Raw genomic sequence first — 57,671 nt, forward strand, 5'->3', positions numbered from 1 at the left:
TTCAAGCATAAATAACGTCCCTGCAATCAATGATTACAGGGACGTTTTTGCGCGGTACCACCCAGCTTATGCTTAACGCATCACTTGTGTGACCTAACGGGGTCAACCGAGCCAGTGTGAGACACCATTGTAATTCGCCTCGCGACGTCAATCGGCTCTCAGCTACCCCGATTCTCTTTGGTGAGTGGTCACGACACTACTGGATGGTCCGGCAATTATTCTTTTGAGTTCAGTTCGGCAAGTAACTTGTCGATGTGGGACCCATAGCGCACGGATTCGTCCTGCACAAAAGTGATTTCTGGCACCTTGAACAAACGAATACGTTGCGCCACTTCACGGCGAATTAAACCGCGTGCTTTGTCCAGTCCCGCTTGGGTTGCTTGGACATCGCTGGCTTTTTCACTCAACACGCTAAAGTAGACAGTGGCTTGTTGTAAGTCACCAGTCAGCTTCACGCCTGTAATTGTGACGCCTTGAACGCGAGGATCGTTGACATCCTTTAAGATAATGTCATCGATTTCGCGTTGAATTTGGGTTTCAACCCGTTCAATGCGGTGTTTCATATTGCTTCCCCCTACTTAACTGGCACTTCTTCCATGGTGTAGGCTTCAATCTGGTCGTCAATCTTGATGTCGTTATAGTTTTCAATCGTCAGCCCTAATTCGAAGCCTTGACGAACTTCCTTAACGTCATCCTTGAAGCGACGCAGTGATGCTAACTTGCCTTCGTAGATCACGATGCCATCACGAATCAAGCGAACGCCTGAATCACGTGTGATGTAACCCGTATCGACGATGGCACCAGCAACGGTCCCAATCTTAGAAACGTTGATGGTTTCACGCACAGTGAGTGAACCGATCACCTTTTCTTCGTAGACTGGTTCGAGCAAGCCCTTCATCGCAGATTCGATTTCTTCGATTGCCTTATAGATGACACGGTGCAAGCGAATATCGACATCTTCTGAATCAGCTTGAATCTTAGCTTGTGGCGTTGGCCGCACGTTGAACCCGATAATAATCGCGTTACTTGCGGAAGCCAAGGTCACATCGCTTTCGTTAATCGCACCAACGGCTTGGTGAATGATGTTGACGCGGACGCCTTCAACTTCGATCTTACGTAAGCTACCAGCCAATGCTTCAACAGAACCTTGAACATCACCCTTGATGATGACGTCGACTTCCTTGACTTGACCTTGCCTCATTGATTCAAACAAGTTATCAAGGGTCACGTGGGTTGTGTTTTGACGTTCCTTATCAATGGCACGCTTAGCACGTTCTTCACCAGCGGCACGGGCGGTCTTTTCATCGTCAAAGACAACGAAACGATCAGCGGATTGTGGCACATCGTTCAACCCAGTGATTTCGACTGGTGTTGATGGTGCAGCTTCCTTAACCCGACGCCCACGATCATTGGTCATGACCCGGACACGACCGAATGTGTTCCCGACAACGATTGGGTCACCAACATGCAACGTCCCTTGTTGAACCAAGAGGGTTGTGATTGGGCCCTTACCCTTATCCAGACGCGCTTCGATAACAGTACCAACCGCTTTTTGATCAGGGTTAGCCTTCAATTCGAGCACATCGGATTCGAGCAAGATCATTTCGAGTAATTCGTCGATGTTCTTACCAAACTTCGCTGAAATTTCAACGAAAATGGTATCGCCACCCCATGATTCAGGAATCAATTCGTATTCAGCGAGTTGTTCCATAACGTGGTTAGGATTTGCACCCGGCTTATCGATCTTGTTCACCGCGACAATAATTGGCGCATGTGCAGCCTTGGCGTGATTAATCGCTTCGATTGTTTGTGGCATGACACCATCATCAGCAGCAACAACTAACACAATAATGTCAGTGATGTCTGCCCCACGTGCCCGCATGTTAGTGAAGGCCGCGTGCCCTGGGGTATCCAGGAATGTGATCAAACGATCGTTCAACTTAACTTGGTAAGCACCGATATGTTGCGTAATCCCACCGGCTTCGCCTTCGGTCACGTGTGAGTGACGGAGGTTATCGAGCAGGGTTGTCTTACCATGGTCAACGTGACCCATGATGGTAACAACTGGTGGCCGACCAACTAAGTTCGCCGTGTTTTCGGTTTCTGCTTCAAAGACAGAATCGATATCAGTGATATCTTCTTCAACCTTTTCTTCAGCCTTGATCCCGTAGTCTTCAGCGAGCAGTTCGATGGTGTCCTTATCCAGACTTTGGTTTTGGTTAACCATTACGCCTAACATGAACAACTTCTTGATCAATTCCGTTGGTTCACGGTGTAAGATCTTACCCAAGTCTTGCGCGTTCATCCCAACTGTATAGATCAGTGTTTCTGGTAATGGCCGATCCTTACGTGCTGGCATAACCTTCTTAGGTTGTTGTGATTGTTGACGACGATTCTTCTTGTTGTTGCGACGACGGTTATTGTTGCCGCCGTTGTAACCGTTACTGTTACCATACGATTGTTATTGTTGTTCCCATAGCGGTTATTGTTGCTGCTTGATTGGGAACGGTTTTGTGATTGGCCTTGTGACCGGTTGTCAGTGCGGGCTGCTGGGCGCGCATCGTTAGACCGTTGTGGCCGACTATTGTTGTTATTGGAGTTGTTATTCTGTGGCCGACTCGTGTTGTTGCTCTGTGGTCGGCTGTTGTTATTATTTTGTGGCCGGTTGTTGCTGTTACCTTGTGGCCGACTTTGACCCTGACTAGCAGGCCGGTTTTGGGATTGGCCTTGTGGTCGTGAGTTTTGGCTCTGACCGGACCGGTTGTTGTTATTGTTGCTGTTGTTTTGTGGTCGGTTATTGCTGTTACCTTGTGGCCGTGATTGTTGGCCTTGAGGTGCATGACTTGTGCTCTGGCTCTTAGCAGCTGGTCGAATGGCAGACCGACTAATCTTGGTCTTTTCACCATTTGATGCATGTTGAGCTGGTTTTGTCGCTGGTTGTGGTGTGGTTTGCTTTGTTGCCGCGTTCAACGCCCCCCGCAATTTTTTCTTGAGTATCGTCCATTGTGGACATGTGATTTTTAAAGTCGATGCCTTGCTTCTTGGCTGCCTCGATGACAGTCTTACTAGGCATGTTAATTTCTTTTGCAAATTCATAGACACGTTTTTGCCCATATCTTCACGCTCCCTGTTTATTTAGGTCAGCAGTTTGATTAGTTTCTGCGCAAATCCCGCATCAGTTACCGCGATTAACGATCGCTTCGCACCGATCGCATCTGAAAGTTCAGCGGCGGTAAACGGCGATTGGACTGGAACCTGATAAAAACTGCTTTTATCCGTTATTTTCTTACGCGTATTCTCACTGGCATCTTGGGCGACGAAAACCAATTTGGCGGTACTCTTGGTGATGGCCTTCAGGACGAATCCTTCACCCGTCTCAAGCTTACCGGCCCGTTTGGCTAATCCCAACAAGTTGAGTGCTTGTTTGTTTGGCATCACTTGGCTCCAAAAAGTTCTTGGCGCGCCTTTTGATGATCCACATAGTCAAAGAGCTCCTGATAAAATCCGGATCGAGCTTAACGCTCAATGCACTCTCAATCAGATGCTTCTTGGCAGCACCCTTAACGGCCTCAGGATCGAGGGCCACATAAGCACCCCGACCCGCTTGTTTGCCGGTTGGATCGATAGCAACAGTGGCTTCATCCACGCGCACAATCCGCACCAGTTCCTTTTTTGGTCGCATTTCATTGGTCAGTAGGTCTTTACGCATCGGCACTTTACGTTGCTTCACTGCGCTCACTCCTATTCGTTGGTTTCTGATTCAGTTGGTGTGTCCGCCACAGGTGTCGCATCAGCGGTAGTTGCTGCTGGTGTGGCATCTTCTGTGTCGTTATTCACCTCATCATCATCCACAAATTCAACTTCGGATTCAGGCTTGATGTCGATCTTATACCCGGTCAACTTGGCAGCAAGGCGAGCATTTTGCCCCTTCTTACCGATGGCTAATGACAATTGATAGTCTGGCACAATCACTGTGCAAGCCCGTTCGTTGTCTTCGTCATTGAATTGAACCGCAATGACTTGCGCTGGGTTCAAGGCATTTGCAATAAAGTCGGAAGGATTCTCTTCCCATTGCACGACATCCATGTTTTCACCGGATAATTCGTTAACAACGGCCTGGACACGGTTCCCCTTAGGGCCAACAGTGGTCCCAACGGCATCCACGTTCGGATTGGTGGCACGAACGGCAATCTTGGTGCGATCACCTGCTTCGCGCGCAACGCCAACGATTTCAACCACGCCATCAAAAATTTCTGGCACTTCTTGTTCAAACAAACGCTTCACAAGTCCAGGGTTGGTGCGACTAACAAAGACTTGTGGGCCCTTGCTGGTGTTTTCGACCTTCGTCACATAAACCTTGATGCGGTCATGGGATTCGTAGTTTTCATTAGGCATTTGATCTTGCTTGCCCAATACCGCTTCGATTTTGCCCAGGTTGACGTAGATAACTTATTATCACGACGTCAACCACACCCTGCATGATTTCATTCTCATATTGTGAATATTCATCATAGACAATGCTACGTTCAGCTTCACGAACACGTTGCATAATCACTTGCTTGGCTGTTTGGGCGGCGATTCGACCAAAATCCTTCGGCGTGACTTCAAACCGAATCTCGTCGCCAATTTCGTAAGCGCGATTGATCAACAGTGCGTCTTTTAAGCTGACTTCAAGCCGTGAATCAAAAACTTCTTCGGTGACTTCCTTAACCGCATAAACGTGGATATCACCCTGTTTTGATCAAACGTGACTTCCACGTTTGGTGCTTGATTGTAATTGCGTTTGTAAGCAGATTCCAAAGCCGCTTCAAGTGCTTCAACAACGACTTCTTTCTTGACCCCTTTTTCAACTTCTAAAGCGTCAAGTGCTTCAATCATTTCCTTTGACATGTTGGTTCCTTCCTTTTGTCATGATTATTCGCAAATCCTTATTTAAAATTCGATTGCCAGCCGCGCCATCGCGACTTCATCGCGGGTAAACGTTTGTTCAACTGGTCGACCCTTGATCTTCATGGCAAGTGTGAATTCTGTATCGGTGAGATCCTTGAGGGTTCCCTCAAAGACTTTCTGACCCTTCACTTTTTGAACAGTGAAATGTGGATATAACTGCCCACCGCGTGTTCAAAGTCTTCCGCTGTCTTCAATGGGCGTTCAGCACCAGGGCTGGATACCTCAAGGAAGTAAGCTTGCGGAATGGGATCTGGATCTTGCTCATCTAACTTTCGGAAAGTGCTTCGCTAACCAAAACACATTCCTCAAGAGTAATCCCGCCCGGCTTATCAATGTAAACGCGAAGGAACCAGCTTGCTCCCTCCTTGACAAATTCCAAATCTGCTAGGTAAAAATGATGTTCATCAAGGATTGGATTGACTAATGCGGTAACCGTTTCGACGACCGTACTCAAACCATCCCCTCCTTCTTTACTAAATTGACTGTGAGTAGCCTGGCAATAAAAAGAGTGAGCATCGCTGCTCACTCCCGCCGAAGTCTTATTACTGCTATTAAATATAGCACGTTTTGCCAAGAAATGCAAATCGAGCCTTGATATACCGCCAACTGTGGTGATTTAGAACATGTTATCAAATAACGACAACTGATTCTCGTCAGGCAGGTTGTCAATCACGTGATTATCGGTCAAATAATCGATCAGTGTCTTAGAGACTTTCCCGCGATTAGCCAAGTCTTCCTTTGACAGGAATGGGCGTTCTTCACGCGCAGACACGATCTGCTTTGCCACGTTGTCACCGAGTCCAGGAACAGCCCGGAATGGGGCCAGAATCGTGTGATCATCCACAATTGTGAAGTCGTGAGAATCGGACTTGTCGACGTCCACCATCTGAATCTTGAAGCCACGTTCCAAGCACTCGTTAGCAATCTCGAGTACGGTTAACAGGTTCTTTTCCTTGGTTGAAGCTTCCATCCCTTTGTCGGTGATTTCCTTCATGGCAGCCTTCACAGCGTCCTTGCCGCGACTCATCGCGACCAGATCGAAGTCTTCAGCCCGCACAGAGAAATATGCGGCATAGTAAACCAGTGGGAAGTAGACCTTAAACCAGGCGATTCGCAGCGCCATCAAGATATACGCGGTGGCGTGGGCCTTTGGGAACATGTACTTAATTTTGAGGCAAGACTCGATGTACCAATCCGGCACATTCTCGTTTTCACGCATGGCCTGTTGCCAATCATCCGGAATCCCACGGCCTTTACGCACGTGTTCCATGATGTTAAACGCCATCGAGTCATCCATCCCCCAGTGAATCAAGTCCATCATGATGTTATCACGACAGCCGATAACGTCTTTCAGGGTGACCACGCCCTGCTGAATCAACTCTTCAGCGTTGCCTAACCACACATCCGTCCCGTGAGACAGACCAGAAATCTGCAGCAATTCAGAGAAGGTCGTTGGCTTGGTTTCTTCTAACATCCCGCGGACAAATCGCGTCCCGAATTCCGGAATACCGAGTGTCCCCATCTTTGAATTGATTTGATCAGGTGTGACGCCTAATGTCTCAGTTCCCGAGAACAGACCCATGACACCGGGATCATCCGTTGGAATGGTCTGGGGATCAACCCCAGTCAGATCCTGAAGCATACGAATCATGGTGGGGTCATCATGTCCCAGCACATCCATTTTGAGGATGTTATCGTGAATCGAATGGAAATCAAAGTGCGTGGTCATCCATGCCGCATTCTGATCATCGGCCGGATACTGAATCGGCGTGAAATCGTAGATATCCATGTAGTCGGGCACAATCAAAATCCCGGCCGGATGCTGCCCGGTAGTGCGCTTCACACCCGTGGCACCCTTTGCCAATCGATCGATTTCAGCGCCACGGAACATCTGCCCCGTATCGCGTTCATACGCTTTGACATACCCATAAGCGGTCTTATCCGCGACGGTCCCGATTGTCCCAGCACGAAACGCGTTATGTTCCCCGAACAACACCTTGATGTAGTTATGTGCCACAGGTTGATAGTCACCGGAGAAGTTCAGATCGATATCTGGCACCTTGTCCCCGTGGAAGCCCAAGAAGGTTTCAAATGGGATATCGTGACCGTCTTTAATCAATGTCGTGCCACAATTTGGGCAATTCTTATCGGGCAAATCATAGCCGGAACCAATCTCACCCTTAGTGAAGAATTCGGAGTACTGACAGTTGGGACAGCGATAATGCGGTGGCAATGGGTTAACTTCCGTGATACCTGACATGGTTGCCGCCAGACTTGACCCGACAGACCCCCGAGAACCAACCAAGTAGCCGTCCTTGTTACTCTTCAATACCAGTCGTTGCGCGATGTTGTAGATCACCGAGAACCCGTTCCCGATAATACTCTTCATTTCCTTATCTAACCGCGCCGCCACGATTTCGGGCAAGGGATTGCCGTATTCGGCATAGGCCCGAGTCATGACATCGTTTTTCAGATTCTCTTCAACACCGTCAATCTTTGGTGTGTAGAGCTTGTCTTTCACGGGCGTAATATCGCCATCGATCCAATCGGCAACAACATGCGTATTCTCAACAACGATTTTGTGCGCCAGGTCTTCACCTAACCAACTGAATTCGTTCAGCATTTCTTCTGTCGAGCGGAAATGAACATCGGGCAGACTGTGGCGATTCAGTGGATTAGCCCCACCTTGACTGTGAATCAAGATCTTGCGGTAAATCGCATCGTGTTCATCGAGGTAGTGCACATCCCCGGTGGCGACCACTGGCTTTTCCTGCTCCTGCCCGATCTGGATAATCTTCTTTAAGATGTCCTGCAGGTGCGCATCCCCTTGAATCAATTGCGCCTCAATCAGTGGTTGGTACACAGCTGGTGGCTGCACTTCGAGATAATCATAGAACTTAGCTTTTTCGGCCGCGTCCGCATATCCTTTTTGCATCATCGCGGTGAAGACTTCGCCGTTATCACAGGCGGAACCGACAATCAGGCCCTCACGCAGCTTCTGGAGCTGACTGCGTGGCACCCGCGGCACACGGTAATAGTATTGCACCATCGATGCTGACACCAGCTTGAATAGATTCTTCAAGCCGGCCTGCGTTTGTGCTAAGACAATCGCGTGACTCGGCCGACTGGTCTTATACGCGTCATTTTCCCCGACGTGATTATTCAACTGATTCAACTTGGTCATGCCATAGGTCTTGGCCGCTTCCTTCTCCAAAGCGTACATCAGATACCCGGTCGCTTCCGCATCGGCATTGGCCCGGTGATGATTCTCCAGGCTGATCTGATACGCCTTGGTCAACGTGTCCAGCCTATGATTCTTGCGTTCAGGATGTAACATCCGCGAGAATTCCAAGGTATCAATCACGGGATTATCGATTTTTGGCATGCCATGCGTTCATAACCGGCGTTGATGAAGCCCACATCGAAGGTGACATTATGCCCAGCCATGATGGTGCCCGTCGTAAACTCGTGAAACAGTCGGAAGACTTCTTCTTCGGACTTGGAACCGTGAACCATCTCGTCGGTGATATGGGTCAAATTAATCGTGAACTCTGATAATGGGAAGCCGGGATCAATCATCTCTTCAAAGGAATCGATGACCTGGCCATCCTTCATCTTCACGGCAGCCAGTTCAATCACCTTATCGTAAACAGCCGATAACCCAGTGGTTTCCACGTCAAAGACAACGTATTCGGCGCTTTCGAGTTCAATCGGTTCTGAATCCTGATAAGCGACCGGCGTGCCATCATCGACAAGGTTGATTTCGACCCCATACAGCATTTTGAGGCCTGCCTTCTTAGCAGCACTGTGCGCTTCAGGATACGCCTGCAAGGTCGCATGATCCGTCACGGCAATGGCGGTGTGTCCCCAAGCCTGAGCCTGATTGACGTAATCGCTGATGGGGCTAATTGCATCCATCTGGCTCATGTTGGTGTGCGCGTGGAGTTCGATACGCTTATCGCCTTCGACATTGTCGGTGCGCTTGGCGTGTTTGACTTCCATCATATCCTGCGCATTGACGGTCAACTCACGTGAGTAATTATCTTCTTGGACGCTACCGCGGATGCGAAGCCACATGCCCTTTTTAATGGCGTCAAAAATCGCTTCATCGTCAGCCCCGTTACTGAATTTTTGACCACAAATGAGGATGTATAATCGGTCACCTTGATAATCAGCAATTTCCGGTTGGACCGCAATGACCGCACTTCGACATCGAAGACATAACCTTCAATCATCACAGAGCGCTCTTCTTGCATGATTGTAATCATCTGTTGGGTCGGATCGCTCAACTTGAGTGGCCGCCCTAATTGAATCGGACCAACAGGATTGTCCGCCTGAACTTTGGCCTTTTCTTTAATGCTTTCAGCAGCCTTTTGCGCCAATGCGGCTGTTTCTTCCGCTTTTTGCGCCTTAAATGCTGCCAATTTGGCCTCCGATTCGCCTTCATCGACCAAGGTCGTGATGCGCAAATTACTGAAACCCACACGTTGATAACTCTCTTCGAGCTTACCAATACCTTGATTGATTAAGAACTGACGCACGGGTTCATTCTCTGCTGTGAGCACCACGCGTTCATCTTGTAGCTGTGGGACTTGTTTGTCGCAAAGCTCGCGAACCATACCGGATGCAATGCCGGCATGATCCACCACGTACTGCCAGTAGCCGGCAAGCAAGGCTTCGCTGATTTCAGGATGTTGCACCTGGATATTGAAGTCAACAGCGGCAATCTCTTTGAAGGCCAGTTCGAGTTGGGTGGCGAACTGACTGAAGAGCGTGAACGGTAGGATCGCGTCGAAACCAAATGTGAATTCGTAGCGTCGCGATTGTTGGTGCACGATGACGCGCTCAATCGTTGCCGTTTGAAAACCTGGATAATTCGTCACATCATCCGGCAGTGCTAATTGTTCGAGTAATTTGTCAAACATTTCATGGGTTGAAAGTGCCACGATTTGCATCCTTTCTTTTGATGAGTCAGAAAGAGGGTGTCGACCAAACACACGGTTTGTCGCACCCTCTCTCCTTTCTCGTTCGATTAGTCCAGTTGATCCATTAAAATCTTAATTGAATTGATCAGTTCGTCTTTCTTCACTTCAAGTGTCTCACCGGTCTTGCGTAACTTCACTTCAACGATTTCGTCTTCAGCTTTCTTACCCACGGTGACACGAATCGGCACCCCAATCAAATCGGAATCCGCAACTTCACCCCAGGGCGTTCGTTACGATCGTCCAAGAGCACACTGTAGCCAGCGTCTTCAAGCAATTGATCGACTTCGTTTGCCAAATCCCGTTGATCGTCTTTTTTGATGTTGACCGGAATCACGTGCACCGCAAATGGCGCAATGTTCTTTGGCCAGATCAAACCGTGTTCATCCAGGCGTTGTTCGGCAATCGCTGACAGCAAGCGAGAAACACCGATCCCATAAGAACCCATGATGATTGGATGGCTGCGGCCATTCTCATCTAAGAAGTTCGCATTCAATGCTTCTGTGTAGCGTGTCCCCAACTTAAAGATGTGGGCAATTTCAATCCCCTTGGTGAAGTGTAAGACACCTTCGCCATCGGGTGACACTTCACCCTCAGTAACGAAACGAATGTCAGCAACCGTTTCTGGTGTGTAATCACGGCCACTATTGACGTTCAAGTAATGGCTATGTGGTTGGTTCGCACCCGCCACCATGTTTTGCACATCGTCCACGCTCTTATCGGCAATGATGCGAATATCCTTGTCAATATTGACGGGGCCAATGTTGCCGATTTCGGCATGCATGTATTGGCTCACTTCTTCTGGGCTCGCCATTTCTAACGTGTCAACATCCAGCAAGTTCTTCAACTTCACATCGTTGACTTCATAGTCCCCACGAACAAGCGCTAAGACCGGCGCACCATCCGCCATAAATAGGACAGACTTGATGATTTTGTCAGCTGACACGTTCAAGAAACCGCTGACTTCTTCAATCGTCTTGGCATCGGCTGTATCCACCACGGTAAGTTCAGCTTCTGGATCATGCGTCCGCTTAGGCATACTCATTGCGGTCGCCATTTCAAGATTAGCCGCATAGTCAGAGGCATCGGAGTAGACGATGGTATCCTCACCGATTTCAGCAATCGCTGAGAATTCCTTACTATCCTTACCACCCATGGCACCGCCATCACCGATGATGACCCGGTAATCTAGGCCCAATCGATTGAAGATATTGGTGTATGCCCGTTCCATCTGGCGATAAATGGTATCCAAATCGGTTTCATTTGCCGTGAAGGAATACGCATCCTGCATGATGAATTCCCGACCACGTAACAATCCATAACGAGGACGATCTTCGTCACGGAATTTTTCCTGAATTTGATAGAGCACCAAAGGCATCCGCTTGTAGGATTTCAACTCATTACGAATCATATCCGTGAAGGTTTCTTCATGGGTTGGACCCAAGATGAAGTCGCGATCGTGGCGATCCTTCAACTTGAACAAGTTTTCACCATACGTATCGTAACGACCGGATTCGCGCCATAATTCTGCTGGCAGTAAGGCGGGCATCGTCATTTTGACAGCGTCCATCTGCTGCATTTCGTCATCGACAATCGCTTCAATCTTCGTTAAGACGCGTTGTGCCAATGGCAAATAGGCATACACGCCGGCGCTGACCTGACGCACAAACCCAGAGCGCAACATCATTTGATGCGACTTGGCTTCGGCCGAATTTGGCACTTCTTTTTCTGTAGGAATAAACATACGTGACTGTTTCATTGAACACCCTCCAAATTAACTCGTGTGGCGGACCACATGTTTTAAAAATTCGCATAATATCGTTGATTGTCACGGCCACCATTAATGCGACCATGATGCCGACCCCAATCAGGGTGATGACCCCTTCGCGTTCACGTGGTAATGGCTTACCGCGGACCAATTCGATTAAGTTGATGACAATCTTACCGCCATCAAGCATTGGGATAGGCACTAAGTTGATAATCCCCAAGTTGACGCTCAGGAATCCAAGGAAGAACACCAATGAGATGAATCCCTGTGAGGCAAATTGGCTAGTCATCGTGTAGATGCCGACTGGCCCCGCTAACTTGTTCAGTGAGAAGCCACCGGTCACCATCGATTTGAGCTCGGATAAAATCCGCGTGCCCATGAACCAGGTCTGCGTGAAGCCGTATTTGATTGCGGCCATTGGACTGTGATCCACAATGGGCATGACACCGATTTTGCCGTCCTTGGTTGGCTTGACGGTTAAGGTCTTATCTTGTTTGCCTTGTGCAATCGTCAGCGTGACTGATTTTTGTTTCTTGCTCAACGCCGTCAAAATGGCGTTGTAGTCTTTCATTTTTTTGCCGTTAATGGCCGTGATGTGGTCATTGGTCTTGAGTCCAGCCTTTGCTGCTGGTTCACTCGCGACCACCTGAACCGCATTACTATCGAGTTGCTGCACCCCGGTCATGAAACCGACCACCATGAAAGCCAGAATCGCCAAGATAAAGTTATTCATTGGCCCGGCAAAATTGGTCATGATCCGCTTGCCGATGCTGGCATTTTGAAATTGAACATCAGCGGGCGCAATCACAACTTCCGTCCCATCCGACTCGATAATAGTGGCATCGTGATTCACGTGCCAAGTCTTCAATTCAGACTCGTCACCGTTCTCGTAACCTTCAACCACCAAATCATTGACCAGATCGACGTGGCTGACCTGCACGGGAATCCCACCCTGCAGTGTTACCTTGTCACTGGTGTTGATGCGAGTCACTTCACCAGTTGGATTGGTTTCAAGCGTGAGTTGTGTTCCTGGTTTGATTTCATCGTCTTCATCTTGCCAACCGGCCATCCGCACATAACCACCCAGCGGCAATAATCGCAGCGTGTAGGTCGTGTTGTTGCGGCGAAACGCTAATAACTTAGGTCCCATACCGACGGAAAACTCGCGAACCAAGATTCCTGAGCGCTTAGCGAAGAAATAATGGCCGAATTCGTGCACAATCACGAGAATCCCAAATATGATAATAAACGCAATGATGGTAGTCATCAAAGGCCTCCTTGATTAAACGATTCCCAGTAAATGCAAGAATGGTAGGACAAACAATAAGCTGTCGAAGCGATCCAAAATCCCACCGTGTCCCGGTAAAATTTACCGGAGTCTTTGACATCGTAATACCGCTTTAAGGCGGATTCGACCAAGTCCCCGAGTTGACCCACAACAGATAAGACCAATGTAATCAACAGCATTGTCCAGAAACTATAGACTTGAGGGAAGAATTGCAGATAGATGGCCGCAAAGACTAATGCGGATAACACACCACCCAGACTGCCTTCCCAAGTCTTGTTCGGGCTGATGGCTGGCCAAAGCTTGTGTTTGCCAAGCATCCGACCGAATATGTAGGCGCCACTATCGGTGAGCCAAACGGTCAACAATGCGTACATTAAGGTATCGAGGCCGGCATCGTTACGGGCCATGATGAGTCCATGGAAGCCGATTCCGATATAAACCATGGCTAGCGTACTGATACCGGCATCATCAAATGTGGTCCGATTCTTCGTCGCCACGGTCACCAGTAACAGCGCCGCCACGAACACGTAGAACAGATCGAGTCGATCCAGGTGATTGGGCAGCCAGGACAGATACGAACTCGGCATACGAGTACGAGCAGCCCTAGCGCCGCCACCACGAATTCAATTGATACCAAAATGCGCTTGCGCATGATGAACACTTCAGAGAGTGCTACCAAGGCCAGTACGGCTGCGGCAATCTCTAGCCACACCCCACCAGCAATTAAAATCGGAATAAAAATGATCAGGGCCACGACGGCCGTAATTACACGTTGTCTCATTTGTCTGCCTCCACCTACTTCAATCCGCCAAAACGGCGGTCACGTGCTTGATACTCGAGTACTGCTTGATCGAGTTGCTCCGGCGTGAAATCTGGCCAAAGCGCGTCGGTAAAGACCAACTCGCTGTACGCCATTTGCCAGAGTAAAAAGTTCGAAATGCGTTCCTCGCCACTCGTGCGAATGACCAAATCCGGATCAGCGAGTTCACCCAGTGGCGCGGTCATCAATGCCGCATCAAAATGTGCCTCATCGATTTGGTCTGTGGTAATGGTACCCGCTTGCACATCCTGAGCTAACTGGCGCGCCGCATCCAGAATCTCACTGCGACTGCCATAATTGAGTGCAAAATTCAGAATCATGCCCGTGTTCTGTGCGGTATCCGCCATCGCCTTCAGGGCAGCCTTCTTGGTCGCCTCCGGCAGGTCGTCAAGATATCCCATCACATGCACGCGCACATTCTCTTCAATCAACTCCGGCATGAACGCATCAAAGAAATCGACCGGTAGCCGCATCAAATAGCCGACCTCATCGTTCGGCCGCTTCCAATTCTCGGTTGAAAAAGCGTATAGGGTCAACGCCTTCACACCCATCCGACTGGCTGCCTTGGTGATCACTTTGACATTTTCCATGCCTTGCTTGTGACCAGCAATGCGCGGCAACAGTCGTTTTTTTGCCCACCGGCCATTACCATCCATGATGATGGCAATGTGTGCCGGTATCCGGTTTGAATCAATCGTTGGGGCTGGTTTCTTTGAGAACACACAGTTCCCCTCCTTGTTCATAATCTTTATTGATTGTAGCAGAAAAGCTACGGTTAAAAAAGTAAAGAATCAGCAATGCCGCTAGAGCAAGGTCGAGATTCCAGTAACAACAAAAAACAGAGCCAGCACCGTGACAAAACGTAACGTCTCGTCAACAGCGATCACTCTGTTTTTTGTGGCGCTCATCGATTAGCCTTCAGTGATTTCTTTTTCCTTCGCGGCGGCGATTTCATCAATCCGCTTGGTCGCTTGGTCAGTCACATCTTGCATATCTTTTTCAAACTTATGCAATTCATCTTCAGTGATTTCAGACACCTTTTGTTGTTTCTTCAAAGTATCCAAGGCATCACGGCGAATGTTACGAACCGCAATTTTGGCTGTTTCGGCGTATTTGCCGACTTCCTTAGCCAATTCCTTACGCCGATCCCCGGTTAATTGTGGAATCACTAAGCGGATAACAGAACCATCGTTGGCAGGGTTAATGCCCAGATCACTCATATTAATTGCTGCTTCGATGTCCTTCAAAACGGACTTATCGTATGGTGTCACCATCAAAACACGAGGTTCAGGAATGGTAATGGCTGCCATTTGGTTCAATGGCGTTGGTGCACCGTAGTACTCCACGCTAATCCGGTTTAACAGACTCGCATTGGCACGGCCGGCACGGATATTGCCCAATTCACGTTGCAAGGCTTCTTCGGACTTAACCATTGTTGCCTTGGCTTGTTCAATGACTTCGTTAGCCATAAATTATTCTCTCCCTTTAATCGTGGTGCCGATGTTTTCGCCTTCGACAACACGCTTGATGTTATTAGCTTCATTTAAGTTGAAGACAACCAGTGGAATGTCGTTGTCCATCGACAAGGAGCTCGCTGTGGTGTCCATGACCTTGAGATCCTTGTTGATGATGTCGAGATGACTCAATGAGTCAAACTTAATCGCTTCAGCATCCTTGTTTGGATCAGCTGAGTACACACCGTCAACGTTGTTCTTCGCCATCAGAATCACGTCAGCATCGATTTCAGCCGCACGTAATGCCGCTGTCGTATCTGTACTGAAGTAAGGGTTCCCTGTCCCGGCCGCAAAAATCACGACGCGACCCTTTTCCAGATGCCGAACTGCCTTGCGGCGAATATATGGTTCCGCAATTTGACGCATTTCGATTGATGTTTGGACCCGTGTTGGCACATCAATGTTTTCTAAACTGTCTTGCAGGGCCAATGAATTCATGACCGTGGCGAGCATGCCCATGTAATCCGCTTGGGCGCGTTCCATGCCCATTTCGGCACCGATTTGACCACGCCAGATGTTACCGCCACCGACAACGATGGCAACTTGTACCCCTAAATCGTGCACTGCCTTAATTTCCTTGGCAACAGAGGCGATAACAGGTGGGTTGATCCCAAATCCTTTTTCACCGGCTAAGGCTTCACCGCTCACTTTCAACACAATACGCTTATATTTGACCATGAATTCCATTCCTCTCGTTTTCTAGCTGCTCCTAGTTTAACATATTCCAAGCGCCGCGGCACTGCCAAAAGCAGTCCATCGGTCGCTCGCAGGCGTTTACACCGCAAAAAAAGAGTCGTGGCATTCGTCACGACTCTTTTTAGGAATCAATTAATCTTTAATCTGACCCATAACTTCTTCAGCAAAGTCATTAGTCTTCTTTTCGATCCCTTCGCCGACTTCAAAGCGGACAAAGTTCTTAACCTTGCCACCCTTGCTTTCAACGTATTGGCCGACAGTCATGTCAGTATCCTTAACGAATTCTTGGTCAACCAAGGAAATTTCGCTCAGGAACTTGTTCATCCGGCCTTCAACGATCTTAGGAATGATCTTTTCTGGCTTGCCTTCGTTCTTTGTTTCTTCAGTCACAACTTGCTTTTCGTGATCTAAAACATCGGCTGGCACTTGGTCGCGAGTCACATAACGAGGGTTAACAGCAGCAACGTGCATTGCAACGTCGCGAGCTGTTTCTTCATCAGCGCCTTCAAGTGTAACTAACACAGCGATTTGGCCACCGTTGTGTAAGTACTTACCAAAGACATCGCCATCATTCTTTGTTTCGAGTTGGAAACGACGGAAGTTGATCTTTTCACCGATAACAGCAGTCAATGACTTCGCTGTTTCATCGATTGTTTGACCCTTGATGTCGAGCTTCAAAGCAGCATCCATGTCGGCTGGCTTTTCAGCAGCAACAGTTGCGGAAACTTCGTCAACAAAGTCCTTGAAGCTGTCGTTAGACGCAACAAAGTCTGTTTCAGAGTTGATTTCAACAACAGCAGCAGAATTGCCTTCGATAGCAACTTGAGCAAGCCCTTCAGCAGCGATGTTACCGCTCTTCTTGGCAGCCTTTGCTAAGCCCTTTTCACGTAAAACGTCAATTGCCTTTTCCATGTCACCTTCAGCAGCGACCAAGGCCTTCTTTGCGTCCATCATCCCAACTTGGGTGCGGTCACGTAATTCTTTAACTAAAGCAGCAGTAATTGCCATGTGTTATTTCCTCCTTTAGATAGAAAAGGGTTGTCCGCAGATCTGCAGAATGCGAAACCTTCAGGCAACCCTTTATCGTTTAATTATTTAGCGTCAGTGTTGTCGCCTTCAACGGCTTCAACAATGTCTTCGATTGAATCGCTTGAGTTGTTGTTGTCGAAGTTAACGTCGCCTTGGTCTTCACCTTGGTTGCCTTCGATAACAGCATCAGCCATCTTAGCTGTGATCAAACGAACGGCACGAATAGCGTCGTCGTTTGATGGGATGATAACATCGATATCATCTGGATCAGAGTTGGTATCAACCATCGCAACGATAGGAATGTTCAACTTGTGTGCTTCTTGAACAGCAATCTTTTCCTTGCGTGGGTCAACAATGAACATCACATCTGGGATGCGAGGCATGTCTTCGATACCACCTAAGAACTTGGTTAACTTGTCTTGTTGCTTCTTAAGCAAAGCAACTTCCTTCTTAGGTAACTTGTCGAAGGTGCCATCTTCGGCCATCTTCTTGATGTCCTTTAAGCGCTTGATCCGTGTTTGGATGGTGTTCCAGTTAGTCAAAGTCCCACCTAACCAACGATGGTTAACGTAGTATTGACCGGCACGGGTTGCTTCTTCAGCAATTGCGTCTTGAGCTTGCTTCTTTGTACCAACGAATAAAACAACACCGTTATCGGCTGCTTCTTCCTTAACAAAGTTGTAAGCATCGTCAATCATCTTGACGGTCTTTTGTAAATCAATAATGTAGATGCCGTTACGTTCCGTGAAGATGAATGGCTTCATCTTAGGATTCCAACGACGGGTTTGGTGACCAAAGTGGACACCGGCTTCTAAAAGCTGCTTCATGCTTAATACTGCCATGAGTAAATTCCTCCAATAGGTTTTATTCCTCTCACCAACGTCCACTCGCAACCGAACTCTTTCGAGCACCTCAGTCACGATTAGTTGATGATGTGGTTTGTGCTTTTCACACTCAGACTAGTATACAGAAATGTTGATCCTTTGGCAAGTCCTACCACTGCACATTGTGTGCCCGCAAAATTGCTCCTTCGCGTGGCGACTCTGATGCTTGAACGCCCACTCGGCCGATAAGGCATCGTGCTTGGTAGCAAAGCTTTCACTGTACAGGAGTGACACCGGGCGTCTGGCGGCCGTGTATTTGGCTCCCTTGCCCGCATTGTGCGTGTTGACGCGAGCAGTGACATCCGTAGTGAAGCCACCATAAAACGAGCCATCAGCACATAATAAAACGTAAAAATAAAATTCTTCAGCCATAGAGTAAGTGGGCCACCTCCTGCGTGTAGGTGCCATCCGCCTGATAGACCACAACGGGTGGCAGAATGCGAATGCCATCCGGTTTCCCCGCCTTAATGGCCTCAATCAAGACCATATTGGCTTCACGATCCGCTTTGGGATGCACGAAGCGAATGCGTTTGGGCGCGAGGCCGTTTTGCATCAGCGTGCTGAGCAATTCCTGTAAGCGATCCGGGCGATGGACCAAAAAAGTTTGCCTTGATACTTCAATAATTGTGCACTCACACGACAGACCGTCTCAAAATCGGTGGTCAGCTCATGCCGTGCCAGCGCGAGATGCTCGTTGGGATTCTTAACACTCTGATCACTGACCTTGAAGTATGGCGGATTGCAGGTGACCACATCGACCGTATCTTTTTGAACAAATTGCGCGGTGTCTGCCAAGTCTGCCGTCACCACATTCACATTCGTCAACTGATTGAGCGTCACACTGCGGCTGGCCATATCAGCCAAACGTGGCTGCAATTCTACCAATGTGACCTGATTGCGGGTTTGTTCCGCAACAAACAGGCCAACAGCGCCGTTGCCGGCTGCCAAGTCGACCACCCGACTGTTGGCTTTGACCTGCGCAAAAGCTGACAGGAGCACAGCGTCCAGCGAGAAGGCAAACACTTCGGCGCTTTGAATGATTTGGACCGCCCCGCTTCTGAGTTGATCAATTCGTTCCCCTGGTAAAAGTTCCATACTGCCTCCAAATTTATCTCTGCATAGATTTGTGGATAATGCTATAATTTAGCACACAAGTTGATAGTAAAGGAAGTCGACCGATGTTCTATTCATTTATCCGGGTGGTTGCCCGCGTGATCGTGTTTCTGATCAACGGTAACACCCACTACCAAAATAAAGAAGCACTCCCTGACGGCCCTTATGTGCTTGTCGGGCCGCATCGCACATGGTGGGATCCCATCATGTTTGCGCTTGCCGCATCACCTCGAAAATTCGCCTTTATGGCTAAAGAAGAACTGTTCCGTAATCCCATTTTACGCTGGATTTTGGTCCACGCCAATGCCTTTGGTGTCGATCGGGCGCACCCCGGGCCAAGCGTGGTCAAAACACCGGTGAAAATGTTGCGTCAAGGTGAACTCTCCGTCATGATTTTCCCTTCCGGATCGCGTTACGCTAACGAGCTCAAGGGTGGCGCGGCCTTGATTGCCAAGTTGGCCAAGGTGCCCATCGTGCCCGCCGTCTACCAGGGTCCCGTCAAGTTCAGTCAATTGCTGTTGCGCAAGCGCGTGGATATTCGCTTCGGTGACCCCATCCCAGCGCCCACTGGCAAACTCGATGATGAGAAAATCAAAGCCATCGGTGACCAAATGCAGGTCGCTTTTGATCAATTAGACAAAGAAATCAATCCGGACTTCCACTATGTACCCGATGAGAGCAAGTACCTGGAAGAAAAGAGTAAAGGCAAAGTGAATTAAAAGCAAAAAAGGTTGTGACACCCCATCTGGGGCATGTCACAACCTTTTTTGATGTCGCTAGACACGAGCCGAATGTCTGAAGCCATAGCTGAAATAGATAATCAGCCCAAAACCAAACCACAGACCACTCATCACCCAAGTTTCGAGACTCAACTGACTCATGAGCAATAAGCAAAAAGCCAAGGAAATCAGTGGGGTCACGGGGTACCCGGGCACCTTAAAGCCTTGATTATCGATGCCCTGATGATGGCGTAAGGGAATGATGCCAAGAGACACGAAGGCAAAAGCGATCAGTGTGCCGATATTGACTAGATTGACCAATTGCGTCAGCGGCACAAAGCCCCCTAACAACGCGATAATCACGGTCACCGTGCCTAATGCGTGTTGTGGTAACTGATTGTGGACTTTGGCAAACCAAGCTGGTAACAAGTGATCGCGTCCAATCGCATAAACGAGGCGCGATGAGCTATAAATCATCGTCACCATCATCGTGAACATGCCGGCAATCGCGCCAACTGAGATGATGCCCCCAATGCCCGTTTGATGCACCGCGGCCAGAGCAAAGGCCACGGGATCGGCGACGTTCAACTCACTGTAATGCACCATACCGGTGAGAACAATGGCCACTAAGACATACAAGATAGTGGCAATAATCACGTCCCGATAATGCCGCGTGGTAGCGTTTTTGCGGGTGCTTCACCTCAGGCGCTGAGGCTGAAACCGCATCAAACCCGAGATAAGCGAAGAATACCATCGAGCGCCCGCTAAGACTCCCTTGCCTCCGTATGGGAAGTACGGTTGCCAATTCTTGGGTTGCACGTAGAACAAGCCGACGAGAATAAAGAGCAGGATGATGGCCAGTTTGACCACCACCATGATGCGATTGACCCGCATTGAGCTCTGCATACCGTGCGACAACATCCACCCGATCAATAAAACAACGCCAACCGCAATCAGATTAACATACTGGCCGTTGCCGGGATTGAACGCACCGGTAATCGCTTTGGGCAGGTTAAGACCAAAGCCCCGTAAGAGACTGACCAAGTACGCCGAGAAGCTGGTCGACACCGCAGCCACGGCTAACATGTACTCGAGCACTAGGGCCCAACCAATGATCCAGCCAAAAATCTGACCAAAGACAATATTGCCGTACGCGTAAGCGGAACCCGCCACAGGGAGTGCGGAGGCAAACTCGGCATAACACATCGCCGCAAAAGAACAAGCGACGGCCGCAAGAATAAACGCCAAGGTGATGGCCGGTCCGCTGGTGGTGGCGGCTACGGTACCGGGTAAAATAAAAATTCCGGTCCCAATGACTGCCCCAATCCCGAGTGCCACAAGGTCACGTGTGGTCAGGGTTTTAGCAAACTGATGATCAGCCGCCAACGTTTTTCTAAATCTGGTTTTACGGTCATGCGTTGCCACAGTGACATAGACATCCATCCCTCATCATTTTTTACATTGTAACCAAAAAATTGGCGCGTTGCACTCACTTTTCCCCGGCCTGCAGCTGATACATCAGCGCATAGCGACCGTTTTGCGCGAGTAATTCTTGATGCGTGCCGCGTTCAACAATGCGGCCGTCATCCAAGACCAGAATCAAGTCGGCATCTTGAATCGTCGACAACCGGTGCGCAATCGCAATGGTAGTACGGTTTTCGCGCAAGCGCGCCAATCCTGTTTGAATCATCGCTTCGGTTTCCGTATCGATATTGGCCGTGGCTTCATCCAACACCAAGACCTTAGGATTCGTCACCACGGTCCGAGCGAATGAAATCAATTGTCGTTGGCCGGCAGAGAATTGACTCCCGCCTTCGATCACACGCGCGTGATACTGACCAGGCAACTTTTCGATGAATTCATCCGCCTGCACAAATTCCGCTGCTTCACGAATTTGATTATCGGTGATTTTATCATTGAACAAGCGAATATTGCTGGCAACATCCCCATAGAACATAAAGGCATCCTGCAAGACCAAACCTAATTTTTCGCGCAGTTCTTCCATACTGAAATCGCGGATATCCTGATCATCAATCAGGATTTGACCTTCGCCGAATTCATAGAAGCGCATCAAGACGTTGATGATGGAGCTCTTGCCGGAACCGGTATGGCCGACAAGCGCCACCGTCTGTCCCGGATTGGCGACAAAACTGATGTCTTTCAAAATGTTGTGTTCACCGTCATAACTGAAATTGACATGACGAAATTCGATTTTACCGTGCGTCATCGTCGCGTGTGCATCGGGATTCTGTGTGGGTGCCAGTTCCTGATCATCCAAAATCCGGAAAATCCGGCTCCCTGCGACCACCCCATCCTGCATGAAGGCCAAGCTATCCATCATGTTGGTCATGGGATTGAAGAAATTCGCGACATACGTGGTAAATGCGTAGACCAACCCCGCTTCTACAAACGTGTGCATCGAATTATCACCGAATTGACCCAAGACAACCACTAAGGCCAAGATGTACAGCAGGTTGATGATGGGTGATAACAGTAAGCTGTTGGTGCGGATCATGGCCTTTCTGGTAGCGAGATAGGCGTCATTGGTGGTTTCAAACTCCTTGGTGATGCGTGTTTCTTGACGGAACTGCTGAATGATGCTGATACCCTCAATCGATTCATTGAGTTTGGTATTCAGTTCGGACAAACGTTCCCGCATCCGCCGATAAACCTTGGAGCTGTAGGTACTGTAATACCAGATCACAATAATCAAGACGGGCAGGAACAAAAGCACTGTCCACGCGATTTTGGGTGCGGCGAGCACCATCGCAATAAAGCTAGAGACCACCGAGAATACCCCGACAATCACCGATAGAATCACATTCCAAAAATCAGCCAGTGTCATCGTATCATTGGTGACTCGAGAAACAATTGAGCCCGCCGGTGTCTGATCGAAGTAGCGCATGCCTAGCGTGTGCAACTTGGCAAATAATTCCCGGCGCACATCTTCAAGGCCACGTTCAGACCCCATCATGAACCAAAACGACTGCATGAATTGCAGCAGCGCCTTGATGATGGTTCCAAACAGGTAGAGACTCGCCACGGCAATGATGACGCCCAGTGTGGCCGATTGTTTGGCTAAGAAATGATCCAGATAGTATTGCAACAGCCATGGTAGGGCAACGTTCATCCCCGCCAACAGTGCCGCAGCAACCAATGCCCCACCGAATTGACGCTTATACGGCTTGGTATACGTCATTAAGCGGCCCATGATCTTCCACTGTTCTTTCATGGGAATACTCTGTGCCCATGCCGATTGTTGTTTAGCCATTCGCGCCACCTCCTAACTGAGCTTCCAATTCTTGCTTGGCCCACATCTCTGCGTACCAGCCATTTTGATTCAATAATTCGTCGTGTGTGCCCCGCTCAATGATGCGCCCATTTTCGAGCACCACAATTTCGTTGGCATGCATCACAGAACTCAATCGATGGGCAGCGATAATGGTTGTCTTGTTCTCGCGGGTTGTCTTCAGCGCATCGAGAATTGCCGTTTCCGTTTTGGCATCCACGGCAGATAACGCATCATCCAAAATCAAGAGTTCTGGCTTGGTTAACAGGGCCCGCGCAATCGCCAAGCGTTGTTTTTGGCCGCCAGACAGACTGACACCCTTTTCGCCGACCAGCGTTTCATACTGGTCAGGAAATTGCAGAATATCATCGTGCACGGCACTATCCACTGCCGCTCGTTCAACACTGACTTGGTCCGCGCCAAAATCAGCGAAACGAATGTTATTGGCCACGGTAGTCGAGAATAAGAAATTATCCTGCGGCACATAGCCAATGGCATGCAGCAGCGCATCCTCTTGATAATCACGGATATCCACACCACCGAGAGTAATGTGACCCTTGTATTGGTCGAATTCACGCAGCAGCAGCTTGAACAGTGTTGTTTTCCCCGCACCGACACGACCGACGACACCCAGGGTCTGACCCTCTGGTAAGGTGAAGTCGATATCGTGTAACGCCTCAACATCGGCTTCCGGATAGCTGAATGAGCGCACTTGATAGCTCAGATTACCGTGAGCTGCGGTCTCAACCGGTGTGTCCGGCAGATAACGTGCACTCTTGGTTTGTAGCAACTCATTGACCCGATCGTAACTGGCATTCCCACGTTCGAGAATATTGAACAGACGACCAATCGCAAACATCGGCCACACTAGGGCGGAGACATATGCGATAAATGAGATCAATTGCCCGATGGTAATACTCTTATTTTCAACCAGCACGCCGCCGTACACCAACGCAATGACATAGGTGAGGCCCATGATCAAACTGGTGATCGGATCAAATAATGCATCTAAGCGATTCACCTTGGTGTTGATGGTGATCGTCTTATCAACCAAGCGATTAAAGTCAGCGGTATCCTCTTTTTCCTGACCGAATGTCTTGATCACCTTGATGCCGCTAATCGATTCTTGCGTTTTGTCGTTTAGGCGTGAAAATGCGGCCTGTGACTTGGCAAACGCGGTGTGCAGACTGGTCCCCAATTTGCGCGCCATCACCGTCAGCAGCGGCATCGGGATGAGTGCGGCTAAGGTGAGCCGCCAGTCGACAAAATGGCCATGGCGACAATCGTGGTGCCGCCAGTAATAATGGAATCAAAAAGCGTCAAAATCCCAGCACCGGCGACATTTTGAATCGCATTCAGATCATTGGTGGCATGCGCCATCAAATCCCCGGTACGATGTTTCTGATAAAAAATCGCGTCCATGTCCATGAAGTGCTTGAACAAGCGTGAGCGCAGTGTCTTTTCGAGCTTCGCCGCACCACCCCAAATGGCGGTTCGCCAACCAAACCGAAAGACATACTGGCCGACACCGGCAAGCACTAATAAACCCAACCATAATAATAGCGTTGATCCATTGAGCTTATGTTTGGCCATCAAATCGACCAACACCCCAATTGCCCGTGGTGGAATTAAGTTCACCACAGCAACCAAGACTAGAAATAATAGGCCCCAGAGATAGCGGCCCTTTTCTTCGCGAAAGTACCAACCTAGTTTTTGAATATGCCCATTTTCACACCCCTTTAAAAGTAAAATATAATGAATATTTAATTATATAGCAATAAATAATGAACCACAAGCGCAATCGGTGTGGTCCTTTGCCAGAAACGAAAGAGCGTGTCACAAAACCATTGTGGTTTTGTGACACGCTCTTCTTACGCAATGACAGCACGGTCAAACGCGATTACTTGGCGTTTTTTGTGCTTGTTTCATTTGATTCATCATTTGATTCATCTTTTTAGCGGATGGTTTTTGCCCCATCTGCATCATCATTGTGCGTAACATATCTTCGTTTACTGGTGGATTGTCTTGGAAGTACTTCTTCATGTAAGCACGAGCACCGAAGAAACCGCCAACCAGACCAATAATTAAGCCGATTAAGATACCTAAGATCCAACCTATCATATGCGTCAACCCCCTTTACCGTTCAGATATTATTGTACAGAAATCGAGGGCAAATAAAACCCTAATCTTTCTCGTCACGCCAGCCGCGTTCACGCTGTAATTCACGTAATTTTTCGGGCGTGACATCGTGGCCCTCTTTGTCAACGTACTTGGTTTGTGCCATGCGATCGCGGAAGCCTTCCCGAAAATCCTTCAGGTAAGCTTCACGCAATGCTTTACGTTCTTCTTGTTCTTCTTCAGTTAAACCGAATTCTTTGTCCTTACGGGCGAGTTCATTAATCCGGTCAATTCGTTCTTTTGGTTGATCTGCCATCAAAAATTCCTCCTTCAGCTAATTCAGAGGCACCATCTGGTAACGATAGCCTTCTGCCGCCTCATGATCGAACGGTGCCTTTTGAAGCATTTTAACATAAGCCTGCGCTCGCTGCTCAGATTGAAAAACGCGAATTAATCTGACGGTGGTTAGGTCCGCGTAAAAGACCACAAACACTTGTTGTTGCATCCGCATCCCCTTCTATGGGCCGTGGCAATAAAAAAGAGCCGAAAACGGCTCTTTTCATTTTAACGACGCTTTTCCTTGATACGAGCAGCCTTACCACGGAGTGCGCGTAAGTAGTACAACTTAGCACGACGAACTTGACCGTGACGAGTTACTTCGATCTTTTCAACACGTGGGGTGTGTAATGGAAATGTCCGTTCAACACCGACACCGCTACTAATCTTACGAACAGTATATGTTGCGGAAACACCAACGCCATGACGCTTGATAACGACACCTTCGAACATTTGGATACGTTCGCGGTCGCCTTCAACGATACGGGCGTGGACACGTACGGTATCACCAGGACGGAAGTCAGGGATATCATCGCGTAATTGAGACTTAGTAATTTCTTGGATTAATGGATTCATTAATCAATTCTCCTTTTATCGACATTCATAATCTTCCCGAACAGCGGAATATCGTTGCTATGTGACGTATCACAATTAGTTAGTTTAGCATAGGCCAACCCATGATTCAAGCGCTTATTCGGTTTTCTCGCGGCGATCTAACCTGAAGCGCTGCGCTCCCCAAAGTCCCAAAACCCCCAACCAAGCCAGCAACATCACCCACACAGCAGGCCGATACCACGGTGAACTCACGCGTTGAACGGTAACTTGATTGGCAGGCTTGTCGAGCTTGATCATCACGCTGCCGCGAGTCGATTGCTTAATTTGGCGCACATTTGGGATCTGATAATGCAGACTGCTGTAATACCAAATGGTAGATCGACCCAGTCACTCGTTGCTTGTGGCAAAGTAAACGTGATGGCATGGCTGTTTGGATCGACCGCCCGTGGCACCCGAAAATTTTCCATCAGCCACGGCCTGGTGCGCCGACACACTCACCTGCGCCCCAAACGAGGCTTTAGGCGTGGTTTCTGGTAGATAATCCGTGTACCACCGTAACCGATAGAAATCAGGTGACTGGAACGACGCCGGTGTTAATACATTATCCGCATGATGGTAATAGCCATCCTGTGGCTGCCATGCAGGTAGCGCGCGATTGCGTTGGCCAAGCGTCAATGTGATGTCCGCCATAGGGACCACAAAGCCAATCAAGGTCAGCATCAGCAATAGCCGATGCTCGCGTTGCGTACCTGAAGCTAACGTATCGAGAGATTGAATAAATCCGGCCGTCACCAAAAGTGTTGCGGCCATCGCCAGCAAGCGCCACTCCACGCCTTGAATCACATTTGCCAGCACCGTTGGCATCAATGACCATGGGAACAGATCGGTTGATAAGTAGAATAAAATCACGCCCAGCACGTAATAGACTCGACCCTCCTGAAATTGATGGTATTTTATCGCACGCCATGGCACATAAACCAACGCGATTAACCCCAACCAGCTCATCAGGCTGACTTTGTTGAGGGTCAATGTCTGTTGCACGATACCTAACAGTGAGGCACCCTTGAGCGGAATAAGCCGCACACTGGATAAATGTGACGGCGCCATCACGATGGGCATCAACCATGCCGGCAGACTCAACAGAAGCGCTAAGCCTCCCGCCAGACAGAACCGCCAAAAATGGACCACGTTCGGGCGGCCACGCTTTGCGTGATGGCAATGATCACAACCACAATCACCATGAGGACCGCTGTCGCCAGATGACTGTTCAATGTGATGGCGACGGGTACAGCCAACGCCAGAATATCGCGATATTGTCCCTTCTTGACGACATTATAAGTGGCCATCAACGCTCCCGGCAGCATGGCGCTGCCGATCATCATCCCCAGTGAACCACTATCGGTGTACGCGACAAAGCCCTGGGATAGCACGGTTACTGTGCCAAATAAGAGACTCGACCAGACTCGACCACCGGCCCGGCGAAAACCAAATACCGCTAACCACAAGCCGATGAACACAATCAGGCTCTGAATGGCATACCACTGTAACAAGCCGTTCAAGCCCCGTGTCAGGGCGACAAGTGGATACAAGAAATACGGCGGATACATCGCATTAAAGGCCTGACCCAGGCCCAAAAACTCGTGATGTTCACGATGTCTGGCAGGTGATGTTGTCGCGTGGCGATATTCAGATCCCCGATCCGCATCAGGTGGAACCAAGTATCGGTGCGCCATGAGCCATGACCGAAATGAACCGCCAAATAGAAATAAATTAATGTGATGCCGACAATGCCGATGGCTAACCCACCGGTCGACCACGATGCCCGTCCTACCCGACGCGGCTGTGTGTCAGTGTTCATGCCCAAACCTCTTTCTCAAAATCCATTTTCTCTACGCAAGCGTCATTTTATCATATGTAAGATGATTGTTAGTACATTTTATCGCCGTATTGCCTATTGCGCACAAAAAAGCGCCCTGACCACATTCGTATGAATGCTCACGGGCGCATTTTTCCTGAACTCAGCTAATCTAATTGGCTTTATCAGCCTCTTCACGCTTCACCTCACGCAATAACTTCTGCGCGTTCTTATCGAGTTCAAGGTCAGCCAGCAGATCTGGCCGCCGTAAGTATGTCCGGCGCAGACTCTCCTTGAGCCGCCACTGCGCAATGAGTTGATGATTCCCATTTTGTAAGACTTCTGGCACCTGCATGCCTTCGTAATCGGCGGGTCGCGTATATTGGGGATACTCCAGCAGACCGTTCTCAAAGCTATCGGTGTGCGCAGATTCCGTGTTCCCCAGCACACCCGGCAGCAGGCGTGCTGTGGCATCAATCATCATCATCGCACCCAATTCACCGCCTGTGAGCACGAAGTCACCCAATGAGTACTCATCCGTCACCAGCGTGCGAATGCGCTCATCGTAACCCTCGTAATGGCCACAGATAAAGACCAAGTGCGATTCCTGTGCGAGGTCGCGCGCAGCTTGTTGATCAAAGCGCTTGCCAGCTGGATCGAGCAGAATGACCCGCTTGTTGCCAGGGTGTGCCGCATTGATGTCTGCCATCGCATCAAAAATTGGTTCCGGCTTCAACAACATTCCAGCCCCGCCACCATAGGGCGTATCATCCACGTGCATGTGCTTGTCTTTGCTATATTTTCTGAAATCGGTCACACTAAATTCGAGCAAATCCCGTTCCAGTGCCTTACCGATGACACTCTGCGTCATTGGGGCAAACATGTCGGGGAAGAGGCTCAACACATCAATTCGCATCGTCAATCAACCCTTCTGGCACATCGACGTGCGCTTCCTTCTTATCCAAATCGATATTGAGCACCACAGAATTCAAAAATGGCAACAGAATATCAGACTTGCCCTTGCGCGGAATCACCCACACATCATTGGCACCGGGACTCAAGATTTCACTGACCTTGCCCAAGACTTGATTGTCCTGATCAATCACGGTCAAACCAATTAAGTCGCGGTAGTAATACTCACCATCATCGAGTGGCTGCAAATCCTCATCGGCCACCAACAAATCGTGCGTCTTGAATGGCAGTACTTGATTGATGTCGGTGTAGTTTTCAAAGGTCACCAAGGTGAAGCCCTTGTGTTGACGCACGCTGTTAATCACGACAGGCGTCTTGGCCGCGTCATCGATGTAGAGCTGTTGGCCTACAACAAAGCGTTCATCGGGGAAATCCGTGGTCACGATCACGCGCATCTCACCGCGCACCCCATGCGTATTCACCAGTTTGCCAACGCGATAGTATTCTGGCATATTGCCCTCCTCATTCTCAAAACACATTTCTCTCTAACAAAATAGCTCGAGGCAAAACCGAAGTTTCGTCTCGAGCTATTATTACTTTGAACGACCAGCATCCAAAATATTTAACCGTACACGTTTGGTATACGGTGCCTTGACGCTGTAAACCAAAGTGCGAATCGATTGCGCGACCCGACCCTGTTTACCGATAATCCGCCCGACATCATCGGGGGCAACCGTCAAGTCAAACGCCATATAGTCATCCGTCTCATGGGCGTCAATGACAACAGCGTCCGGATCATTGACTAATGGCGTCACAATGGCGCGAATAAGCGCTGTGATATCCATTATCGTTAACCCTATTTCTTAGCGAAGCGAGCTTCGTGATACTTTTGCATGATGCCCTTACTTGAAAGTAAGTTACGAACAGTATCTGAAGGCTGTGCGCCCTTTTGAAGCCAATCAAGGATTGTGTCCTCTTCTAACTTCAAGTCAACTGGTTCTGTTAATGGGTTGTAATAACCAACAGATTCGATGAACCGGCCATCACGTGGAAAACGTGAATCAGCAACAACGATCCGATAGAATGGCTTACGCTTGGAACCCATCCGCTTTAAACGAATTTTAACTGCCATTATGTGCCACCTCCTACTAATTTCTCAACTCTAGTATCATAGCAAATGTTTGATACCCTGTAAAGAGTTTTTTCTTTACAACCTAAAATCCTTACGACTTAAAGTGCTTCGCGGCTTTCAGACGCTTTTGTTTGTTCTTTTTGTTCTTCCGAACCATGGAATTCATCGCCATTTTGCCTAAGCGACCCTGAATCCCATTGCCCATCAAACCTTCCATACCAGCAAAGTTCCCCTTGCTCATCTGGTTCATCATCTTCTTGCTCTGATTGAACTGCTTGATCATGCGGTTGACTTCAGGGACGGGCCGGCCAGAACCAGCCGCAATCCGTCGGCGCCGTGATGGGTTCAACAGATCAGGATCGGTCCGTTCAGCTTCCGTCATGGAGTACACAATCGCCTTCATGTGGGCAAAGTCTTTGGGGTCAACTTGCAAATTGGCCACAGCGGGATTATTCGCCATCCCCGGAATCATCTTCAGGATGTCTTCCATGGGGCCCATATTACTGATTTGGTCCATCTGATCCAGGAAGTCGTTGAAATCAAACGAGTTCTGTTGGATCTTTTCGGCCATTTCGGCAGCTTGTTTCTCATCGTAATTCTTCTGTGCCTTATCGATTAAGGTCAGCATGTCACCCATGCCCAGAATTCGATTGGCCATGCGGTCTGGATAGAAGACATCCAGCGCATCCATCTTTTCACCTTGCCCGACAAACTTGATTGGCTTACCGGTGACGGCACGAATCGAGAGTGCAGCCCCACCACGGGTATCCCCGTCTAACTTGGTCAAGACGACCCCGGTGATGTCCAAACGCTTGTTAAAGCCTTCAGCCACTTCCGTTGCGGCTTGCCCGGTCATGCTATCGACCACCAGCAAGATTTCGTCAGGTTTAGCGAGTGCCTTGATGTTATCCAATTCGGTCATCAAGGTTTCATCGATCTGCAGACGACCAGCCGTATCGATAATCACATAGTCATTGTGTTGCAGCGCCGCTTGTGCCATCCCTTGCCGTACAATCTCAACGGGGTCCGTATCGGTTCCCATATCAAAGACAGGCACCCCTAATTGGTCCCCAATTGTCTTTAATTGTTCGATCGCCGCTGGCCGGTAAACATCGGCCGCAATCAACAGTGGGCGTGCCTTTTCGTTTTCCATCAGGTAGCGAGACAATTTACCAACCGTGGTGGTTTTCCCGGCCCCTTGCAGCCCAGCCATCATGATCACGGTGGGGATGTGTGGCGACTTGTTCAGTGGCACCGCACTCTCACCCATGGTCTTGGTCAGTTCATCGTTCACAATCTTGATGATTTGTTGGGCTGGCGTTAAGCTGTCCAGCACATCAGCACCGACCGCTTGTTCACGCACAGTCTTGACGAAGTCCTTGACCACGCCAAAATTGACGTCGGCTTCAAGCAATGCTAAGCGAATCTCACGCATTGCCTCGCGGACGTCTGCATCGGTAACCTTCCCCTTACGGCGTAACCCGGAGAACGCCTTTTGTAGCCGTTCTGATAATCCTTCAAATGCCATAGTTGCCTCCTATAAAACCGTTCATTTATTAGTTAATCGTTATTGCGCGGTTTGATCCGCGACACGCATGAGCAACTCGCTCAACTGCTCATCAGCAGGATACGTCTTGCGAACATAGCGTGTCAATGCGTCCACCGCCTGATTTTGGGCCAAATAATTGGCATACAGATGTAATTTTTCTTCGTAAGCTTCCAGACTGGCCTCAGTGCGGCGGATGTTATCATAGACAGCCTGGCGAGAGACATCAAACTCTGTGGCAATCTCACCCAGTGAATAATCATCACCATAGTAGAGGGCCAAATAACTGTGCTGCTTATCTGTTAAGAGCGCACCGTAAAACTCAAAAAGTGAGTTCATGCGGTTATTTTTTCAATCTCCATCGTTGTCCGTCCTTTACCGCGTTTTCGCGTTGTATCCCTATTAGGATACCGATATCTGGGGCACGCGTCAATTCAATCCGGCAATTTATTCCGCTCACTGGTACCGTTCACTTTGATTTGTTGAATTCCTCACAAAACAGATGCACACCGCTTTCAAACGTGCTAAACTAAGGATAGTTTGAAATTGGAGGGAATATTATGGTTGCAGCAGTACTATACTGGGGCGTCATCTGCGCCCTGATTGGATGGGGACTTTGGAATATCCTGTTCTCTATCATTTATGTGCATAACCATGAAAATGGCAACTTGTGGTTCTTCGCCATTCTCAATACACTCACGCTATTATTCGGTGCGATTTTTATGTGGGTCATGAACAATGCCGCATGGCAGAAGTACTGGTTCACAACAGGCACCGCAACAAGCCCCATTCTGGGTGGCTTGCTGATCGCTTACATCGTCTTAATCGTGCTCCAAGTGATCTTGGGCCGCGAACCTAAGGCTAAAGCAGCGTAATTCATTTGAAGAGGCTGTGCCAATCCAATCGGGTTAGCACAGCCTCTTTTTGGTATTCACGGCCCAGTTGCGAGGCTTCATTTGCCGATTTTGTCCCATTGACGCGTACAATGGGCATTAATAATTCCACGAGGTGATCACAATGAAATGGTTGAAACGAATCGGTATCGGATTGGGCGCCCTGCTCGCTGTCATGGGACTGTGGTATGGCCAGCTGCAATACCGCACCCATGCGCTTGGCAATAATCACTTTGCCAGCAGCAATACCCCAACCCTGCTACTGGCGGGATACGCCGGCAATGCCTTGACGTATAGTGGCTTCATTCAGCGGATGCAGAGCGCAAATATCGCCCACCTGGCCCTCAAAATCACGGTCAGCACTAGCGGTCACATCAGCATGCAGCGCTTCGGCACACTCGATGACAATGCCATGATTCAAGTGCTGTTTGATGCCAACAAAGACTACCAAAAAGAACAGGCGCAATTACCCCAGGTGCTGGCCTATCTCAAACAGCGCGGCGTCGCAAAAGTGAACCTGGTCGGCCACTCAATGGGTGGCGGTGTGGGCTTAGCAACAATTTTGGCGACCGCTAACAAAAACAATACCCAACCATCGCCCGCTTTGTGGCCATTGGCAGCCCGTTCACTGGTCTCGGCAATACCCCTGATAAACGCGCGTGCCCAATTAAAACCAGCCTCAAACAATTACCCGCAGGATTAAAAATCCTCAATATCGCGGGTGATGTGTTTGGGACTGGCGGTGATTTGGAAGTCGCGAGCGCAACCGTGTTTGGTATCGCACCATTGCTGCCCAAAACCGTTGACTATCGCCAAGCGAGAATTACAGGCGATGTCCTCACGGCCGAGCACAGCTTCCTACATGAGAATGCACAAGTTGATCAATTGATCAGTCAGTTTCTGTGGCGTTAGCGGGTTGATCAATTAAGCCCTTAAACAAGCCATAAACGAACTTGGTCGGATCAAAGACTTGAAGATCATCCATCTTTTCACCTAAACCAACTAACTTCACGGGGACGTGAAGTTCATTACCGATAGCGAGCACAATTCCGCCCTTACCGGAACCATCCAACTTCGTCAGCACAATCCCGCTGATATCTGTTGTCTGATTGAATTCCTTGGCCTGACTCAAAGCGTTTTGCCCCGTCGTTGAATCGAGCACCAACAAGACTTCCTGTGGGGCGTCAGGCAATTCACGGACGATAACCCGCTTGATTTTGTCGAGCTCCTTCATCAAATTAACCTTGTTTTGAAGGCGGCCCGCTGTATCGACCAATAACACGTCCACGTTGTCTTCTTTTGCTTGCTTGACGGCATCGAACACAACTGCGGCGGGATCGCCCCCAGCTTCCGTTGCGACCACAGGAACACCATCGCGGCGGCCCCATTCTTGCAACTGTTCGATGGCGCCGGCACGGAAGGTATCACCAGCGGCCAGCAAGACGGACTTGCCTTCTTCCTTCAGCTGATGGGCTAACTTCCCGATTGTCGTCGTTTTGCCGGCACCGTTCACACCAACAAAGAGAAAGACGGTTGGACCAGATTCCGCATAGTGCAAGCTATTGTCTTCTGAGTCCTCGGATTCCCCATAGAGATCGACTAACTTCTGCACAATCACTTGTGAGACCTCTTCAGGCTTCTTCACATTCTTTAACCGCACTTCTTCCCGCAGTTGATCACTGATTGTGACGGCTGTTTGATAACCGACATCCGCTTCAATCAGCATCTCTTCAAGATCTTCAAAAAAGTCTTCATCGACCGTGCGGAAGTTGGCAAATAACGCGTTGAGTCGATCACTGAAACTACTGCGGCTTTTCTCTAATCCCGCTTCATATTTATCTTCAGCAGGCGCTTCTTCGGGTTTATTACCCGTGAACGCCTGTTTAATTTTGTCAAATAATCCCATATTGTGGTCTCCTTTTGGCTGTTTTACCAGATTATTGCGCTTCGGGGTGGGCTTGATCGAGCTGCACCGCCATCATCTTTGAGACCCCGGATTCTTGCATGGTAACCCCCATATAGCATATCAGCAGCCACCATGGTCCCCTTCCGGTGCGTGATCACGATAAACTGAGTATCTGTTGCATAGTTGCGCAAGAACTCACCAAATCGCGTCACATTGGCCTCATCGAGTGATGCTTCAACCTCATCCAGAATCGAGAACGGTACCGGATTGACTTGGATAATCGCAAAGAGTAAGCCAATCGCCGTCAGCGCGCGTTCGCCACCAGACAGCAGCGATAACCGTTGCAGTTTTTTGCCAGGCGGCTGGGCCGTGATCTCTAAGCCAGTATTCAACAAATCATCAGGGTCCGTCAAGCTTAACGCCGCGTGTCCGCCGCCGAACATCTTCGGGAAGATGGTTTGAAAGGCAACATTTGTCGCATCAAAGGTGGTCTTAAACCGCTGAGCCACCTCATCATCGAGCTCACTCATTGTCGCTAACAACTGCGTTTTGGCCGCAATCAAATCATCGGCTTGTTGCGTCAAGAAATCAAAGCGCTCTTTGACTTCATCGTATTGTTCAATCGCCGCCAAATTGACAACGCCCAAGTCGTCGAGCCCGCGTTTCAAAAGCTTCAACTGACTGTTGAGTGCTGGCAAGGGTTGCACATCATCTGGTAGTGCGGCTTTTGCGGCCTCATAACTGGTCTGATACGTGGTGCTCAACCGATCCAGTTTTTGGTCCAGATTAATTTTGATGCGGTTGGCATTGACCTGTTGCTGCTCAGAATCGGTTTGCGCTTGTTGACGTTGCTGATAGGCCGTGGTGATTTGCGCGGAAACTCGGCTGAGCTGCGTGCGGTTGCTTGCCTTGTCCTGAGTCAACTGGGTCTGTTGTTGCTTCAAGGCATCGAGTGCCTGATTCAATTCCTTAACAACCGCCTCATTGTTGGCACGTTCTTGTTCGGTTTCAACCGCACCCGATTTGATTGTCGCCATTCGTTGTTGAAGCGTCTTGGCCTTAGCGGTACTGCTGGCAAACTCGGACTGACGCTCTTTGCGCTCAATCGCCAACGCCTTGAGATCACCATTGATATCACTGAGTTCCTGTTGCAAGGCCTGCACTTTGACTTGCACATCGGCCTGTTCGAGTGTCGCATCTTCCAAAATCAGCTTGGTCTGCTCAATCTCGGCTTCGACCTTTTCTTTGGCTGCTGCTAACTTCTGTTGCTGGTCGCGCAACGTATCGTGTTGCTCGGCGAGATTATCTGTGGCCACCTCGGGTAACGCCTCAGCCGCAGCTTGGCGTTGCAGTTGCGTCAGCGCCTGTTGCGCTTGCTCGAGCTGTTCTTGTTTCAGATTCAAGGCGGCCTTACTTTGATTCAGGTTTTGTGTCAGCGGCACAATCGCTTCTCGCGCCTGTTCGAGCGCTTGTTGTTGGGTCACTAACTGCTCCTGCAGCTCACTGAGCTTAGCCTCCATGGTTGTAATCTGTTCGGCCAACTGCTTAGTTTCTTGCGTACGTGCCAGCGGTGAGCTGCCCTGTTGTTTGGTTTGGCCCCCGGTCATCGCGCCACCGGGGTTGAGAATATCGCCATCCAAACTCACAATGCGATAGCGATGACCTGTCAGATTGGCAATCGCAACGGCGGCATCCAAACTTTCCACGATAATCAGGCTGCCCACCAAGTTACTCATGATCGGCTGAATCGCATCAGGAAAACTGATGAGCTCTAGGCCAGTCCCGATAAAGCCCGGTTGGTTGGTCAGTGTTGCGCGAATATTGGCAGGCAATGGCCGTGGCCGAATCACCGATGCAGGTAAGAAGGTAGCCCGCCCCGCGCGTTGCTGCTTGAGCCACGTGATGGCCTGTTTGGCGGTCGCTTCATCGCGCGTTGCAATCGCCTGAAGGTTGGCCCCCAGCGCGAGATCAAAGGCTTGTTGATAGGCTTTAGGCACCGTGATTAATTCGGCAATCGCACCGAGTAAGCCTTCAAAACGCTCGCGCTGTTTCAAGACGACACGCACGCCAGCATAGAAACCAGCATAGTCATCATGTAATTCCATCAAGGTTTCGTAACGCGCTTTTGCGGCTTGTAAAATTCCGCTCGCCTTCTGGTAACCCGCCTGTGTGTCACTCACACGTTGGCTGAGTTTGGTGCCCTCACTGGTCCGTTGGTCAAAGGTCTGAGTGAGTTCCTTGACCTGCGCCGTAAGCGCCTGCTGTGCCTGTTGCAAGGTATCGACAGTCTCTTGGCGCTGTTTGATCTGGTCGTTGCGTTCCTGTAATCGACGCTGTTTAGCGGCATCTTGATTGGCAGACAACGCCATTTGCTTATCCAAATCAGCCAACTTGTTTCGCGTGTTGGCCTCTTGCTGCAAGATATCGATGTACCGCGCCTGAGCCGCATCCAACGTGTCCTGCAACTGCTTAGGATCAGTCACCAATTGCTGCTGCACCAGCGACTGTGTCAAGGCATCGCGCTTAGTCGTCAACTGCCGTTCTTGTTCCTGCAGCGTGGTGAGTTGCTGCTGTGCTGTCTGCGCCTGTTCCGTCAGTTGATCGTGTTGCAAGTTGAGATCTGCCAACGTCTGCTGCGCGTTTTGTGCACGCTCTGAAGACACATTAGCCGCACCGGCAATATTTTTCAGCCTTCATGGACTTCGTCAAAATCTCATCGTTGACCGCCGTCAACTTGCCATCCAATTCCTGATCAACCGCTGTTAACTGATCGGACTGTGTTTCCAGGTGATCGATTGTCTTTTTCAAATTCTTCAACGTCTGCTGCGTAGTTTGAATTTCTGCCTGCAGACTTGTTTGTTCCGTATCCAGCTGTGTAATCTCTAAAACAAGCGCTTGTTGTTCAACCTGCGCAAATTGATCACTCAACCGCTGATAATCCTTGGCAAGCGAGCGCTGTTCTTCCAGTGGTTCCAGTTGGCGTTTCAATTCGTGGGTAATATCATTGATGCGATCGAGATTATCCGTGGTCACAGCGAGCTCGCCGGTCGCTTTTTGTTTCTGTTGTTTGTACTTGTAGACGCCAGCCGCTTCCTCGATGATGCCGCGACGCTGTTCGGGTTTACTGTTGAAAAATTGCTTCAACGCGACCCTGTGAGATAAAGGCAAAACTCTCTTTGCCCAACCCCGAATCCATGAACAGTTCGACGATATCCTTTAAGCGGACGGCCTGTTGGTTGAGATAAAATTCAGATTCCCCATCGCGATACAATCGCCGCGTGATGGTGACTTCTGTGGGTTGCTGCTTGAGATACCCATCACTGTTGTCAAAAATCATGGTGACTTCGGCCCGACTCAGCGGTTTGCGATCCGCCGTACCGGCAAAAATCACGTCACCCATGCGTTCGCCACGCAAACTTTTGGCACTCTGTTCCCCTAAACACCAGCGAATGGCCTCAGTGATATTACTCTTACCACTACCGTTTGGTCCGACAATGCCGGTTAATCCGGGCACAAATTCAATCACGGTTTTGTCCGCAAATGATTTGAACCCATTAATTTGTAAGCTTCGTAACTGCATGTTTTTCCGTCCACTTCGTTAAATTGTTTCAAAAACAGGGCCAGGCAATCTTGCCCGAGCCCCGATAATTACGCCTGTTTGAGTCGCGCCAGTGCGGCAGCGGCTGCCGCTTGTTCCGCGGCCTTTTTATTTTTACCCTGACCTTGGCCTAAGACCACATCATCGATCGCCACTTCCACATGGAACTGTCGCTCGTGTGCTGGCCCATCTTCACCCAATAGGCGATAAGTAATCTGCACATCACCATCTTGCTGAGCGAATTCTTGCAGCGCTGTTTTGTGGTCCATCTCAGCGGAGAATTCACCGGCTTCGATATGTGGAAAAATCACTTGTTCCACAAACTTGATGACGGCGCCGCGCCCTTGATCCAGATACAAGGCGCCGTTGAAGGCTTCAAACAAGTCCTCAAGTAAGGTCAATCGGGTTCGTGCCCCGGCTTGTTCCTCACCCTTACCGAGCTTAATGTACTGATCGAAGTGCGCTTCTTTTGAAAAACTGGAAAAACTACGTGTCTGCACAATCGCAGCCCGCATGCGGGTTAACTTACCCTCAGGCAGATCGGGATACTTGCGATACAGGTAGTCAGACACGGTGAGTTCGAGCACCGCGTCCCCCAGAAATTCCAATCTTTCGTTGTCCTTTAATCCTAATTCACGATGTTCATTAACGTACGAGGAGTGAGTGAATGCTTCGTCCAAATGGTGAGATCATTGAACTCGATCCCGTAACGCTGTCTCAACTCACTGATAAACTCTGAAGCAACCATGCCGTTCTCCCTTCATTACTCTTGTTTCATTATACTAGAGCCACACAAAAAACCACCTGCTAGAGGTGGTTTTTCATATGCGTTAGTGATTACTTGGTTAATTCGATATTAGCGTAGTTAGCAACAGTTGTGTCGTTACTAATACTGTAACCCTTAACCTTGTTGCTGACAGGTTCTACCTTTGTCCGGTAGAAGGTAGGAACTACAGCAGCTTGGTCAAGCATATACTTTTGCCATGCCTTGAAGGCCTTCACACGGTATGCAGAGTCTTCAGCCTTTTCGCTGTCGATATCATTCAACAACTTGGTGTTTTCAGCGGTTGCGAAACGACTGTAGTTGAATGGTGCCTTAGCAGAGAACAAGTCATATGGTGAAGGTTCGGATGAGAGTCCCCATGCAGCGGAGAAGACATCAATCCCCTTGTCATCGTTTTGAATCTTGTCGTAGAAGGAGTTGAATTCGATCAGACGACCTGTGGCTAACTTGACGCGCAAGCCAATCTTCTTCCATTGCTGGATGTAGTCTTGGGCGATTGGTTCAGCGGTTTCGCCGCCGGCCATTGAGGCAAAGTTGATAGTCAACTTCTTGCCATCAGGATCTGTCCGGTAACCATCGCTGCCCTTCTTGTAACCCGCATCATCCAATAACTTGTTGGCCTTCTTGATGTTCAAGGTATAACCCTTATCATCCAAGTGATAATCGCCGAATACTGGTGGAATCAAGGTTGTCCCACGTGGCCGTAAGCCGGCATAGAACTTGGTTGAGATTTCATCGTTGTTCAACGCGTAGACCATGGCCTGGCGCAATGACTTATTGGCCATCTTGGCCTTGGCATCCATGACGTTTTCGCCCGTCTTGTCGTCCCACTTACCCAGCTTGAAGGCGATGTAACTGTAGGCGAGGTCTTGTTGACCTAAGTTGGTGTAGCCGTCTGACTTCTTCCAGTCGCTGAAGTTATCTTGTGGCATTTCACGCAAGACGTCATACTTCTTGTTCTTCAATGCTGAAGGTGCAGAAGCGCTTGACACGGTTTCTTCAGTAATCTTGCTTAGCTTGGGCTTTGGTCCGTAGTAGTACTTGTTAGGTACAAATTCAACGGATTGACCAGGAATGATCTTTGAGATAGCGTATGGCCCGAAGAAGAGAGGCTTCTTACGAATCTTGTCGCTAGACATCAAGTCCTTAAAGGCAACATCCTTCAAGTAATGATAAGGTGCCGCATTGGCCCAGATATAGCCGTTACCACCTTGCTTCATGCCAGGCTTCATTTCCTTGAAGTGAATCACAACGGTTTTGCCGTTGTCGCCGTCAGGCATTTCAAGGCCAGAAATTGTCTTGGCCTTACCCGCGTTGTATTCGGTCATCCCTTCAATGTTCTGAAGGGATTCCGTGTAACGTTGTGACTTGGTATCTGGATTGGCAATAATCTCATACGCATAGACGATATCGCGCGCGGTGACCGGTTGCCCATCGGACCACTTCACATTGTCCTTCAACGTGATGGTTGCGGTCTTGGCCTTTTGATCGAGTTTCTGTGTTGCCGCACCCTTATCATTGATAGTGAAGTCCTTGTCAGTCCCAAAAAGTGCCTCAGAAGCTGGTGTCATAAAATCGGCATCAAAGTTATCGGTATACAATTCTTCGTTAAAGACACCTTTGAATGGGGAATCATTAACAATCCCAATCGATAAAGTGCCCCCCTTTTCAACAGAGCCTGAACCCTTTGAAGTAATGGGAAATGATAACTTCGTCGTTGAACCATTAGAACTGGATGAGGAGTTGCTGCTCTTTGAACCACATGCTGCTAACGTCAGAACCAGTGCTGTTGAAAGCAGCACCATTCCAATTTTAGAACGTTTCTTCATACGCTTTACCCTCCTAAAGTTAAACCACTAACGCCTTTTTAATTGGTTTATAAGTATACATAAGTTATAACATGCTTAAAAATAAGTGTCAATAAATGAGTAAAATCAAATAATTATTTTGATACCCGCTTATCCCCGGCGTTGACGCGCATCGGCGGCCCGGCGCAGTGCCTGTCCGACAAAGTTAATCGACAACGAAAGGACTAACAGCACTAACGCAGCTGGCAGCCAGACCCAAGGCCGATTCGTAATGATTTCGGGATTGGTCGCGTAACCAATCAGCGTCCCTAAACTTGGCGTATTGGCAGGTAAGCCAAAGCCCAAGAAGGACAACCCGGTTTCGATCCCAATGGATGCCGCAATCGTAATGGTCAAATCGGTAATGATGATGGAACTGATATTGGGCAAGACTTCCGCGAACATGATTTTGAAATTGGATGTCCCCGATGTCTTCGATGCCATGACGTATTCACGCTTGGCTTGCGACAACACCTGCGAGCGAACCAGCCGCACAGTTGTCATCCAACTGAACGCGGTCATGATTAGAATCAGGATCACTGGACTATAGGATGGCACGATGGTGACCAGTACAATGATAATCAGAAATGATGGGAGTACCATCCAGAAATCGACAATACGCATGATGCTGCTGTCGACGCGGCCACCGTAGTAACCAGAGATGGTCCCGACAACAACACCGATGAATTCAACCAACAGCGCAACGGAAACACCGATGAACACTGAGTTCCGCGTTGCGAGAATCAGGTACTTGAATAGGTCACGGCCACCTTCATCCGTCCCTAAGATGAAACCATCTTGGCCCGGTGCCAGATAACGATTCAAAATATTAACGGATGTGACCTGATCAGCACTCACAAAGAATGAACCGATCAAGGCGCCTAAAATGATAATCAACGCAATTGCTAAGGAGACAATGGCCACTCGATCCTTCAGGAATTCGCGTAAGATCACACGAAACGCAGAGGGTGATGGCGTTGCTTCAATTTCTTCTTCAATGACTTTATTTTGCATAATCTTTCACCACCTCCACTAATCGATACGAATCCGGGGATCGACAATACTCATGATGATGTCTGAGAGCAAGTTCCCAAGAAGCGTCAAGAAACCAAACAAGAGAATCAGTGCCGTAATCACGGAGTAGTCACGACTCTGAATCGATGAGATAAACAGTTGCCCCATCCCGGGATAACCGAAGATCTGTTCAACAAAGACGGAACCACCGAGTAAGCCGGTGATTTGGTTACCCATGAACGCCGCGATTGGCAGTAATGAGTTCCGCAGAATGTGTTTGCTGAAGACCACGCGTTCCGGTACCCCTTTTGATCGGGCCGTCCGCACGAAATCTTCATTGGTATTATCAATCACACCGGAACGCAAGTATTGAATGGTGCCGGCTGTGCTGAGTAAGCCAGCCAAGATAGCGGGCAGAATCATATGTTGTAATCGGCTCAACCAGTAGGCAACGGTCCCCGGATTGACATCCAGTGAGACATAGCCCCCTGTTGGCAGCCACTGCAGGATATAACCGAAAACGGTCAATCCGAATAAGTAGAAGACAAAGCCAGGAATGGCTAAGGCGACGAAGGTCCAGAGCTGAATCGCCTTGTCCTTCCAAGTGTCTTGAAACCGCCCAGCAACCACGCCGAGTGGAATCGCGACTAAGTACATGATGATAATCGTTAATAATGAGAGCCAGAAAGTGTTGACCGCACGTTCCCCGATCAAACCGGCAACGGAACGCTTGAAACCATAACTTTGTCCCAAGTCACCATGGAACATATTGACAATCCAGTGCCAGTACTGCGTCCACCATGGGTCATTCAAGCCATATTCTTGCCGCAACTTGGCTAATTGTGCCGCCGAAGTCTGTGGTGTGATGGCCCCCGTCAATGGATCCCCCGGCATCAGCTTCGCTAAGACGAAGACCAGAATACTCAACAGAATCAGTTGGGGAATCATCAACAGGAATCGTTTAAGAATTGTTTTCCACATTAGTTGCTCCCCTCCTTACTGACTTCTTCCAAGGCAACATAGTGTGTAGGGCTGAGCTGCTTCAAATCGAGCACGCGCCCGTTAGCGCCATAGTACTTTGATTCTTCTTCAGTGAATTCCCGCTCGACTTCTTGACGATTCTTCTTATCAATTTCGCGCCGAGATGGATTCACATCAGGAATTGCTGATAAGAGACGCTTAGTGTAGATGTGTTGTGGATGTTGATAGATATCTTCACGGGTTCCAATTTCAACAAATCGGCCCCGATGCATAATCGCCATGTTCTTACACATGTGCTTCACAACACCCAAGTCATGTGAAATGAACAGATAGGAAATGCCATATTCTTCTTGAATCCGTTTCATGAAATTCAAGACCTGTGCCTGAACGGAAAGATCCAGCGCTGACACTGGTTCGTCCGCAATCACTAACTTGGGGTTAGTGGCCACAGCACGGGCGACCCCGATTCGCTGACGTTGCCCACCAGAGAATTCGTGTGGATACTTGTTCATGGCACCGGCTGGCATGCCGACAATGTCGAGCAATTCTTGGACACGGTGTTTCTCTTCATCCGTCGTGAGATTCTGGAAGTTACGAATCGGCTCCGCGATGATGTCACCGATGCGCTTGCGTGGATTCAAACTGGATAAGGAATCCTGGAAAATCATCTGCACATCTTTGTTGTAATGAATTTGCTTTCGCGTCCGCGCGTTAGTGATATCCTGCCCGTTGTACAGAATTTGGCCACTCGTGACCTTTTCCAGACCAACAATTGCCTTACCGGTGGTCGACTTCCCGGAACCTGATTCACCGATCAACCCATATGTTTCGCCGGCCTCGATATTAAAATTAATCCCATCGACAGCCAAAACCTGATCGGTGACACGGTTGAAGAAGCCGGAACGAATTGGATAATGAATTTTGAGATTCTTGATTTCAATTAAAGCCATATGTCTGCCTCCACAACTCGTTATTTCTCATCTTCAAAGTAGAAATGCTTATAACATGTGCACTGTACCAAATGCCCCGGTTCAACCTCATGCATGGTCGGTTCCGCTTCATGTTCGGAAGCGTCGATCCATGGAATTCGGGGTGCGAATCGGCAACTCTTGACCTGCATGTGCTTCAAATCTGGCACCGTGCCCTGAATCACATGCAATTCGTCATCGTCGGTGTCGGCTTGTGGCATGGAGCGCAAAAGGCTCCGCGTATAAGGATGAAGTGGATGTTCAAACACGGCCTGAACGGTCCCTTGTTCCACAATTTGACCCGCATACATCACAGCAACCCGGTCAGCGGTCTCTGCCACAACCCCGAGGTCATGGGTAATCAAAATAATGCCGGATTCAGTTTCACGTTGGATGTCTTCAAGCAGATCCAGGATTTGTGCCTGAATCGTCACATCGAGCGCGGTTGTGGGTTCATCAGCGATGATGATTGGTGGCTTACATGCGATGGCCACGGCAATCACAATCCGCTGCCGCATCCCACCAGATAATTCGTGCGGATACTGCCGTGCCACCCGCTTAGGATTTGGAATGCCCACTTGTCCTAATAACTCGAGCACGCGTTCCTCACGCTGGGAAGCCGTCATTTTGGTGTGATAGAGCAATGTTTCTTCAATCTGTTCACCAATGCGCATCAGTGGATTCAATGCGGCCAAAGGATCTTGGAAAATCATCCCAATATCATTCCCGCGGATACGGTTGTACAGCGTCTCATTTAACCCGACCAAATCGAGATCGTTATACAGAATATTACCAGTCGTGCGGGTATTCTTAGGGTTATGGAGGCCAATCACACTGGTGGCAAGCGTACTTTTACCGGAACCTGATTCACCGACAATCGCCAAGATTTCATTTTTGTTTAATGTCAAATTGATGTCGTCGAGTGCATCGTAGTAATCATCGCCCAGTCGAAAGGCTGTATGTACATGTTGAATATCGAGTAATAAGTCCTCAGCTTGTTCCAACCTAATTCCTCCTTATTGATCCGAAAATGAAAAGCGAATGAGACCAATTGTTTTTTCTAATTATATGAGTCGAAATCACATTTTGCAAGCTTTTACCATGATTCCATCACAGTATCGACAAATTTGCCTCCTCATAATGTAATCGGTTACACGATTTTGAAGACAAAATAGCGAAGACGCACGCTTGTCGTCTTCGCTTATGTAAGCCCGCAACTTGATGTAGGCCTCGATCATTAGGCGGTGTGTTCTTGAATGTAGTTCACTGCATCGCCAACAGTTAAAATGTTTTCGGCGTCTTCATCAGGAATTTCAGCGCCAAATGTGTCTTCAAGTTCAAGTACGAATTCAACAATATCAATTGAGTCCGCATCTAAGTCTGTTTTGAAATTCAAATCAGGCGTGATCTTGTCGGCACTGATCTGAAAATGATCCTGAATCAACGCTGAGATTTTATCAAAAATTTCTTGATTGCTCATGCTAATCCTCCTTGTTTAATCACGCCTTATAGCATACCGGTTTACACCCGAATTGTCTATGCTTCTTTGGTCGTTTTGGTCACCATTTCTGGATGCGCTTCAAAGTAGTCAACACCTTTTGAATGGTTTGATTGGTGACCATGTCGCGAATCTGATTAATGGCGTAATACACTGCCTTGGCATCCGCTGCACCATGTGCTTTGACAACAGGTGCCTTCAATCCGATCAATGCCGCACCACCATAGCGACTGACATCGAACTTGGTGGCTAAGCCCTTCAGATCACTCTTCAGCAGTGCCCCACCGAGTTTGGCTTTAACACCATTATCCATGATGGTGTGCTTGAGGAGGCTCAAGATGGTTCTGGCAGCCCCTTCAGTCGCCTTCAGTGTCGCATTCCCGGTAAAGCCATCCGTCACCACCACGTCGGCCACACCACTCAGTAAACTGCTTGCTTCCACGTTTCCAACGAAATTCAGATCCTTGTCGGCATCGAGTAAAGCAAATGTCTCCTGATGCAGTTTGTCACCCTTGTTGGGTTCGGTACCGTTATTCAGTAACCCGATCCGTGGTTGCTTGATATCGCGCAAATCCTGCGCGTAGAAGTTACCCATAATCGCGTACTGGAGCAATTGTTGCGCCCGATTCTCGGCATTAGCACCCACATCGAGCATCAAAAAGCCCTTATCATCAGTTGTTGGCAGTGTTGGCATCAGGCCAGGCCGATCGATCCCACGAATCCGACCGACAATGAAGAGGCCAGCGGCGAGCAAGGCACCGGTTGACCCCAGTGACAGGACGGCATCCGCTTCCTTGTTCTTGACCGCTTGCGCAGCCAGGACCATTGAGGCTTGCTTCTTGCCACGGATCGCCTTAACCGGTTCATCCGTGCTCTCCACTTTTTCTGTCGTGTGAATCAACGTCAAACGCGTGTCATCCTTGATCAATGGTTTGATTTTGTTTTCATCACCATACAAAAGAAATTCAACATCATTAAACGCATCGCGTGCTTGTTCCACACCAGCAATCACAACTTCTGGGGCGTTGTCGCCGCCCATCGCATCTACAGCAATCTTCACTTGGCGTTTCCTCCATCATCTTATTCAAGTTATCTCAGTCTATCTTTGGCACGAACCACTAGTCGAGACTACCTTGGCGTTCCCGATTCTGACTCAGGTAGTGCGCCAATCCAGCATGTTCCGGTGCACTCAAATCGGCATCCGTGGTAAAAATCTGCTTAGCTTCCTGTTGCGCAACCTCAAGAATCGTGAAATCACCCACCGGGTCACCGATTTTGAAATTCGGCATGCCGGATTGGCGATCACCGAAAATCTCACCAGAACCGCGCAACTCCAGATCTTTTTGTGCCAGCACGAAGCCATCATTGGTTTCAGTCATAATCTGCATGCGCTCGATACCGGTGTCGTTCTTAGGATTGGCCACCAGAATACAATACGCGGCCTTCTTGCCCCGACCGACACGGCCACGCAGCTGATGCAGTTGCGATAGCCCGAATCGATCGGCATCCATAATGAGCATCACCGTCGCATTCGGCACATCGACCCCGACTTCAACCACGGTGGTCGAGACCAATACTTGATAGATATTATCACTAAATGCCCGCATAATGGTATCTTTTTCGTCCGGTTTCATTTGGCCGTGCAATAAAGCGACGTTGGCTTTATCACCCAATGCCTGCTGCAGGTCCTGATAGAGCTGTTCTGCGTTTTGCAAATCAATTTTCTCTGATTCGGCAATCAATGGTGTAATCGCAAAAACCTGACTCCCCTGAGCGAGTTGTTCATTGATGCGTTGCAGCGCCAAATCCATCTGGTTCTTGCGAATCCAGGTCGTCGTGATCGGTTGCCGGCCAGCGGGTAATTCGTCGATGGTTGAAACATCCATCTCGCCATACGTGGTAATCGCAAGCGTTCGGGGAATCGGTGTTGCCGTCATCGACAAGAGATCGGGCTTTAACCCTTTCTCCTGCAGAATCCGCCGCTGATTGACCCCAAACCGGTGCTGCTCATCGATAATGACTAAGCCTAAGCTGTTGTAATTAACCGCGTCTTGAATCAGCGCGTGCGTCCCGATAATCAGGTCAATTTCACCACTAGCCAAATCTGCCAAGATATCCCGCCGCTTTTTGCCGGTGGTGGAACCCGTCAGTAACGCGACTCTGACTGGGAAATCGGCGAAGAGCTGACTGAGTTTGGCAAAATGCTGCTCGGCTAAGACTTCGGTGGGCACCATGAGGGCGGCCTGATACCGCGCCGTAATCGCCGCATACATCACAATCGCCGCCACAATGGTCTTCCCACTACCAACATCCCCTTGCAGCAACCGGTTCATGTGTTCGGGACTGCGCATATCCGCACAATTTCGTTGACGACGCGCTTTTGAGCATTCGTCAGATCAAAGGGGAGCGTCGCAATCAGTTGTCTCAGTGCTTGATTGTCATAAGGAATCATCAGCCATTCTGCGGCGCATCGGTCTGTGTCTTCAATGACTGCAGCTGCACCTGAAACAAGAAGAACTCACGAAAAATCGCCGTGCGCCGAGCCGCCTTGGCCTGCGCATCCGTCTCCGGAAAATGCATCCAGGCGACCAGCTGCTGGTCACTCAACAAGCGATAATGCGTTCGGATTGCTTCTGGAATCACATCCACAATCTGGTCACCATCAGCTTCATACGCCTGCTTGATGAGCGCAATCAGCGTCTGCTGGCGAATCGACTTGTTGACCGGATACACAGCAGCTAGGCCGGGCTCCTCTTGATTCTGTGTTGCCAGTAACTTCATCCCGGTCAGGCTGTGGCGCATGCCGTCCCATTTGCCAAAATCGCAGCCTCAACGCCCATCTCGAATTTCTCTTTGAGCCAAGGTTGGTTAAAGAAGGTCACGGCCACCACCGCGTGTTCAACTTGCAACTTGAAATTCAGGCGACTCTTGTGTGGCCCAAAACGCGTCAGTACAGCCGGCGTCACCACGGTTCCTTTCAGCGTCACCTGCTCTTGATCAGCCACTTCTTCTAGTGGCTTCACCTTGAGATCCGTGTAGCGAAAAGGAAAATAAAATAAGAGATCATTAATCGTGGCAATGCCCAAGCTATTGAGCGCCAATGCTCGTTTTCGCCAACGCCGGCTAAGGTGGCAATCGAATCCGTTAACATGGTACCCTCCTTTTGGTCATCAACACGTGACGAAACAAAATCCCCTGCCTCGAACGCTTTGCGCTTGATTGGGGGATTTTGATGACATTCACTTAATCATTATTCAACAGATACCAGATAAGGGTACACAGGTTGGTCCCCTTCATGAATTTCAACTTCTAATTCATCGTCGAGCGCTTCAACCGCTTCAGCAATGGCTTCCGCTTCAGCGTGTGTCCCATCTTCACCGACAATTAATGTGATGATTTCACTGTCATCAGTGAGCATGGCTTGAATCATATCGATGGTGGCTTGTTGACGATCGGTTTCACTGATCTTAATCTTGCCGTCGATAATCCCCATCCAGTCATCGGTGTGGATGTCCAAACCATCAATTGTGGTATCACGAATGGCTTGTGTGACAGACCCACTGACAACGTTGGTCATCGCTTCAGACATCTCAGCGACATTTTCATCCAAATCACCATCTGGGTTGTAGGATAACAGCGCGGTTAACCCTTGAGAAATTGTCTTTGTTTGACGATGCCGACTTCAACATCGGCTGCCTTAGCCGCTGCTTCAGCCGCCATCAAGATGTTACCGTTGTTAGGCAACACCACAACATTTTGGCATGGGCTTGGTTGATGGCTTCCAGAATATCATTGGTACTTGGATTCATGGTTTGGCCACCGTTTAAGACAACGGTAACGCCTAAGCTCTTGAACAAGTCACCTAAGCCTTCACCAGCCGCGATTGTGACCACACCCAGTTCAGCGAGTGGTTGATCAGCAGCAGGTTGGGCTTCTTCGCGTTCGATAATGCTCTCGTGTTGCAAGCGCATGTTATCGACCTTGATCTTCATCAATTCACCAAACTGGCTCCCATAACGGAAAACAGTTCCTGGGTGTTCTGTGTGCACATGCACCTTGACCACTTCGTCATCCGCAACAACCAGTGTGGAATCACCCAAGTCGTCCAGATAGTGACGGAATGTTTCATAGTCAAAAGGCTTGGTATTATCGCCCTTGCCCAATTCGACCATCATTTCGGTACAGTATCCATACACGATATCATCAGGATTGAGTTGTGTCTGTGCCCCTTGATGATGGACCGCATTGACCATTTCGTTCATTGCGGCTTCATCTGGTACATAAACTTCATCATCGATTTCACCGGCCAGGCCTTCACGGAAGCCTTCATAGATGAAGACTAACCCTTGGCCACCGGAATCCACAACGCCAACTTCTTTCAACACAGGCAAGAGGTCAGGTGTCTTCGCCAATGCACGGCGGGCACCCTTAACCACTGCGTTCATCACTTCAACTGCGTCGTCAGAGCTCGTAGCAGCCTTTAAGCCGGCTTTTGCCCCTTCACGTGCCACAGTCAAGATTGTCCCTTCAACGGGCTTCATCACTGCCTTATAGGCCGTCTCGACCCCGCTAGCGAATGCATCTGCAAGATCTTGCGCGCTCAGCGTCTTTTTGGGTTCAACGGACTTCGCAAAGCCCCGGAACAGTTGTGAGCTGATCACCCCAGAGTTACCTCGGGCGCCCATCAGCAAGCCTTTGCCTAAGCCCTTAGCGAGTTCACCAATTGAATCAGAATCACTTTCAAGCACGGCCTTAGCACCGGATTGGAAGGTTAAATTCATATTGGTCCCAGTATCCCCATCAGGAACGGGAAACACGTTTAAAGAGTTGACAAATTCTGCATTTTTATTAATTCTGTGGGCAGCGACTCGCACCATGTCCTGGAACTTGGCAGCCGAAATTTCTGTTACTTCCACGAAAAATCCTCCTTGGTCACACCGCAAGCGGTGGTTACACAATTAATCCCCTAAAACTTTAACGCCTTGCACGATCACTTTGACCGTGTTTGCCGTTACGCCGAGCATTGATTCTAAATTGTATTTCACCTTGTCTTGCACATTACGGCAGACTTCAGAAATCTTGGTGCCATAACCAACAACAATGTTGACCTCAATGGCGACACCGTTGTCTTCTTGACGCACCACAACGCCGCGAGCGTAGTTCTCGCGATTGAGAATATCATTTAAGTTATCACGAATTTGATTCTTGCTGGCCATACCAACAATGCCATAAATATCCGTTGCTGCACCACCTACTACTGTTGCAATCACACTGTTTGCAATATCGATGGTTCCGAGCTTGGTTTTAATCTTAACCGCCATGAGTCAATCCTCCTCATTGAGATTAGCTTACAGGTTAGTTTAGCATAGGGTTCCCGCTTTTGAAAGCAGTCCAGACCAAAATTCGGACACTGTCAAGTAAAATTACTTTGCAAAAAATCTTGCATTCACCGCGGGTCTATGATAAGTTAGTTGAGTGAAAAAATTCGCGGGTAACTGCGAGTAAGCAGGGAGGTCATATTGTGGCAAAAGATGTTATTACTGGCCGTCACACGACATTTGGTAACAAGCGTTCACACGCTTTGAACTCCAGCCGTCGTTCATGGAAGCCAAATTTGCAAAAAGTTCGCATTTTAGTTGATGGTAAGCCAAAGCGCGTATGGGTTTCAGCTCGCGCACTTAAATCAGGTAAAGTGACCCGGGTCTAACTCCGGTGAATCAGCGTCGCCCTCGGGTGGACGCTTTTTGTGCCTACATAAAAAAGGAATGCCGACAAAACCAAGGGTCTGTCGGCATTCCTTTTTTCAGTTAATTATCTTGGGTTTGCCCCACGCGATCTTTGGAGTAGATCAAGGCAATGATGCCCCGATTGACACTCACCGTCACGGGGTGATCGCCTAGAAACTCGTTTGAGGCGAAACTATAGGGATAATCACTGCTCCAATCAGTCAATGGATACTTGGCGCCCCGGATCGTCAATGCTTGCGTCGCCCCCAATGCCACGACACCCAGATAGCGATACGCCGCATCTGGCTGCAGCTGACGCGTCCCATCAGCTAAGAACAGCACATGGTTCTGGCGATCGAGATACTCCAGCTTAGCCAAGTACGGGGCAAACCGCGGTTGCGTTGGCAATAATAGGTTGGACAAAAAGTGATCCATGCGCCCACCGCTAATGCCTAACACGCGGACCGATTCGGCATGATAGTCGTGAAACGTCAGCCACAAGGCGAGTTCCGTGTCCGTATCATCCTTTTCAGGCTTGGCGTAATGGCGATCGCTCACCGCTTCTTCCACGCGTTGTAATTCCGCAGGCGTCAGTGAATCAAAATCACCGACCACAAATAAAGGCCGAATGCCCGTGTCAATCAGATGCAGTGCACCGCGATCGACCCCGACCCATTCACCCGGCAAGTGCTGCCAATCAGGTGGCAATTGGGCGACAGGACCGCCCACCAAGACATTGACCGTTTGCATTACGCCAGTTCCTTTAATGTAGCAATCTGAGCGGCCGGATCAGCGGCTTGATAGACGTATGAACCAGCCACGGCGATATCGGCCCCCGCTTTAGCGACAACTTCAATCGTTTGGTCACTCACGCCACCATCAACTTCAATCTTGAAATCGAGACCAGTAGCGGCCCGCATTTCTGCCAAATCCGCCACCTTGTCGGCCATTTCAGGTAAGAACTTTGGCCACCGAAACCTGGATTAACCGTCATAACCAGCACCTGATCAACGATTGGCAAAATGGGTTCAATTAAGCTCACAGGCGTCCCTGGGTTGATGACAACCCCGGCTTTGACCTGGTGACTGCGAATCAATTGCATCGCCCGATGAATGTGTGGGGTTGCTTCAACGTGCACCAACATCGTGTCGGCCCCCGCTTTGGCAAAGGCTGGAATCCACATTTCGGGATCACTGACCATCAAGTGCACATCGAGTGGCAGGCTGGTTACAGGGCGAATTGCCTCAACCATGCTGGGGCCAAACGTCAGGTTAGGTACAAAGTGCCCATCCATGACGTCAACGTGTAAGAGATCAGCGCCGCCCTTTTCAACGACCTGAATATCTCGTTCCAAATTAGCAAAATCCGCGCTCAAAATTGAAGGTGCAATTTTCATGAGTTTCCCAACTTCTTTTATTTCTTTGAATAGACTGGTCGAATGCCCGCGAGTTCTTCACGGAACTGCAGGTAATTGGCGTAACGACTCTCCATAATTGTGCCGTCTTCAACCCCGGCCTTCACCGCACAAGCGGGTTCCTTAACATGTTGGCAACCGCGGAACTACATTGATCCGCAACGGCAACAAAATCAGGAAAGCGATCGCGCAAATCATCCAGCGTGACGTCTAACAAGCCGAGCGACGAGAAGCCTGGTGTATCAGCGACCAAGCCACCATCTGTTGCATACAGTGAGGTCATCCGCGTGGTGTGTTTCCCACGATTCAATGACTTACTGATGGCACCGGTTTCGATATCCAAACCGGGAATCAAATGATTGATCAAGGTCGACTTACCCGCCCCCGTTTGGCCGGTAAAAATCGTCAGCTTGTCCGCAAAGCTAGCGCTGACCTGAGCCAGAATTTCTGGTTGAAAGGCGGCCGGATCAATGAAGACAGGATAATCCATCGCCTGGTAACCCGCCAGATCCTTTGCCAGCGCCTGATACTCGTTCGAACTCAGCAAATCGGTCTTGGTCAGATAGATTTCGGCATGAATCTGTTTGCCTTCCAGATAAACCAAGAAGCGATCGAGCAGATTGAGTGAGAAATCAGGTTCTTTAGCCGAAACGACCAAAATAGCTTGATCGATGTTAGCGACTGGTGGCCGAACCAAGCTATTCATGCGCGGTAAGACCTTAATCAGGTAACCTTCGTCATTGTCACCAGCACCCGGAATAAATTCGACAAAGTCACCCACCAGTGGGCTGATCTTCTTTTGCCGCAAATTGCCGCGGCCCCGGGTCCGATAAACCGTCCCATCGACTTCAATATCATAATAGCCGCTGAGTAATTGAATCACGCGGCCTGTTTTTGTTGCTTCTGTCATTGCTTCACCTCTCCCGACATAATCTCGACACCGTCACGAACAATCCGGTAGTGCGCACTTTCTGAGCCGACAACGGTAAAGTTCATCGTGACATCGGTATCTTCGGTGATCGACAGTGTCCGATACACCTTATCCAAACTGTGCTGACTATCGGCAATGTAAACCTGAATTTGATTTGGCACAGGTTTCACGCTGCTGGAACTGGACTCAGTGGCCGAGTCGCTATCGCCAGCCGAGTCAGACGTTGACGATGCTGAGCTGCTTTCAGAACTTACTGCTTGATACGGTACCGAAATGGTTTTACTCAGCTGTTTGACTTGGGTAGCGGGGTCTTTCCCCTTGGACATCACCACAGTCAGTGTATCACCTTTACTCAACATCGCCCCTGCTTCAGGATTTTGGCGAATCAATGTGCCTTCAGCGATGTCATCTGAATATTCATTTTCAACATTCAAATTGAGTTCGAGCTCATTGGCGTAATCACGCACACTCTTTTCGTTATAGCCGCTCAAATCACGCAGTGCAAACCGCTTAGGCCCACTCGATACGGTGAATGTGATTGTGGTCTGTTTAGCGATGACTTGCTTATCGCTATCAATATCCTGACTCATAATCTGACCGATGGGTTGCGAGTTGCTCGACGCGAGTTCTTTTTTACAGTGAAACCACGTTTTTCGAGCATCGCTGCCACATCGCTGTAACTGCGCCCCGTATAGTCCGCAATCTGGTAGAGCTTTGGGCCCTTACTGATGACGACATCGATGGTGGCATCCGTTTTGACCTTACTGTTGGCCGCGGGATGCGAGCGAATAATGCGATCTTCAGAAATCGTGTCCGAATAAGCATGAGTCACTGATCCCAGCGACAATCGTTGACTGGTCAGCGTGGTTTTGGCCTGAGCCTGCGTCATGCCACGCAGATCAGGCACCGCTGTCTTACTCCCGCCACTGGCCAATGCCGCACCAACACCGATCAGGGCGATGACAGCGATAACGGCTGCCACAATCCACGGCCACTTCTTGGGCTTCTTACTCGGTTTCTTCGCCGGTTTATCCGCTTCTGGCTGTTGCGCCAGCTTGGGCGGCGTCGATAGCTGTGGGAGCACCTTGGTCTCATCCAAGTTTTCTCCCGCAGTCGGAACAAACCGGACTTCTTTTGCCCGCGACTTGCTCAGCGATGTCTTGAGATCCGCTGCCATCGCTTCCACACTGGTGTAGCGTTCGTTAGGATCTTTGGCCGTCGCCTTTAAGACCACATTCTCCAGTGCTTGCGGAATGCGTGGATCGAAGTCGCGCACAAATGGCATCTGTTCTTGGAAGTGTTTGAGCGCAATCGAGACTGCTGATTCACCTTCAAAGGGGACGGAGCCTGTCAACAGCTCAAACAATGATCCCCAACGCGTAGATATCACTTTGACGCGTCGGCATGCTACCGCGAGCCTGTTCAGGTGATAAGTAATGGACCGACCCCAACATGGAGTTGGTCTGCGTCATCGCGGTATCAGAGAGTGCCACCGCAATCCCAAAGTCCGTGATTTTGACGGTTCCATCCTGGTCAACCAAGATGTTTTGTGGCTTCAAATCGCGATGAATAATATGGTGCTCGTGCGCGAGCGCCATTGCTGACAGGATTTGCTCCATAATCGTAATCACTTGCTGATATGGAATCGGGAAGTGCTCCACGATGTATTTCTTGAGGTCTGTGCCCTGCACATACTCCATGACCAAGTATTGCTGGCCATGACTTTCACCGACATCATAAATACTCACAATGTTTGGGTGAACCAATTGGATGGTCGCCATCGCTTCACGTTTGAAGCGGCGAACCGTGTCAGGATCGTTTTGTAAGTCGAGACGTAACACCTTCACGGCAACATCGCGGTCCAAAATCAGATCATGCGCCAAATAAACATTTGCCATGCCACCTTCGCCCAAGGTTTTGAGCAGTCGATAGCGTTCATTGAGCGTCACACCTGGTTCAATCATTCGGCTGCCCCCCTTCCTGGTGAACGATGAGCGCAGTGATATTATCCAGGCCGCCAGCCGCATTGGCCATGTCGATCAGCGCCTCGGCCTTTGATTGAAGCGGTTGGTCGGTCGCCAAAACCGCACTGATTTCCGCATCGCTCACCATGTTGGTCAAGCCGTCAGAACACAAGAGTAGCGCATCATCCGCGTCAAAATCATAGATTGTGACATCGGCATCCACATTGCTGCTGACCCCAAGCGAGCGCGTGATGACATTCTTTTGAGGAAAGCGTTCCGCTTCTTCAGCCGTGAGTTCACCGTTCTTCACCAGCTCGTTGACCAAGCTGTGGTCCTCGGTAATCTGCATCAACCGGCGATTGCGGTACAAATAAGCCCGCGAATCACCAATATTAGCCACCAAGAAACGCGTGCCGCTGATTAGGACCGCCACGATAGTGGTCCCCATGCCAGACAAGTCTTCGTATTGCTGTGACTTCTCCAGAATGCGCTCATTTTCTTGTTGTAGCTCGTAGATCAGCCATTTGACGACGGCTTCAATTTCGGTGGCCTGCGTCTTTTCAAACGCGTAGCCGATATGGGACACGGCCATTTCACTGGCGACGTCGCCACCACGATGGCCGCCCATCCCATCAGCCACTAACGCGAGTGTGGCACCCTGTTGATTGGTGAACACACCAACATAATCCTGATTATTGAGTCTTTTGCCGACATCGGTTTGATATGCGATTTCCATAGGCTTGCCTCACTCGATTCGTTCTAAGCACGCGATGAAGAACCCATCAGTGCCGTAATCGTCTGGGTAAATTTGCAATGCAGGTGCGTTATGCGCTTGCGTGACGGGTGCTAACGTGTTGACCGTCACCTGTTTGAAATTGGGATGGGTCGCTAAAAAACGCTTCGACCGTATCCTGATTTTCTTCTTGAACAATGGTGCAAGTGCTATAGGTTAAGCGACCACCGATTTTTAACGTTGGTGCCACGGCATCCAAAATAGCCACTTGGATGTTGTGTAGATTGCCCAAATCCTCAGGTTGCTTTTGATATTTGATTTCTGGTTTGCGTCGAATCAATCCTAAGCCAGAACATGGCGCATCGACCAGAATTTTATCAAAGCTATCTGGCGCAAATGTATCCGCCACTTGTCGTGCATCCATCGCCTGCGCACTGACGCGATTCGCGAGTTTGAGGCGTGCAGCATTTTGCATGATTAACTTGACCTTGTGTGGATGTAAATCTAACGCCGTCACGTGACCGCCCTGAGCGGGATCGATAAACTCCGCAATGTGCGTTGTCTTCCCCCCTGGTGCAGCACAGGCATCGAGCACCTGATCACTCGGCTGAACATCCAGACTCGGCGCCACTAACATCGAGCTTTCATCCTGCATGGTGTATTCCCCCGTGGCAAATTGTGGTGTGCCGGCTAAGTGACCACCAGGCGCAATCAAGCCCACCGGTGTTAAGGGACTGACAGCCAAGTCTTCAAAATCCGCAGCGAGTTCATGTTGAAGGACGTCGCGTATGGTCTGTGTGGTATTGACGCGCAGTGAGGCGTGTGCCGGTTGATTGATTTCATCCAAAATGAGCCGCGTTTTGGTCTCACCTAATTGATCAATGAGCTTCTCAATGATCCAGGTTGGTGTGCTACTCATGATGCTGAGCCGTTCAATCGGATCAGCAATTGTCTCAGGATCAGGAATGCCCTTGCGCTCAATCGCGCGCAACACTGCCGTCACCAGCTTGGCGATACCCACATGGCCCCGCTTCTTGGCAATCTCGGTTGTCTCAAAGAAATCGCGCGGTTAGGTACCTTATCCAGATACACCATCTGATAAACCGCCGTCCGCAACAAAACCTTGACCCAGAGATTGAGTTTTTGTCACCGATGAATGGTTCGAGATCGAAATCGAGCGTCATGCGATGTTGAATCACACCGTAGACGATGTTGGTTAATAACGCGGCATCGCGGCCCGAAAGATTGTGTTGTTTCAACATGGCGTCGAGCGCCAAGTTAGAGTAATCGCCCTGTTCAACGCGCGCTAACAGCGTCACAGCCAGGTCGCGTGGATTATTTGATTTCATCAGTAATCACCTGTTGGCCGGCTTCTAATTGCTTGCCCGCGCCATTGAGAAATGCCTTGATCGGTTGCTTGGCCTTGCCAGCCGGCTGAAGCTCGTTCACAGCAAACACGGTACCTTCACCCGCCGCAATTAACAGTTGATTCTTGTCAATGGCAACAATCTGGCCAGGTTCGAGCGTGGTTGTCTGTTCCATTGGGATGATGTCCCACAGCTTGGTCCGCTGTTGATTAAAGAAGACATAACCGCCGACATCTGGCCGCAAGCCCCGGACCCAATTGTCCAGTTGATTTGCCGTCAGGTGGATATCCAGATGTTCTTGTTCCTTAGTGATATTAGGCGAGAACGTCACCAGATCAGGATCTTGTGGTGTCTTCACGCGCTGCCATCAATAATGCTTGGCAGTGTATCGAGCAAGAGATCGCGCCCAATCAGACTCAACTGTTCAAACACAGAACCGGTATCGTCTTGGCGAGTCAATGGTAAGGTGGCGCTGGCATACATATCACCGGCATCCATTGCCTTGACCATTTCCATAATCGTGATCCCCGTTTCCGCATCA

The 57,671-nt window shown here is 49.3% G+C and carries 38 protein-coding genes and 21 pseudogenes (1 of these 59 running past the window's edge); 4 read left to right on the forward strand and 55 right to left on the reverse strand.

All coding sequences use genetic code 11. The features are described 5' to 3' along the window. Positions 1-215: 215 nt before the first annotated feature. The 18 genes and pseudogenes from rbfA to JCM17471_RS05925 all read right to left on the reverse strand — a co-directional run bounded on the left by rbfA (position 216) and on the right by JCM17471_RS05925 (position 19,026). Positions 216-563 (reverse strand): 30S ribosome-binding factor RbfA, encoded by a 348-nt coding sequence (gene rbfA / locus JCM17471_RS05845; protein ID WP_054777181.1) that lies wholly within the window; start codon positions 561-563, stop codon positions 216-218. Between the two features lie 11 nt (positions 564-574). After that, positions 575-2,889, reverse strand: a pseudogene (gene infB, locus JCM17471_RS05850) (translation initiation factor IF-2). Between the two features lie 10 nt (positions 2,890-2,899). Continuing rightward, on the reverse strand, positions 2,900-3,073 hold the full coding sequence (locus tag JCM17471_RS16785) for a hypothetical protein (RefSeq protein ID WP_439646750.1): 174 nt from the start codon (positions 3,071-3,073) through the stop codon (positions 2,900-2,902). Between the two features lie 62 nt (positions 3,074-3,135). Further along, positions 3,136-3,435, reverse strand: coding sequence for a YlxQ-related RNA-binding protein (locus tag JCM17471_RS05855; protein ID WP_054777182.1), 300 nt, complete (start codon positions 3,433-3,435; stop codon positions 3,136-3,138). Continuing rightward, positions 3,435-3,730 (reverse strand): annotated as a pseudogene (gene rnpM, locus JCM17471_RS05860) (RNase P modulator RnpM). The gene JCM17471_RS05855 and the pseudogene rnpM overlap by 1 nt, the downstream one beginning before the upstream one ends. A gap of 11 nt (positions 3,731-3,741) precedes the next feature. Further along, positions 3,742-4,890, reverse strand: a pseudogene (nusA, locus tag JCM17471_RS05865) (transcription termination factor NusA). A 42-nt stretch (positions 4,891-4,932) separates the two neighbouring features. After that, positions 4,933-5,404 (reverse strand): annotated as a pseudogene (gene rimP, locus JCM17471_RS05870) (ribosome maturation factor RimP). Between the two features lie 162 nt (positions 5,405-5,566). After that, positions 5,567-9,896, reverse strand: a pseudogene (locus tag JCM17471_RS05875) (PolC-type DNA polymerase III). 86 nt (positions 9,897-9,982) lie between these two features. After that, a pseudogene (locus JCM17471_RS05880) lies at positions 9,983-11,691 on the reverse strand (proline--tRNA ligase). A 43-nt stretch (positions 11,692-11,734) separates the two neighbouring features. Next, positions 11,735-12,967, reverse strand: a pseudogene (gene rseP, locus JCM17471_RS05885) (RIP metalloprotease RseP); the annotation flags it as partial. Positions 12,968-12,982: 15 nt separating this feature from the next. Continuing rightward, a pseudogene (locus JCM17471_RS05890) lies at positions 12,983-13,769 on the reverse strand (phosphatidate cytidylyltransferase). A 14-nt stretch (positions 13,770-13,783) separates the two neighbouring features. Then, positions 13,784-14,551 carry an undecaprenyl pyrophosphate synthase gene (gene uppS / locus JCM17471_RS05895; RefSeq protein WP_054777183.1) on the reverse strand — a complete coding sequence of 256 codons (768 nt, stop codon included), beginning with the start codon at positions 14,549-14,551 and terminating at the stop codon, positions 13,784-13,786. Between the two features lie 168 nt (positions 14,552-14,719). Then, positions 14,720-15,277 carry a ribosome recycling factor gene (frr, locus tag JCM17471_RS05900; protein ID WP_054777184.1) on the reverse strand — a complete coding sequence of 186 codons (558 nt, stop codon included), beginning with the start codon at positions 15,275-15,277 and terminating at the stop codon, positions 14,720-14,722. Between the two features lie 3 nt (positions 15,278-15,280). After that, entirely contained in the window at positions 15,281-16,000 is a 720-nt protein-coding gene (pyrH, locus tag JCM17471_RS05905) for a UMP kinase (protein ID WP_054777237.1), read from the reverse strand. 150 nt (positions 16,001-16,150) lie between these two features. Further along, positions 16,151-17,026 (reverse strand): translation elongation factor Ts, encoded by an 876-nt coding sequence (gene tsf, locus JCM17471_RS05910; protein ID WP_054777185.1) that lies wholly within the window; start codon positions 17,024-17,026, stop codon positions 16,151-16,153. An 83-nt stretch (positions 17,027-17,109) separates the two neighbouring features. Further along, a complete protein-coding gene (rpsB, locus tag JCM17471_RS05915) occupies positions 17,110-17,889 on the reverse strand; it encodes a 30S ribosomal protein S2 (protein WP_054777186.1) in 780 nt (259 codons plus the stop codon). 117 nt (positions 17,890-18,006) lie between these two features. Further along, positions 18,007-18,303 (reverse strand): GIY-YIG nuclease family protein, encoded by a 297-nt coding sequence (locus tag JCM17471_RS05920; RefSeq protein ID WP_054777187.1) that lies wholly within the window; start codon positions 18,301-18,303, stop codon positions 18,007-18,009. Then, a pseudogene (locus JCM17471_RS05925) lies at positions 18,296-19,026 on the reverse strand (tRNA1(Val) (adenine(37)-N6)-methyltransferase). Before JCM17471_RS05925 ends, JCM17471_RS05920 begins: the two are co-directional and overlap by 8 nt. Before the next feature lie 83 nt (positions 19,027-19,109). Here JCM17471_RS05925 and JCM17471_RS05930 point away from each other — a divergent pair. Next, positions 19,110-19,763 carry a lysophospholipid acyltransferase family protein gene (locus tag JCM17471_RS05930; protein ID WP_054777188.1) on the forward strand — a complete coding sequence of 218 codons (654 nt, stop codon included), beginning with the start codon at positions 19,110-19,112 and terminating at the stop codon, positions 19,761-19,763. Between the two features lie 57 nt (positions 19,764-19,820). Here the strand turns inward: JCM17471_RS05930 and JCM17471_RS16475 are convergent, their stop codons facing one another. From JCM17471_RS16475 to JCM17471_RS06005, 17 genes and pseudogenes are all read right to left on the reverse strand, one after another. Next, positions 19,821-19,925, reverse strand: coding sequence for an amino acid permease C-terminal domain-containing protein (locus JCM17471_RS16475; RefSeq protein ID WP_369395806.1), 105 nt, complete (start codon positions 19,923-19,925; stop codon positions 19,821-19,823). A gap of 45 nt (positions 19,926-19,970) precedes the next feature. Next, positions 19,971-21,206, reverse strand: a pseudogene (locus JCM17471_RS05935) (amino acid permease); the annotation flags it as partial. 46 nt (positions 21,207-21,252) lie between these two features. After that, positions 21,253-23,034 carry an ABC transporter ATP-binding protein gene (locus JCM17471_RS05940; protein WP_054777189.1) on the reverse strand — a complete coding sequence of 594 codons (1,782 nt, stop codon included), beginning with the start codon at positions 23,032-23,034 and terminating at the stop codon, positions 21,253-21,255. After that, a pseudogene (locus tag JCM17471_RS05945) lies at positions 23,027-24,804 on the reverse strand (ABC transporter ATP-binding protein). The gene JCM17471_RS05940 and the pseudogene JCM17471_RS05945 overlap by 8 nt, the downstream one beginning before the upstream one ends. Before the next feature lie 138 nt (positions 24,805-24,942). After that, positions 24,943-25,173 carry a YneF family protein gene (locus JCM17471_RS05950; RefSeq protein ID WP_054777190.1) on the reverse strand — a complete coding sequence of 77 codons (231 nt, stop codon included), beginning with the start codon at positions 25,171-25,173 and terminating at the stop codon, positions 24,943-24,945. Positions 25,174-25,234: 61 nt separating this feature from the next. Next, a complete protein-coding gene (locus tag JCM17471_RS05955; RefSeq protein ID WP_054777191.1) occupies positions 25,235-25,486 on the reverse strand; it encodes a DUF896 domain-containing protein in 252 nt (83 codons plus the stop codon). An 18-nt stretch (positions 25,487-25,504) separates the two neighbouring features. Continuing rightward, the gene (locus JCM17471_RS14015) at positions 25,505-25,675 is read right to left on the reverse strand and encodes a hypothetical protein (protein WP_156321623.1); all 171 of its coding nucleotides are present in this window, start codon (positions 25,673-25,675) and stop codon (positions 25,505-25,507) included. Between the two features lie 59 nt (positions 25,676-25,734). Beyond that, positions 25,735-26,082 (reverse strand): 50S ribosomal protein L19, encoded by a 348-nt coding sequence (gene rplS / locus JCM17471_RS05960; RefSeq protein ID WP_054777192.1) that lies wholly within the window; start codon positions 26,080-26,082, stop codon positions 25,735-25,737. Positions 26,083-26,196: 114 nt separating this feature from the next. Further along, the gene (locus JCM17471_RS05965) at positions 26,197-26,394 is read right to left on the reverse strand and encodes a hypothetical protein (RefSeq protein ID WP_054777193.1); all 198 of its coding nucleotides are present in this window, start codon (positions 26,392-26,394) and stop codon (positions 26,197-26,199) included. 54 nt (positions 26,395-26,448) lie between these two features. Beyond that, positions 26,449-27,249 carry a hypothetical protein gene (locus JCM17471_RS05970; protein ID WP_162208366.1) on the reverse strand — a complete coding sequence of 267 codons (801 nt, stop codon included), beginning with the start codon at positions 27,247-27,249 and terminating at the stop codon, positions 26,449-26,451. Beyond that, on the reverse strand, positions 27,210-27,779 hold the full coding sequence (locus tag JCM17471_RS05975; protein WP_156321624.1) for a hypothetical protein: 570 nt from the start codon (positions 27,777-27,779) through the stop codon (positions 27,210-27,212). Before JCM17471_RS05975 ends, JCM17471_RS05970 begins: the two co-directional genes overlap by 40 nt. A 309-nt stretch (positions 27,780-28,088) precedes the next feature. Continuing rightward, positions 28,089-28,832, reverse strand: coding sequence for a tRNA (guanosine(37)-N1)-methyltransferase TrmD (trmD, locus tag JCM17471_RS05980; RefSeq protein WP_054777196.1), 744 nt, complete (start codon positions 28,830-28,832; stop codon positions 28,089-28,091). After that, entirely contained in the window at positions 28,822-29,340 is a 519-nt protein-coding gene (gene rimM, locus JCM17471_RS05985) for a ribosome maturation factor RimM (protein ID WP_054777197.1), read from the reverse strand. Before rimM ends, trmD begins: the two co-directional genes overlap by 11 nt. An 81-nt stretch (positions 29,341-29,421) precedes the next feature. Then, complete coding sequence (locus tag JCM17471_RS05990; RefSeq protein ID WP_054777198.1) at positions 29,422-29,676, reverse strand: KH domain-containing protein; 255 nt, start codon at positions 29,674-29,676, stop codon at positions 29,422-29,424. A gap of 8 nt (positions 29,677-29,684) precedes the next feature. Next, the gene (rpsP, locus tag JCM17471_RS05995) at positions 29,685-29,960 is read right to left on the reverse strand and encodes a 30S ribosomal protein S16 (protein WP_054777199.1); all 276 of its coding nucleotides are present in this window, start codon (positions 29,958-29,960) and stop codon (positions 29,685-29,687) included. Positions 29,961-30,051: 91 nt separating this feature from the next. After that, on the reverse strand, positions 30,052-31,488 hold the full coding sequence (gene ffh / locus JCM17471_RS06000) for a signal recognition particle protein (RefSeq protein ID WP_054777200.1): 1,437 nt from the start codon (positions 31,486-31,488) through the stop codon (positions 30,052-30,054). 39 nt (positions 31,489-31,527) lie between these two features. Further along, complete coding sequence (locus JCM17471_RS06005; RefSeq protein ID WP_054777201.1) at positions 31,528-31,845, reverse strand: putative DNA-binding protein; 318 nt, start codon at positions 31,843-31,845, stop codon at positions 31,528-31,530. Between the two features lie 221 nt (positions 31,846-32,066). Between JCM17471_RS06005 and JCM17471_RS06010 the strand changes: the two genes are divergently transcribed. Both JCM17471_RS06010 and JCM17471_RS15120 read left to right on the forward strand, forming a co-directional pair. Beyond that, the gene (locus JCM17471_RS06010; RefSeq protein WP_054777202.1) at positions 32,067-32,381 is read left to right on the forward strand and encodes a hypothetical protein; all 315 of its coding nucleotides are present in this window, start codon (positions 32,067-32,069) and stop codon (positions 32,379-32,381) included. Between the two features lie 193 nt (positions 32,382-32,574). Then, positions 32,575-33,311, forward strand: a pseudogene (locus JCM17471_RS15120) (alpha/beta hydrolase). On the opposite strand, the gene ftsY reads toward JCM17471_RS15120, so the two are convergent. The 13 genes and pseudogenes from ftsY to JCM17471_RS06085 form a co-directional block, all read right to left on the reverse strand. Beyond that, positions 33,289-34,305: a signal recognition particle-docking protein FtsY gene (gene ftsY, locus JCM17471_RS06025; RefSeq protein WP_054777205.1), complete on the reverse strand. Its 1,017-nt coding sequence runs from the start codon at positions 34,303-34,305 to the stop codon at positions 33,289-33,291. The pseudogene JCM17471_RS15120 and the gene ftsY overlap by 23 nt on opposite strands. Before the next feature lie 31 nt (positions 34,306-34,336). Further along, a pseudogene (smc, locus tag JCM17471_RS06030) lies at positions 34,337-37,885 on the reverse strand (chromosome segregation protein SMC). A 68-nt stretch (positions 37,886-37,953) separates the two neighbouring features. After that, positions 37,954-38,651, reverse strand: a pseudogene (rnc, locus tag JCM17471_RS06035) (ribonuclease III). An 89-nt stretch (positions 38,652-38,740) separates the two neighbouring features. Then, entirely contained in the window at positions 38,741-40,516 is a 1,776-nt protein-coding gene (locus tag JCM17471_RS06040; RefSeq protein WP_054777206.1) for an oligopeptide ABC transporter substrate-binding protein, read from the reverse strand. 129 nt (positions 40,517-40,645) lie between these two features. Then, the gene (locus JCM17471_RS06045) at positions 40,646-41,548 is read right to left on the reverse strand and encodes an ABC transporter permease (RefSeq protein WP_054777207.1); all 903 of its coding nucleotides are present in this window, start codon (positions 41,546-41,548) and stop codon (positions 40,646-40,648) included. A gap of 18 nt (positions 41,549-41,566) precedes the next feature. Continuing rightward, positions 41,567-42,529 (reverse strand): oligopeptide ABC transporter permease, encoded by a 963-nt coding sequence (gene opp4B, locus JCM17471_RS06050; protein WP_054777208.1) that lies wholly within the window; start codon positions 42,527-42,529, stop codon positions 41,567-41,569. Beyond that, positions 42,529-43,479 (reverse strand): ABC transporter ATP-binding protein, encoded by a 951-nt coding sequence (locus tag JCM17471_RS06055; protein WP_054777209.1) that lies wholly within the window; start codon positions 43,477-43,479, stop codon positions 42,529-42,531. Before JCM17471_RS06055 ends, opp4B begins: the two co-directional genes overlap by 1 nt. 20 nt (positions 43,480-43,499) lie before the next feature. Next, positions 43,500-44,501, reverse strand: a complete 1,002-nt coding sequence (locus JCM17471_RS06060; RefSeq protein WP_054777210.1) for an ABC transporter ATP-binding protein — start codon at positions 44,499-44,501, stop codon at positions 43,500-43,502. Between the two features lie 233 nt (positions 44,502-44,734). Continuing rightward, complete coding sequence (acpP, locus tag JCM17471_RS06065) at positions 44,735-44,977, reverse strand: acyl carrier protein (protein WP_054777211.1); 243 nt, start codon at positions 44,975-44,977, stop codon at positions 44,735-44,737. 79 nt (positions 44,978-45,056) lie between these two features. Then, positions 45,057-46,055 carry a phosphate acyltransferase PlsX gene (plsX, locus tag JCM17471_RS06070; RefSeq protein WP_082395238.1) on the reverse strand — a complete coding sequence of 333 codons (999 nt, stop codon included), beginning with the start codon at positions 46,053-46,055 and terminating at the stop codon, positions 45,057-45,059. A gap of 58 nt (positions 46,056-46,113) precedes the next feature. Beyond that, positions 46,114-48,146, reverse strand: a pseudogene (gene recG / locus JCM17471_RS06075) (ATP-dependent DNA helicase RecG). A gap of 99 nt (positions 48,147-48,245) precedes the next feature. Then, positions 48,246-49,911 (reverse strand): annotated as a pseudogene (locus tag JCM17471_RS06080) (DAK2 domain-containing protein). Between the two features lie 42 nt (positions 49,912-49,953). Continuing rightward, positions 49,954-50,316: an Asp23/Gls24 family envelope stress response protein gene (locus JCM17471_RS06085; protein ID WP_054777212.1), complete on the reverse strand. Its 363-nt coding sequence runs from the start codon at positions 50,314-50,316 to the stop codon at positions 49,954-49,956. Positions 50,317-50,516: 200 nt separating this feature from the next. On the opposite strand from JCM17471_RS06085, the gene rpmB reads away from it, so the two are divergent. Continuing rightward, a complete protein-coding gene (gene rpmB, locus JCM17471_RS06090) occupies positions 50,517-50,702 on the forward strand; it encodes a 50S ribosomal protein L28 (RefSeq protein WP_054777213.1) in 186 nt (61 codons plus the stop codon). 100 nt (positions 50,703-50,802) lie between these two features. Here the strand turns inward: rpmB and JCM17471_RS06095 are convergent, their stop codons facing one another. The 7 genes and pseudogenes from JCM17471_RS06095 to fmt all read right to left on the reverse strand — a co-directional run. Beyond that, positions 50,803-51,471: a thiamine diphosphokinase gene (locus JCM17471_RS06095; protein ID WP_054777214.1), complete on the reverse strand. Its 669-nt coding sequence runs from the start codon at positions 51,469-51,471 to the stop codon at positions 50,803-50,805. Next, positions 51,471-52,117, reverse strand: a pseudogene (gene rpe, locus JCM17471_RS06100) (ribulose-phosphate 3-epimerase). The gene JCM17471_RS06095 and the pseudogene rpe overlap by 1 nt, the downstream one beginning before the upstream one ends. Positions 52,118-52,134: 17 nt before the next feature. After that, positions 52,135-53,045, reverse strand: a pseudogene (rsgA, locus tag JCM17471_RS06105) (ribosome small subunit-dependent GTPase A). Further along, a pseudogene (gene pknB / locus JCM17471_RS06110) lies at positions 53,042-55,030 on the reverse strand (Stk1 family PASTA domain-containing Ser/Thr kinase). Before pknB ends, rsgA begins: the two co-directional pseudogenes overlap by 4 nt. Beyond that, complete coding sequence (locus JCM17471_RS06115) at positions 55,023-55,766, reverse strand: Stp1/IreP family PP2C-type Ser/Thr phosphatase (RefSeq protein WP_054777215.1); 744 nt, start codon at positions 55,764-55,766, stop codon at positions 55,023-55,025. Before JCM17471_RS06115 ends, pknB begins: the two are co-directional and overlap by 8 nt. Positions 55,767-55,775: 9 nt before the next feature. Further along, positions 55,776-57,112: pseudogene (rsmB, locus tag JCM17471_RS06120) on the reverse strand (16S rRNA (cytosine(967)-C(5))-methyltransferase RsmB). Continuing rightward, positions 57,099-57,671 (reverse strand): annotated as a pseudogene (fmt, locus tag JCM17471_RS06130) (methionyl-tRNA formyltransferase); it runs 363 nt beyond the window's last position. Before fmt ends, rsmB begins: the two co-directional pseudogenes overlap by 14 nt.

This window comes from Lacticaseibacillus saniviri JCM 17471 = DSM 24301, assembly GCF_001311785.1.
GTDB classification, from domain to species: Bacteria; Bacillota; Bacilli; order Lactobacillales; family Lactobacillaceae; genus Lacticaseibacillus; species Lacticaseibacillus saniviri.

What these genes read in the sequence shown, in the direction of transcription:
- rbfA (WP_054777181.1), bottom strand. Translation starts at nt 563, where the DNA reads ATGAAACACCGCATTGAACGGGTTGAAACCCAAATTCAACGCGAAATC.
- JCM17471_RS16785 (WP_439646750.1), bottom strand. Translation starts at nt 3,073, where the DNA reads ATGCCTAGTAAGACTGTCATCGAGGCAGCCAAGAAGCAAGGCATCGAC.
- JCM17471_RS05855 (WP_054777182.1), bottom strand. Translation starts at nt 3,435, where the DNA reads ATGCCAAACAAACAAGCACTCAACTTGTTGGGATTAGCCAAACGGGCC.
- uppS (WP_054777183.1), bottom strand. Translation starts at nt 14,551, where the DNA reads ATGAACAAGGAGGGGAACTGTGTGTTCTCAAAGAAACCAGCCCCAACG.
- frr (WP_054777184.1), bottom strand. Translation starts at nt 15,277, where the DNA reads ATGGCTAACGAAGTCATTGAACAAGCCAAGGCAACAATGGTTAAGTCC.
- pyrH (WP_054777237.1), bottom strand. Translation starts at nt 16,000, where the DNA reads ATGGTCAAATATAAGCGTATTGTGTTGAAAGTGAGCGGTGAAGCCTTA.
- tsf (WP_054777185.1), bottom strand. Translation starts at nt 17,026, where the DNA reads ATGGCAATTACTGCTGCTTTAGTTAAAGAATTACGTGACCGCACCCAA.
- rpsB (WP_054777186.1), bottom strand. Translation starts at nt 17,889, where the DNA reads ATGGCAGTATTAAGCATGAAGCAGCTTTTAGAAGCCGGTGTCCACTTT.
- JCM17471_RS05920 (WP_054777187.1), bottom strand. Translation starts at nt 18,303, where the DNA reads ATGGCTGAAGAATTTTATTTTTACGTTTTATTATGTGCTGATGGCTCG.
- JCM17471_RS05930 (WP_054777188.1), top strand. Translation starts at nt 19,110, where the DNA reads ATGTTCTATTCATTTATCCGGGTGGTTGCCCGCGTGATCGTGTTTCTG.
- JCM17471_RS16475 (WP_369395806.1), bottom strand. Translation starts at nt 19,925, where the DNA reads ATGAGTCAGTTGAGTCTCGAAACTTGGGTGATGAGTGGTCTGTGGTTT.
- JCM17471_RS05940 (WP_054777189.1), bottom strand. Translation starts at nt 23,034, where the DNA reads ATGGCTAAACAACAATCGGCATGGGCACAGAGTATTCCCATGAAAGAA.
- JCM17471_RS05950 (WP_054777190.1), bottom strand. Translation starts at nt 25,173, where the DNA reads ATGATAGGTTGGATCTTAGGTATCTTAATCGGCTTAATTATTGGTCTG.
- JCM17471_RS05955 (WP_054777191.1), bottom strand. Translation starts at nt 25,486, where the DNA reads ATGGCAGATCAACCAAAAGAACGAATTGACCGGATTAATGAACTCGCC.
- JCM17471_RS14015 (WP_156321623.1), bottom strand. Translation starts at nt 25,675, where the DNA reads ATGCAACAACAAGTGTTTGTGGTCTTTTACGCGGACCTAACCACCGTC.
- rplS (WP_054777192.1), bottom strand. Translation starts at nt 26,082, where the DNA reads ATGAATCCATTAATCCAAGAAATTACTAAGTCTCAATTACGCGATGAT.
- trmD (WP_054777196.1), bottom strand. Translation starts at nt 28,832, where the DNA reads ATGCGAATTGATGTGTTGAGCCTCTTCCCCGACATGTTTGCCCCAATG.
- rimM (WP_054777197.1), bottom strand. Translation starts at nt 29,340, where the DNA reads ATGCCAGAATACTATCGCGTTGGCAAACTGGTGAATACGCATGGGGTG.
- rpsP (WP_054777199.1), bottom strand. Translation starts at nt 29,960, where the DNA reads ATGGCAGTTAAAATTCGTTTAAAGCGGATGGGTTCCAAGCGTAAGCCA.
- ffh (WP_054777200.1), bottom strand. Translation starts at nt 31,488, where the DNA reads ATGGCATTTGAAGGATTATCAGAACGGCTACAAAAGGCGTTCTCCGGG.
- JCM17471_RS06005 (WP_054777201.1), bottom strand. Translation starts at nt 31,845, where the DNA reads ATGAACTCACTTTTTGAGTTTTACGGTGCGCTCTTAACAGATAAGCAG.
- JCM17471_RS06010 (WP_054777202.1), top strand. Translation starts at nt 32,067, where the DNA reads ATGGTTGCAGCAGTACTATACTGGGGCGTCATCTGCGCCCTGATTGGA.
- ftsY (WP_054777205.1), bottom strand. Translation starts at nt 34,305, where the DNA reads ATGGGATTATTTGACAAAATTAAACAGGCGTTCACGGGTAATAAACCC.
- JCM17471_RS06040 (WP_054777206.1), bottom strand. Translation starts at nt 40,516, where the DNA reads ATGAAGAAACGTTCTAAAATTGGAATGGTGCTGCTTTCAACAGCACTG.
- JCM17471_RS06045 (WP_054777207.1), bottom strand. Translation starts at nt 41,548, where the DNA reads ATGCAAAATAAAGTCATTGAAGAAGAAATTGAAGCAACGCCATCACCC.
- opp4B (WP_054777208.1), bottom strand. Translation starts at nt 42,529, where the DNA reads ATGTGGAAAACAATTCTTAAACGATTCCTGTTGATGATTCCCCAACTG.
- JCM17471_RS06055 (WP_054777209.1), bottom strand. Translation starts at nt 43,479, where the DNA reads ATGGCTTTAATTGAAATCAAGAATCTCAAAATTCATTATCCAATTCGT.
- acpP (WP_054777211.1), bottom strand. Translation starts at nt 44,977, where the DNA reads ATGAGCAATCAAGAAATTTTTGATAAAATCTCAGCGTTGATTCAGGAT.
- JCM17471_RS06085 (WP_054777212.1), bottom strand. Translation starts at nt 50,316, where the DNA reads ATGGCGGTTAAGATTAAAACCAAGCTCGGAACCATCGATATTGCAAAC.
- JCM17471_RS06095 (WP_054777214.1), bottom strand. Translation starts at nt 51,471, where the DNA reads ATGCAAACGGTCAATGTCTTGGTGGGCGGTCCTGTCGCCCAATTGCCA.
- JCM17471_RS06115 (WP_054777215.1), bottom strand. Translation starts at nt 55,766, where the DNA reads ATGGAAATCGCATATCAAACCGATGTCGGCAAAAGACTCAATAATCAG.